The organism is Streptomyces sp. NPDC004732 (assembly GCF_040609235.1).
Lineage (GTDB): Bacteria > Actinomycetota > Actinomycetes > Streptomycetales > Streptomycetaceae > Streptomyces.
Genome location: NZ_JBEXJR010000001.1, coordinates 835,887 through 893,557, shown reverse-complemented (window position 1 = coordinate 893,557; position 57,671 = coordinate 835,887). Strand labels below are relative to the sequence as shown.

At 68.8% G+C, this 57,671-nt stretch carries 40 protein-coding genes, 2 pseudogenes and 1 riboswitch (2 of these 43 cut by a window edge); of the genes and pseudogenes, 26 read left to right on the top strand and 16 right to left on the bottom strand.

The genetic code is table 11. The annotated features are described in order from the left end of the window. From ABZV77_RS03655 to ABZV77_RS03620, 8 genes are all read left to right on the top strand, one after another. Positions 1 to 519: the end of a hypothetical protein gene (locus ABZV77_RS03655; protein WP_356249834.1), read on the top strand. Its footprint begins 2,163 nt before the window's first position; the window shows 519 of its 2,682 coding nt (coding positions 2,164–2,682); its start codon lies beyond the left edge, outside the window; it ends in the stop codon at positions 517 to 519. Continuing rightward, positions 509 to 1,462, top strand: coding sequence for an ABC transporter ATP-binding protein (locus ABZV77_RS03650; RefSeq protein WP_356249832.1), 954 nt, complete (start codon positions 509 to 511; stop codon positions 1,460 to 1,462). Before ABZV77_RS03655 ends, ABZV77_RS03650 begins: the two co-directional genes overlap by 11 nt. A gap of 105 nt (positions 1,463 to 1,567) precedes the next feature. Continuing rightward, a complete protein-coding gene (locus ABZV77_RS03645) occupies positions 1,568 to 2,788 on the top strand; it encodes an alginate lyase family protein (RefSeq protein WP_356249830.1) in 1,221 nt (406 codons plus the stop codon). Between the two features lie 124 nt (positions 2,789 to 2,912). Continuing rightward, a complete protein-coding gene (locus tag ABZV77_RS03640) occupies positions 2,913 to 3,581 on the top strand; it encodes an ABC transporter ATP-binding protein (RefSeq protein ID WP_356250182.1) in 669 nt (222 codons plus the stop codon). A 141-nt stretch (positions 3,582 to 3,722) separates the two neighbouring features. After that, on the top strand, positions 3,723 to 6,269 hold the full coding sequence (locus ABZV77_RS03635) for a sensor histidine kinase KdpD (RefSeq protein WP_356249828.1): 2,547 nt from the start codon (positions 3,723 to 3,725) through the stop codon (positions 6,267 to 6,269). A gap of 53 nt (positions 6,270 to 6,322) precedes the next feature. Next, positions 6,323 to 7,006, top strand: coding sequence for a response regulator (locus tag ABZV77_RS03630; RefSeq protein ID WP_356250180.1), 684 nt, complete (start codon positions 6,323 to 6,325; stop codon positions 7,004 to 7,006). 106 nt (positions 7,007 to 7,112) lie between these two features. Then, positions 7,113 to 7,511: an OB-fold nucleic acid binding domain-containing protein gene (locus tag ABZV77_RS03625; RefSeq protein ID WP_306335097.1), complete on the top strand. Its 399-nt coding sequence runs from the start codon at positions 7,113 to 7,115 to the stop codon at positions 7,509 to 7,511. 3 nt (positions 7,512 to 7,514) lie between these two features. Beyond that, on the top strand, positions 7,515 to 8,255 hold the full coding sequence (locus ABZV77_RS03620; protein WP_356249826.1) for a DUF3159 domain-containing protein: 741 nt from the start codon (positions 7,515 to 7,517) through the stop codon (positions 8,253 to 8,255). A gap of 145 nt (positions 8,256 to 8,400) precedes the next feature. On the opposite strand, the gene ABZV77_RS03615 is transcribed toward ABZV77_RS03620, so the two are convergent. From ABZV77_RS03615 to ABZV77_RS03600, 4 genes are all read right to left on the bottom strand, one after another. Continuing rightward, positions 8,401 to 9,078: a TrkA family potassium uptake protein gene (locus ABZV77_RS03615; RefSeq protein ID WP_356249824.1), complete on the bottom strand. Its 678-nt coding sequence runs from the start codon at positions 9,076 to 9,078 to the stop codon at positions 8,401 to 8,403. Then, a complete protein-coding gene (locus ABZV77_RS03610) occupies positions 9,078 to 9,746 on the bottom strand; it encodes a TrkA family potassium uptake protein (protein ID WP_356249822.1) in 669 nt (222 codons plus the stop codon). The genes ABZV77_RS03615 and ABZV77_RS03610 overlap by 1 nt, the downstream gene beginning before the upstream one ends. Before the next feature lie 200 nt (positions 9,747 to 9,946). Further along, positions 9,947 to 10,186, bottom strand: a complete 240-nt coding sequence (locus ABZV77_RS03605) for a hypothetical protein (RefSeq protein WP_356249820.1) — start codon at positions 10,184 to 10,186, stop codon at positions 9,947 to 9,949. Continuing rightward, positions 10,186 to 10,515, bottom strand: coding sequence for a winged helix-turn-helix domain-containing protein (locus ABZV77_RS03600; RefSeq protein ID WP_356249818.1), 330 nt, complete (start codon positions 10,513 to 10,515; stop codon positions 10,186 to 10,188). Before ABZV77_RS03600 ends, ABZV77_RS03605 begins: the two co-directional genes overlap by 1 nt. 190 nt (positions 10,516 to 10,705) lie before the next feature. Between ABZV77_RS03600 and ABZV77_RS03595 the strand changes: the two genes are divergently transcribed. The 11 genes from ABZV77_RS03595 to ABZV77_RS03545 all read left to right on the top strand — a co-directional run bounded on the left by ABZV77_RS03595 (position 10,706) and on the right by ABZV77_RS03545 (position 37,006). Continuing rightward, positions 10,706 to 13,012: an MMPL family transporter gene (locus ABZV77_RS03595; RefSeq protein WP_356249816.1), complete on the top strand. Its 2,307-nt coding sequence runs from the start codon at positions 10,706 to 10,708 to the stop codon at positions 13,010 to 13,012. A gap of 161 nt (positions 13,013 to 13,173) precedes the next feature. Next, positions 13,174 to 15,258, top strand: a complete 2,085-nt coding sequence (locus tag ABZV77_RS03590) for an APC family permease (RefSeq protein WP_356249814.1) — start codon at positions 13,174 to 13,176, stop codon at positions 15,256 to 15,258. Between the two features lie 127 nt (positions 15,259 to 15,385). Then, positions 15,386 to 16,762 carry a class I SAM-dependent RNA methyltransferase gene (locus ABZV77_RS03585; protein WP_356249812.1) on the top strand — a complete coding sequence of 459 codons (1,377 nt, stop codon included), beginning with the start codon at positions 15,386 to 15,388 and terminating at the stop codon, positions 16,760 to 16,762. Positions 16,763 to 17,449: 687 nt separating this feature from the next. Further along, positions 17,450 to 19,561 carry an AIPR family protein gene (locus tag ABZV77_RS03580; protein ID WP_356249810.1) on the top strand — a complete coding sequence of 704 codons (2,112 nt, stop codon included), beginning with the start codon at positions 17,450 to 17,452 and terminating at the stop codon, positions 19,559 to 19,561. 258 nt (positions 19,562 to 19,819) lie between these two features. After that, on the top strand, positions 19,820 to 21,976 hold the full coding sequence (locus tag ABZV77_RS03575) for an N-6 DNA methylase (RefSeq protein WP_356249808.1): 2,157 nt from the start codon (positions 19,820 to 19,822) through the stop codon (positions 21,974 to 21,976). Then, positions 21,973 to 23,397, top strand: coding sequence for a restriction endonuclease subunit S (locus ABZV77_RS03570; RefSeq protein ID WP_356249806.1), 1,425 nt, complete (start codon positions 21,973 to 21,975; stop codon positions 23,395 to 23,397). The genes ABZV77_RS03575 and ABZV77_RS03570 overlap by 4 nt, the downstream gene beginning before the upstream one ends. Next, complete coding sequence (locus ABZV77_RS03565; RefSeq protein WP_356249804.1) at positions 23,397 to 27,791, top strand: protein kinase; 4,395 nt, start codon at positions 23,397 to 23,399, stop codon at positions 27,789 to 27,791. Before ABZV77_RS03570 ends, ABZV77_RS03565 begins: the two co-directional genes overlap by 1 nt. Further along, complete coding sequence (locus ABZV77_RS03560) at positions 27,782 to 29,428, top strand: hypothetical protein (protein ID WP_356249802.1); 1,647 nt, start codon at positions 27,782 to 27,784, stop codon at positions 29,426 to 29,428. Before ABZV77_RS03565 ends, ABZV77_RS03560 begins: the two co-directional genes overlap by 10 nt. After that, positions 29,428 to 35,115: a hypothetical protein gene (locus ABZV77_RS03555; RefSeq protein ID WP_356249800.1), complete on the top strand. Its 5,688-nt coding sequence runs from the start codon at positions 29,428 to 29,430 to the stop codon at positions 35,113 to 35,115. Before ABZV77_RS03560 ends, ABZV77_RS03555 begins: the two co-directional genes overlap by 1 nt. 828 nt (positions 35,116 to 35,943) lie before the next feature. Beyond that, the gene (locus ABZV77_RS03550) at positions 35,944 to 36,561 is read left to right on the top strand and encodes a hypothetical protein (RefSeq protein ID WP_356249798.1); all 618 of its coding nucleotides are present in this window, start codon (positions 35,944 to 35,946) and stop codon (positions 36,559 to 36,561) included. Positions 36,562 to 36,799: 238 nt separating this feature from the next. Then, on the top strand, positions 36,800 to 37,006 hold the full coding sequence (locus ABZV77_RS03545; protein ID WP_356249796.1) for a helix-turn-helix domain-containing protein: 207 nt from the start codon (positions 36,800 to 36,802) through the stop codon (positions 37,004 to 37,006). Positions 37,007 to 37,339: 333 nt separating this feature from the next. Here ABZV77_RS03545 and ABZV77_RS03540 read toward each other — a convergent pair whose 3' ends face one another. Then, positions 37,340 to 38,680, bottom strand: a complete 1,341-nt coding sequence (locus ABZV77_RS03540) for a GH1 family beta-glucosidase (protein WP_356249794.1) — start codon at positions 38,678 to 38,680, stop codon at positions 37,340 to 37,342. Positions 38,681 to 38,742: 62 nt separating this feature from the next. Between ABZV77_RS03540 and ABZV77_RS03535 the strand changes: the two genes are divergently transcribed. Next, the gene (locus tag ABZV77_RS03535) at positions 38,743 to 39,366 is read left to right on the top strand and encodes a TetR/AcrR family transcriptional regulator (protein WP_356249793.1); all 624 of its coding nucleotides are present in this window, start codon (positions 38,743 to 38,745) and stop codon (positions 39,364 to 39,366) included. A 155-nt stretch (positions 39,367 to 39,521) separates the two neighbouring features. Here ABZV77_RS03535 and ABZV77_RS03530 read toward each other — a convergent pair whose 3' ends face one another. Both ABZV77_RS03530 and ABZV77_RS03525 read right to left on the bottom strand, forming a co-directional pair. Continuing rightward, positions 39,522 to 41,594 (bottom strand): discoidin domain-containing protein, encoded by a 2,073-nt coding sequence (locus ABZV77_RS03530; RefSeq protein ID WP_356249791.1) that lies wholly within the window; start codon positions 41,592 to 41,594, stop codon positions 39,522 to 39,524. Between the two features lie 147 nt (positions 41,595 to 41,741). Beyond that, positions 41,742 to 42,362 (bottom strand): response regulator transcription factor, encoded by a 621-nt coding sequence (locus ABZV77_RS03525; protein WP_356250178.1) that lies wholly within the window; start codon positions 42,360 to 42,362, stop codon positions 41,742 to 41,744. 85 nt (positions 42,363 to 42,447) lie between these two features. On the opposite strand from ABZV77_RS03525, the gene ABZV77_RS03520 reads away from it, so the two are divergent. After that, complete coding sequence (locus tag ABZV77_RS03520) at positions 42,448 to 42,738, top strand: hypothetical protein (RefSeq protein WP_356249789.1); 291 nt, start codon at positions 42,448 to 42,450, stop codon at positions 42,736 to 42,738. Positions 42,739 to 42,752: 14 nt separating this feature from the next. Here the strand turns inward: ABZV77_RS03520 and ABZV77_RS03515 are convergent, their stop codons facing one another. Continuing rightward, positions 42,753 to 43,412, bottom strand: a complete 660-nt coding sequence (locus ABZV77_RS03515; protein WP_356249787.1) for an MSMEG_1061 family FMN-dependent PPOX-type flavoprotein — start codon at positions 43,410 to 43,412, stop codon at positions 42,753 to 42,755. Between the two features lie 90 nt (positions 43,413 to 43,502). After that, positions 43,503 to 44,963 carry an FAD-dependent monooxygenase gene (locus ABZV77_RS03510; RefSeq protein WP_356249785.1) on the bottom strand — a complete coding sequence of 487 codons (1,461 nt, stop codon included), beginning with the start codon at positions 44,961 to 44,963 and terminating at the stop codon, positions 43,503 to 43,505. 59 nt (positions 44,964 to 45,022) lie between these two features. On the opposite strand from ABZV77_RS03510, the gene ABZV77_RS03505 reads away from it, so the two are divergent. From ABZV77_RS03505 to ABZV77_RS03495, 3 genes are all read left to right on the top strand, one after another. Beyond that, positions 45,023 to 45,709 carry a TetR/AcrR family transcriptional regulator gene (locus ABZV77_RS03505; protein ID WP_356249783.1) on the top strand — a complete coding sequence of 229 codons (687 nt, stop codon included), beginning with the start codon at positions 45,023 to 45,025 and terminating at the stop codon, positions 45,707 to 45,709. Positions 45,710 to 45,787: 78 nt separating this feature from the next. Continuing rightward, a complete protein-coding gene (locus ABZV77_RS03500; RefSeq protein ID WP_356249781.1) occupies positions 45,788 to 46,618 on the top strand; it encodes a tRNA-dependent cyclodipeptide synthase in 831 nt (276 codons plus the stop codon). 55 nt (positions 46,619 to 46,673) lie between these two features. Continuing rightward, a complete protein-coding gene (locus ABZV77_RS03495; protein WP_356249779.1) occupies positions 46,674 to 47,990 on the top strand; it encodes a cytochrome P450 in 1,317 nt (438 codons plus the stop codon). Between the two features lie 125 nt (positions 47,991 to 48,115). Here ABZV77_RS03495 and ABZV77_RS03490 read toward each other — a convergent pair whose 3' ends face one another. Continuing rightward, the gene (locus ABZV77_RS03490) at positions 48,116 to 48,577 is read right to left on the bottom strand and encodes a pyridoxamine 5'-phosphate oxidase family protein (RefSeq protein ID WP_356249777.1); all 462 of its coding nucleotides are present in this window, start codon (positions 48,575 to 48,577) and stop codon (positions 48,116 to 48,118) included. A gap of 134 nt (positions 48,578 to 48,711) precedes the next feature. Further along, a pseudogene (locus ABZV77_RS03485) lies at positions 48,712 to 49,417 on the bottom strand (transposase). A gap of 164 nt (positions 49,418 to 49,581) precedes the next feature. Between ABZV77_RS03485 and ABZV77_RS03480 the strand changes: the two are divergent. Next, on the top strand, positions 49,582 to 49,986 hold the full coding sequence (locus tag ABZV77_RS03480) for a type II toxin-antitoxin system PemK/MazF family toxin (protein ID WP_356249775.1): 405 nt from the start codon (positions 49,582 to 49,584) through the stop codon (positions 49,984 to 49,986). A gap of 141 nt (positions 49,987 to 50,127) precedes the next feature. Here the strand turns inward: ABZV77_RS03480 and nrdR are convergent. Together nrdR and metF are read right to left on the bottom strand one after the other, a co-directional pair. After that, positions 50,128 to 50,562 (bottom strand): annotated as a pseudogene (nrdR, locus tag ABZV77_RS03475) (transcriptional regulator NrdR); the annotation flags it as partial. Positions 50,563 to 50,668: 106 nt separating this feature from the next. Then, a complete protein-coding gene (gene metF / locus ABZV77_RS03470) occupies positions 50,669 to 51,592 on the bottom strand; it encodes a methylenetetrahydrofolate reductase [NAD(P)H] (protein ID WP_356249773.1) in 924 nt (307 codons plus the stop codon). A 115-nt stretch (positions 51,593 to 51,707) separates the two neighbouring features. Here metF and folP point away from each other — a divergent pair, with 115 nt between their 5' ends. After that, entirely contained in the window at positions 51,708 to 52,610 is a 903-nt protein-coding gene (gene folP / locus ABZV77_RS03465; protein ID WP_356249771.1) for a dihydropteroate synthase, read from the top strand. Between the two features lie 111 nt (positions 52,611 to 52,721). On the opposite strand, the gene metE is transcribed toward folP, so the two are convergent. From metE to ABZV77_RS03450, 3 genes are all read right to left on the bottom strand, one after another. Then, on the bottom strand, positions 52,722 to 55,046 hold the full coding sequence (metE, locus tag ABZV77_RS03460; protein ID WP_356249769.1) for a 5-methyltetrahydropteroyltriglutamate--homocysteine S-methyltransferase: 2,325 nt from the start codon (positions 55,044 to 55,046) through the stop codon (positions 52,722 to 52,724). A 163-nt stretch (positions 55,047 to 55,209) separates the two neighbouring features. After that, positions 55,210 to 55,434: riboswitch (cobalamin riboswitch) on the bottom strand. A 46-nt stretch (positions 55,435 to 55,480) separates the two neighbouring features. Continuing rightward, on the bottom strand, positions 55,481 to 56,554 hold the full coding sequence (locus ABZV77_RS03455) for an acyltransferase family protein (protein ID WP_356249767.1): 1,074 nt from the start codon (positions 56,552 to 56,554) through the stop codon (positions 55,481 to 55,483). Then, a protein-coding gene (locus ABZV77_RS03450) for a PIG-L family deacetylase (RefSeq protein ID WP_356249765.1) crosses the window boundary here: on the bottom strand, positions 56,554 to 57,671 show its 3' portion. The gene runs 664 nt beyond the window's last position; the window shows 1,118 of its 1,782 coding nt (coding positions 665–1,782); its start codon lies off the right edge, out of view; the stop codon is at positions 56,554 to 56,556. Before ABZV77_RS03450 ends, ABZV77_RS03455 begins: the two co-directional genes overlap by 1 nt.

The following is a 57,671-nucleotide window of genomic DNA, read 5'->3' as shown; positions in this document are numbered from 1 at the left end:
CCGCGGGCCGCTCCCGGGGCGACCGGCGGCGAGCTCCGCATCCGCGCCGAGGAACAGGCCGAGGCCGACGACGACCGGCTGATCGCCGCCGTGACCGTGGCGCACACCGCCTGCACCGCACTGGCCGTGCTGCTCGCGCTCGTAGCCCTCGTGCTCGAACTGTTCCTCTCCGCCCCCGCGCGCGGGCTCACCACCGCCTATCTGCGCACCCTCGGCCTCGGCGGGCGAGCCGCGTCCGCGCTGCACCTGCTGCAGCTCCTGCCCCTGGTGCTGGCCGCCGTCGCGGGCGGCGTCGCGCTGGGCCTTGCGCTGCCCTCGCTGCTCGGACCCGCCCTCGACCTGCGGGAGTTCACCGGCGGGCCCGTGGCGCCCGACGGACACGTGGACGCGCTGTTCACCGCTGCCCTGGGCGCGGGACTCTGTCTCCTGGTCGCCCTTGCGGTGGGCGTGGAGACCTGGCTCGGGCGGCGCCGGGGCCTCGGCGCCGTCCTGCGACTCGGGAGAGCGGATGAGCACTGAACTGGCCGAACTGGAGGCGCGGGCCCGCGCCGCGGGGCGTCCCGCGGCCGACGAGGGCCTGGTCGTCTGCGACAACCTCGTCCGCGTCTACCGCACCGAGGAGGTCGAGGTGCAGGCGCTGCAAGGCCTCGACCTGGTCGTCGCGGACGGCGAGTGCGTGGCCCTGGTCGGCGCATCGGGGTCGGGCAAGTCCACGCTCCTTTCGATCCTCTCGGGGCTCGACCTGCCCACCGCGGGGCGCGCGAAGGTCGCGGGACACGACCTGCTCGCGATGGGGCGCCGCGAACGCCTCGGCTACCGCAGAAGCACGGTGGGCTTCGTCTGGCAGCAGACCGGCCGCAATCTGCTGCCCCATCTGACCGCCCTGGAGAACGTGGCGCTGCCGATGAAGTACACGCGCGTGCCCCGCCGTTCCCGCCACGAGAGGGCCGCCGAACTGCTCGGCGTACTCGGCGTCGCGCACTGCCGCGACCGGCGGCCCGACGAGCTCTCCGGTGGCGAGCAGCAGCGCGTGGCCGTCGCGGTGGCCACCGCCAACGCCCCGCGCGTCCTGCTCGCCGACGAGCCCACGGGGGAGCTGGACACGGCGAGCGGCGAGGACGTCTTCGCGGCCCTGCGCCGCGCCAACGAGGAGCTCGGCGCGACGGTCCTGGTCGTGACGCACGACCCCCTCGTCTCGGAGCAGGTCCGGCGCACGGTGCGCATCCGCGACGGACGGACCTCCACGGAGACGCTCCGTGAGCATGGCGGCATCGGCGAGGAGTTCACGGTTCTGGACAAGGCGGGGCGGCTGCAGCTGCCGGGGGAGTACGTGGAGCGGTACGGGCTGCGGGGGCGCGTACGGCTGACGGCGGAGCCGGACCATGTGGGGGTGTGGCCCGATGCGCCTGGGCCCGTGGCCGAGACGCCCGACGCTTCGGGCGCCCCTGAGCAGGATCTCTAACTTCACGCCTTGACGGAAGGCTGGTCCGTACCTATGGTCACGGGCCAACGCGCGTGTTCAGACAGGCACTTGAAGTTCACATACGAGAACGGATGGTCCCCCCCCATGCCCAAGTCACGCCTCTCCGTAGGAGCGGCCATAGCCTCCGTGGCCGCCGCCCTTGTCGCCGGGCTCGTCTCCTGGCCCGGAACCGGCAAGGCCGAGGCCGCCCCCGTCGCTGCCCCTGCCGCCGCCCCCAGCACCTTCGCCCACCCCGGAGTCACCGTCTCCCGGGGCCAGTTGGACTTCACCCGCGAGAAGGTCACCGCGGGCGCCCAGCCCTGGAAGTCCGCCTACGACCAGATGATGGGCAGCAAGTACGCCTCCCTCTCCCGCACCCCGAAGCCCCGCGCGGTCGTGGAGTGCGGCTCCTACTCCGACCCCAACTACGGCTGCACCGACGAGCGCGAGGACGCGACGGCCGCGTACACCACCGCCCTCGCCTGGTACATCACGCGTGACGAGCGCTACGCGAAGAAGTCCATCGAGCTGATGGACGCCTGGTCGGCCACCATCAAGGACCACACCAACAGCAACGCCCCGCTGCAGACCGGCTGGGCAGGGTCCAGCTGGCCGCGCGCCGCCGAGATCATCAAGTACACGTACGACGGGGGCTGGTCGAACGCCGGCCGCTTCGCGACGATGCTGCGCAACGTCTACCTCCCCGAGGTCATCAACGGCTCCAACTCCAACGGGAACTGGGAGCTGTCGATGATGGAGGCCGCCGTCGGCATCGCCGTCTTCCTGGAGGACAAGGCGTCGTACGACAAGGCGATGGCGACCTTCCGCACGCGCACCGCCGCCTACGTCTACCTCGCGTCCGACGGGCCGCTGCCGAAGACCGCGCCGAAACAGAACCTCGACACCCGGGAGAAGATCGTCAAGTACTGGCAGGGGCAGGGCACCTTCACCACCGGCCTCACCCAGGAGACCTGCCGCGACTTCACCCACACCGGGTACGGCCTCTCCGCGATCTCCCACGTCGCCGAGACCAGCCGCATCCAGGGCCAGGACCTCTACTCGACGGACGTCGGCGAGCGGCTGCGCCAGGGGCTCGGCTTCCAGGCCAAGTACGAGCTGGGCGAGGCGCCGCCCGCCTCCCTCTGCAAGGGCACGGTCCACCGGGGCCTCGGCCCGGTCACCGAAGTCGGCTACAACGCCCTTGCGGGCCGCCTCGGCCACACCATGACCAACACTCAGAAACTCACCGAACGCAACCGCCCCGCGGGCTCCAACAACCTCTTCGTCGCCTGGGAAACCCTGACGCACGCGGGCAATCCCGGCTGAGCCGGAACTTTTCTGGCCTTGTCGGGCCGGGTGCCAGGTGGTGATACTGGCGCCCGGCCCCCGCGCACCCGGGGGCGAAACGGGGGAGTGGTCGGTGGGAGTGGGCGCGGGAAACGCCAAGAACATGGTCGTCGTAGAAGACCTCCATCGGACGTACGGCACCGGGGCGGCGGCCGTCCACGCCCTGCGCGGCGTCTCCTTCACCGTCCCGCGCGGGGAGCTCGTCGCCCTGAAGGGCCGCTCCGGATCGGGCAAGACCACCCTGCTCAACCTCGTCGGCGGGCTCGACTCCCCGGACCACGGGAAGATCGCAGTGGACGACGTGGAGCTCGCGGGGCTCGGCGAGAGCGGCCTCCTGGAGCTGCGCAGGGACCGGCTCGGCTTCATCTTCCAGTCCTTCGGACTCATCCCCATCCTCACCGCGGCAGAGAACGTCGGCGTCCCCCTGCGGCTCCGCAAGACCGATCCCCGCGCGCGTGAGGAGCGCGTCGCCCTCCTCCTTGCTCTCGTCGGCCTCGCCGACCACGCCAAGCAGCGGCCCGGCGAGCTCTCCGGAGGGCAGCAGCAGCGCGTCGCCATCGCCCGCGCCCTCGCCAACAAGCCCGCCCTGCTGATCGCCGACGAACCCACCGGCCAGCTGGACGCGGAGACCGGGCTCGCCGTGATGGAGCTGCTGCGCGCGGTGGTCCGCAGCGAGGGCGTCACCGCCCTGGTGGCCACGCACGACGCGGCCCTGCTCGACCTGGCCGACCGGGTCCTCGAACTGCGCGACGGCGAGATCATCACGCACTGACCAGCGCTCCTGGGCCCCGCGCCGTCGGCATCAGGGTTGTGTCAAGGAGAGCACTCCCGTACCCCCTCGTCCGTATTGCCGGAATTGTTGGCCGTAAGGTCGACGCTGCGTACACAGCAGTTTCGGGAAGACAATGGGGCCATGGCACGCGGCAAGCTTCGGATCTACCTCGGTGCGGCACCGGGCGTCGGCAAGACGTACGCGATGCTCTCCGAGGCCCACCGCCGCATCGAGCGCGGCACCGACTGCGTGGTCGCCTTCGTGGAGCACCACGACCGGCCGCGCACCGAGGTGATGCTGCACGGCCTGGAACAGGTGACCCGCAAGGACCTGGAGTACCGCGGCACGGCGTTCACCGAGATGGACGTCGACGCGGTCCTGGAGCGCGCCCCCGAGGTCGCCCTCGTCGACGAGCTCGCCCACACGAACGTCCCCGGCTCCCGCAACGCCAAGCGCTGGCAGGACGTCGAGGAGCTCCTCACGGCGGGCATCGACGTCGTCTCCACGGTGAACATCCAGCACCTGGAGTCGCTCGGCGACGTCGTCGAGTCGATCACCGGCGTGCGGCAGAAGGAGACGGTGCCGGACGAGGTGGTGCGCCGCGCCGACCAGATCGAGCTGGTCGACATGTCGCCACAGGCGCTGCGCCGCCGCATGGCGCACGGCAACATCTACAAGTCCGACCGCATCGACGCGTCCCTCTCCAACTACTTCCGGCCCGGCAACCTCACGGCGCTGCGCGAGCTGGCGCTGCTCTGGGTCGCCGACCGCGTCGACGAGTACCTCCAGCAGTACCGCGGCGAGCACAACATCCGCTCCACCTGGCAGGCCCGCGAGCGCATCGTCGTCGGCCTGACCGGCGGACCCGAGGGCCGCACCCTGATCAGACGCGCGTCCCGCATGGCCGCCAAGGGCTCGGGCAGCGAGATCCTCGCCGTCTACATCGCCCGCAGCGACGGCCTGACCGGCGCGTCCCCCAAGGAACTCGCCGTCCAGCGCACCCTCGTCGAAGACCTCGGCGGCACCTTCCACCACGTCATCGGCGACGACATACCGGCCGCCCTCCTCGACTTCGCACGCGGCGTCAACGCCACCCAGATCGTCCTCGGCTCCTCGCGCCGCAAGACCTGGCAGTACGTCTTCGGTCCCGGCGTCGGCGCGACCGTCGCCCGCGATTCCGGACCCGATCTGGACGTGCACATCGTCACCCACGGAGAGGTCGCCAAGGGGCGCGGCCTGCCCGTCGCCCGCGGCGCGCGCCTCGGCCGGTCCCGGGCCATCTGGGGCTGGCTGGTCGGCGTCGCGGGGCCCGCCGCCCTGACGGTGCTGCTCACCCACATCGACACCGATCTGGGCCTCGCCAACGACATGCTGCTGTTCCTGACGCTCACGGTCGCCGCCGCGCTGGTGGGCGGGCTGGTCCCGGCGCTGGCCTCCGCGGCCGTCGGTTCACTGCTCCTCAACTACTACTTCACGCCACCGCTGCACCTGTGGACGGTCTCCAACAACAAGAACATCGTGGCCATCGCGGTGTTCGTGGGCGTCGCCGTGTCGGTGGCCTCCGTCGTCGACCTCGCCGCCCGCCGCACCCACCAGGCCGCCCGGCTGCGCGCCGAGGCGGAGATACTCTCCTTCCTCGCAGGCAGCGTGCTGCGCGGCGAGACCAGCCTGGAAGCACTCCTCGAACGCGTCCGCGAAACCTTCGCCATGGAGTCCGTCGCCCTCCTGGAGCGCGCGGGCGACACCGACCCCTGGACCTGCGCGGGCAGCGCGGGCGACGGGCGGCCGCTGGAGCGCCCCGAGGACGCCGACGTCGACATGCCCGTCGGCGACCACATGGCGCTCGCCCTCTCCGGCCGGGTGCTGCCCGCCGAGGACCGCCGCGTCCTCGCCGCGTTCGCCGCGCAGGCCGCTGTCGTCCTGGACCGCCAGCGGCTGCAGTCCGAGGCCGACCGGGCCCGCACCCTCGCCGAGGGCAACCGCATCCGCACCGCCCTGCTCGCCGCCGTCAGCCACGACCTGCGCACCCCGCTCGCGGGCATCAAGGCGGCCGTGTCCTCGCTGCGCTCCGACGACGTGGAGTGGTCCGACGAGGACGAGGCGGAGCTCCTCGAAGGCATCGAGGCGGGCGCCGACCGGCTGGAACACCTGGTGGGCAACCTCCTCGACATGTCCCGGCTGCAGACCGGCACCGTCACCCCGCTGATCCGCGAGATCGACCTCGACGAGGTGGTTCCGATGGCGCTCGGCGGCGTACCCGACGGCAGCGCGGAGCTGGACATCCCCGAAACGCTGCCCATGGTCGCCGTCGACAAGGGCCTCCTGGAGCGGGCGGTCGCCAACATCGTCGAGAACGCCGTGAAGTACGCACCCGAGGGCGAGCCCGTCAAGGTCTCCGCGAGCGCGCTGGGCGAGCGCGTCGAGATCCGCGTCGTGGACCGCGGCCGCGGCGTCCCCGACAGTGCCAAGGACCGCATCTTCGCGCCCTTCCAGCGCTACGGTGACGCACCACGGGGTGCCGGTGTGGGCCTGGGCCTCGCCGTCGCCCGCGGCTTCGTCGAGGCCATGGGCGGCACCCTCGCCGCCGAGGACACCCCCGGCGGCGGCCTGACCATGGTCCTCACCCTGCGGGCGGCGGCCGGGCGCCCGCCGGTCCGTCCCGAGCTGTCGTCCCAGGTCACGTCGTGACCCGCAACGCAGAAGCCGTGCCCCAGAACCAGCAGTCCGAAAGGCAGGTACGCATGACCCGGGTGCTCGTGGTCGACGACGAGCCGCAGATCGTGCGCGCCCTCGTGATCAACCTGAAGGCGCGCAAGTACGAGGTGGACTCGGCACCCGACGGCGCCACCGCGCTGCAGGTCGCCGCGGCCCGCCACCCCGACGTGATCGTGCTCGATCTCGGTCTGCCCGACATGGACGGCGTGGAGGTCATCAGGGGCCTTCGCGGCTGGACGCGCGTCCCCATCCTGGTCCTCTCCGCCCGGCACAGCTCGGACGAGAAGGTCGAGGCGCTGGACGCGGGCGCCGACGACTACGTGACCAAGCCCTTCGGCATGGACGAGCTCCTCGCCCGGCTGCGCGCCGCCGTGCGCAGGGCGGAGCCCACCGGGACGGGCGACGACGACGTGATGGTGGACACCGGCGACTTCTCCGTGGATCTGGCCGCCAAGAAGGTCAACCGCGGCGGCCGTGACGTACGCCTCACTCCCACGGAGTGGCACCTCCTGGAGGTCCTGGTGCGCAACACCGGCCGTCTCGTCAGCCAGAAGCAGCTTCTCCAGGAGGTCTGGGGGCCCTCGTACGGGACGGAGACGAACTACCTCCGCGTCTACATGGCGCAGCTGCGCCGGAAGCTGGAGACGGACCCGGCGCACCCGCGGCACTTCATCACGGAGCCCGGAATGGGATACCGGTTCGAGAAGTGACCGGATCGGTCGCTTCAGCGGGGTCCACAGCGGGTACTGAGCGGACATAAGCACAGCTGAGCGCACCCCTTTCCCCAGTGTCCTCGCCCCCCGGTACGCTTCTTGCATGAGTGCTGTTTCTGGTTCCGACAAGCCGGTGGGCCGTTTCCGGCGCATGCTCGACCGGCTCTCCTCCTCCCAGGAGGACCTGGAGTCGGAGGAGCTGCGGGAGGACGCCGAGACAGCGGGCTGCGTCCGTATCGGCGACTGCCGCGACCGCCAGATAGTCACCGTTACTGGTACCTTGCGCACGGTCACTCTGCGGCCACGTGCCGGGGTTCCCGCCCTGGAGGCCGAGCTGTTCGACGGCTCGGCGGCGCTGGACGTCGTGTGGCTCGGCAGGCGCTCCATCGTGGGAATCGAACCGGGGCGCAGGCTGATCGCGTCCGGCCGGATCTCGGAGAGCCGGGGCCGCCGGGTGCTCTTCAACCCGAAATACGAACTCAGACCCCTCGGACGGGAGTAGCCGGTGACGTCCCTCGACAAGCCGACGGACCACGGGAGCGCGGACCAGGACGCAGATTCCAGGGCCGTGACCGAGGCAGCGCTCTTCGAAGCCTTCGGCGGTGTTCGGGGCATGGTGGAGACCGTCGTTCCCGGCCTGCTCTTCGTGACCATCTTCACGATCAACAAGGACCTGCACATGTCGGCCATCGCGGCCCTCGCGGTGTCCCTGGTGCTCGTCGTGATCCGGCTGGTCATGAAGGACACCGTCAAGCACGCCTTCAGCGGCGTCTTCGGCGTCGCCTTCGGTGTGGTCTTCGCGATGATGACCGGCAACGCCAAGGACTTCTACCTGCCGGGCATGCTGTACACCCTCGGCCTCGCCCTGGCGTACATGATCACGACCCTCGCGGGCGTGCCCCTGATCGGCCTCATCCTCGGCCCGGTCTTCAAGGAGAACCTCTCCTGGCGCACCCGCAACCCGGGCCGCAAGAAGGCGTACGCGAAGGCCAGTTGGGCCTGGGGCCTGATCCTGCTCGCCAAGTGCGCGATCCTCTTCCCGCTGTACTGGTGGGCGGACACCACGCAGTTCGGCTGGGTCCTGATCGCCCTGAAGATCCCGCCGTTCCTGCTCGCCGTCTATCTGACCTGGGTCTTCCTGGCGAAGGCCCCGCCGCCGATCGACGTCTTCGCGGAGATGGAAGCGGCGGAGAAGGCGGAGGAGGAGCGCAAGGCGGAGCGCGAGCGGGAACGCCGCGACGCGTGAAGCCGGCCCCGCAGGGGCGAGCTTCAGGGGCGCGGGGAACTGCGCGCCCAGCCACGACGGCGCCGCACTGCGAATGAGGGGGCACCCGGAACCTTCCGGGTGCCCCCTCATCGCTGTTCGCTTGTCACCGTCCGCCGGGGCGGTCTCAGCCCACCGCATCCTCGCGACGCACCGAGAGCAGGTCCTCCAGCTGCTCCTCGCGGGCCTGGGCCGCCACGAAGAGGAGCTCGTCACCCGCCTCCAGGGAGTCGTCCGCGGTCGGCGCAAGGACGCGCGTGCCGCGGATGATCGTGACCAGCGAGGTGTCCTCGGGCCACAGGACGTCGCCGACCTGCGTGCCCGCGAGGGCCGACTCGGGCGGCAGCGTCAGCTCGACGAGGTTCGCGTCGCCGTGGCTGAAGCGGAGCAGGCGCACGAGGTCGCCGACGCTCACCGCCTCCTCGACGAGCGCGGACATCAGACGCGGCGTGGAGACCGCGACGTCGACGCCCCAGGACTCGTTGAAGAGCCACTCGTTCTTCGGGTTGTTCACGCGGGCGACGACCCGCGGGACGCCGTACTCGGTCTTGGCGAGCAGCGAGACGACCAGGTTGACCTTGTCGTCGCCGGTCGCGGCGATCACCACGTTGCAGCGCTGCAGCGCGGCCTCGTCGAGAGAGGTGATCTCGCAGGCGTCGGCGAGCAGCCACTCGGCCTGCGGAACGCGCTCGACCGAGATGGCGGTCGGCGCCTTGTCGATGAGAAGGACCTCGTGGCCGTTCTCCAGGAGCTCACCGGCGATGGAACGTCCCACCGCGCCGGCTCCGGCAATGGCGACCCTCATCAGTGACCGCCCTCCTCAGGGCCTTCGGCGAACGCGGCTTCGACCTTGTCGACCTGGTCGGTGCGCATCATGACGTGCACCAGGTCGCCTTCTTGCAGGACCGTCTGGGAGGTCGGCAGGACCGCCTCGCCCAGCCGGGTGAGGAAGGCCACGCGCACGCCGGTCTCCTCCTGGAGCTGGCTGATCTTGTGTCCGATCCACGCCGCCGACGCGTGCACCTCGGCGAGCTGCACGCCGCCGGTGGGATCGCGCCACAGCGGCTCGGCGCCGGACGGCAGCAGCCGCCGCAGCATCTGGTCGGCGGTCCAGCGGACCGTGGCGACCGTCGGGATGCCCAGGCGCTGGTAGACCTCGGCTCGGCGCGGGTCGTAGATGCGGGCCGCGACGTTCTCGATGCCGAACATCTCGCGGGCCACGCGTGCGGCGATGATGTTCGAGTTGTCGCCGCTGGAGACGGCTGCGAAGGCGCCCGCCTCCTCGATACCGGCCTCGCGCAGGGTGTCCTGGTCGAAGCCGACGCCGGTGACGCGGCGGCCGCCGAACCCGGACCCGAGGCGGCGGAAGGCCGTGGGGTCCTGGTCGACGACGGCGACCGTGTGCCCCTGTTGTTCCAGGTTCTGGGCGAGAGCGGAGCCGACTCTCCCGCAGCCCATGATGACGATGTGCACCTGTCCTTTACCCCGCACTCCTGGTCATCCCGCTGACCTGCGAAAACATCGTGCTCACTCTTCTCTCTCACTCTGCCGGGCAACCACGGGGCAACAGCGTGCGGCGTTGCCAAGAGACGAGCTTAAGCCGCAATGGGCCCCTTGCACTCACCCGCGTCCTCCCTCAAGGAGACGCGAAAGGGGCCGGTGGAGGTGAGAGCTCAGTCCACGCTGCGCAGCAGGCCCTCGACGTTCTGCAGACGGTGACCGAGTTCGACGAGCTGGAGGCGGGTCGACTCCTGCTCGGACCTGGCGCGCTCGACGACCTGGCGGTACTCGTGCATGGCCTCGGCGTACTGCTTGTCGCGGTCGCGGTTGCGCTGCGTCTGGAAGTACGCGACGGCGACGACGGCGCCGGCGAGTATCAGGAAGAAGGCGACCGGAATGATCACGTCGTCCATCAAGACCCCTCAGATGATTGCTGTCCGGCCTCGTCCGACGCGTCCTCCCGGACGGCCGCGAGGATCGTGTCCACATTCAATCGCACGTCGAACGGCGCGAGTTCGAAGTACTTGAGCGCCTTGCCGTCGTCGGAGAGCTCCAGGCGGCCGACGACGAGGCCGGCCTTCTCCAGGCGTTCGAGGTGCATGTAGAGCAGGGGGCGGGAGACGCCGAGCCGCCGCGCCAGTTCGCTCACGTACAGCTGCCCCGGTGCGAGCTCGGTGATGATCCGGATCCGCTGGGCGTGGCCGACGGCGGAGAGGAAGGCGAGCAGCTCCGCGCTGTCCATGGCCCGCCTTCGCGCTGGTCCCGAAACCTGTCAGCCAAGACTTACGCATGGCGGGATCGACTGTCAATCCGGGCCGATCCGCCTCTGGCCGCCGCCTCTCACGTTGCCGAATGACAGTTGACGGCTCATTCCTTCACCTGTCAGTCTCCGCTTACACATGAAGCATTGAGTCGTAAAGGCGGGGATGGTCATGAGGAAGCGATCGGTCACGGTGCGCGTGGCCCGGTGGAGCGCACTGCACCCGTGGCGGGCGGTCATCGGCTGGCTGGTGTTCGTGGTGCTCTGCCTGGGGGGCGGGATCGCCGCGGGCATGAACAGCGCGACGTCGGAGGACTTCCGCGTCGGCGAGGCGGGCCGGGCCGAGGCCCTGGCGACCGATGGCGGCATCCCGCTGCGGTCCACGGAACACGTGCTGATCCGCGCCGCGTCGGGCTCGATGAGCAGGCCCGGCCCGCTGGACGAGGCGGCTGCCGCCACCGCGGTCAAGGACATCACCGCCCGGATGAAGGCGCTGCCCGAGGTCGCCTCGGTCAAGGCCCCGGTGCCCTCGGCCGACGGACGAGTCCTGCGGATCCCGGTGGAGCTCACCGGAACCGAGCAGGACGACCAGGAGAGGGTCCCGCCGCTCCAGGACCAGACCGCGGCGGCCGCGAAGGCCCACCCGGGCCTGGTGATCGAGGAGACCGGTGACGCCTCCGTGAGCAAGGGCGTCGACGACCAGCGCAACAAGGACCTGCAGTTCTCCGAGGCGATCACGCTGCCCATCACGCTGATCACGCTGGCCGTGGTCTTCGGCTCGGTCGTCATGGTCGGCGTACCGCTGCTGCTCGCCGTCACCTCGATCATGGCGACGATGGGCCTGGCGATGGTCGCCTCGCACCTGCTGCCCGACACCGGCGTCGGAATGAGCATGATCCTGCTGATCGGCATGGCCGTCGGCGTCGACTACACGCTCTTCTACCTCAAGCGCGAACGCGAGGAGCGGGCCCGCGCGGGCGGCCGCCTCACCTCGGAGGCGCTGGTCGAGGCCGCCGCGGCGACGGCGGGCCGCGCGATCGTGGTCTCCGGACTCGCGGTGATCGTCTCCACCACGGCGCTCTTCCTGGCCCGTGACGTCATCTTCGACTCGCTCGCCACGGGCACGATCCTGGTCGTCGCCGTGGCCGTGGTCAGCTCGGTGACGGTGCTGCCCGCGCTCCTGGTCAAGCTCGGCCGCCGGACGGAGCGGCGCACGGCGAAGCGGGTCGCACGGGGCAAGCCGGTCCGGACGTACGGCGAGAAGAAGCCCGGGCGCGCCTGGAGCCTGCTGCTCGCCCCCGCCCGCAAGCGCCCCGCGCTCACCCTCGGCCTCTCGGTCCTCGTGATGCTGGGGCTCGCGCTGCCCGCACTGGACATGAACCTCAAGAACCCGGCGCGCGACAGCTTCTCGCGTGACATTGCGGCGATGCAGGGGTACGACCGGCTGCTCGAGGCCTTCCCCGAGCAGCGGGTGCGGCACCTGGTCGTGGTGCGGGCCGAGGCCTCGCAGGCCGACGACGTACGGGCGGCGCTGGGGGAGCTGGACCGCAAGGCGTATGCGGACCCGCTCTTCATGCGCCCGGCTGACCGGGACTCCTCCGGTACTCCGCTTGTCCGCTCCTCTGAGGACCGGAGGACCACAACACTGGAACTCAACGTTCCGCACCCGACGTACTCGAAGAAGGCTGAAGACTCACTCGACCACCTCCGCCACACCTACCTGCCCGCGACCGTCGGCAAGCTGTCCGGCGTGGAGACGGCCGTCACCGGCGAGGTGCCGCGCGGCGTCGACTACGTAGGACATCAGAACGACAAACTGCCGCTCGTCCTCGGCTTCCTGCTCCTGATGACCTTCGTCATGACGGTCTTCGCGTTCCGCTCGGTCGTCCTCGGACTGCTCGGTGTCGTCCTCAACCTGCTCTCCGTCGGCTCCGCGCTCGGCGTGCTCGTCCTCGTCTTCCAGGGCGACTGGGCGGAGGAGTTGCTCTCCTTCATCTCGCTCGGCGGAATCTCCTCGCGCGTGCCGCTCTTCCTCTTCGTGATCCTCTTCGGGCTCTCGATGGACTACCAGGTCTTCGTGGTCAGCCGGATCCGCGAAGCAGCCCTGAACGGCGTGCCCACGCGCCGGGCGGTCATCGACGGCATCACGTCGTCCGCCAAGGTCGTCACCAGCGCGGCGATCGTCATGGTCACCGTCTTCGCGAGCTTCGTGATGCTGCACATCCTGGAGATGAAGCAGATGGGCCTCGTCCTCGCGGTGGCCGTCCTGCTCGACGCGTTCGTGATCCGCGTCATGATCCTGCCCGCCGCGCTGCTCCTGCTGGGCCGCGCCGCCTGGTGGCCGTCCGGCGCGATCCGGCGCGCGGAGGCGCGGGCCGCGGAGGCACGCGCCGTCCAGGACCACCCCGCCCTTCCGGAGCCGCACCCCGCCTCTCTGGAGCCGCGCCCCGCCCCTTCGCAGACGCATCCCGCCCATTAGCCGGAGGCACTCCCCGCCCTTTGGCCGAAGGCGCCCCCGTCCTCCCTCCGCAGGCGCGCCCCGCCCATTCGGCGGGGCGCAGGATCGCACAAGGCAGATAAGCGGAGCAGTTGGGGGTGGTGGGTGGGCGCGCCCCCATTCGAACGCTTACGATCCTCTCCGTGTCCAAACTGACCGACGTGCCCAAACGGATCCTCATCGGGCGCGCACTGCGCAGTGATCGGCTCGGAGAAACGCTCCTGCCGAAGCGCATCGCACTCCCCGTCTTCGCGTCCGACCCGCTCTCGTCTGTGGCGTACGCGCCGGGAGAGGTCCTTCTCGTCCTCTCCATCGCGGGTGTGTCGGCCTACCACTTCAGCCCCTGGATCGCCGTCGCGGTCGTCGTGCTGATGTTCACGGTCGTTGCGTCCTACCGGCAGAACGTGCGCGAGTACCCGAGTGGTGGTGGCGACTACGAGGTCGCCAACACCAACCTCGGCCCGAGAGCCGGCCTCACGGTCGCGAGCGCCCTGCTCGTCGACTACGTCCTGACCGTGGCCGTGTCGATCTCCTCGGGCATCGAGAACCTCGGGTCCGCGGTGCCGTTCGTGGTCGAGCACAAGGTGCTCTGCGCGGTGGCGGTGATCGTGCTCCTCACCCTGATGAACCTGAGAGGCGTGAAGGAGTCCGGGAAGCTCTTCGCCATCCCGACGTACGTCTTCGTGGCAGGCGTCTTCATCATGATCGCGTGGGGCGCCTTCCGGGGCATCGTCCTCGGCGACGACATGGCGTCGCCCACCGCCGACTACGAGATCAAGCCCGAGCACCAGGGCCTGGCGGGCTTCGCGCTGATCTTCCTGCTCCTGCGGGCCTTCTCCTCCGGCTGTGCGGCGCTCACCGGCGTCGAGGCGATCAGCAACGGCGTCCCGGCGTTCCGCAAGCCGAAGTCGAAGAACGCCGCGACGACGCTCGCGCTCATGGGCGGCCTGGCCGTCACCATGTTCTGCGGCATCATCGGCCTCGCCATGGCGACCAACGTCCACATGGCAGAGAAGCCCGCGAAGGACCTGATCCACAACGGCGTCCCCGTCGGCAGCGACTACGTCCAGAACCCGGTGATCTCCCAGGTCGCCGAGGCGGTCTTCGGACACGGCAGCTTCCTGTTCATGATCCTGGCGGCCGCCACCGCGCTGGTCCTCTTCCTCGCGGCCAACACCGCGTACAACGGCTTCCCGCTGCTCGGCTCGATCCTGGCGCAGGACCGCTACCTGCCGCGCCAGCTGCACACCCGCGGCGACCGCCTCGCGTTCTCCAACGGCATCGTGCTGCTCGCGGGCGCCGCGGCCCTGCTCGTCGTCATCTACGGCGCGGACTCGACCCGGCTGATCCAGCTCTACATCGTCGGCGTCTTCGTCTCCTTCACGCTCAGCCAGATCGGCATGGTCCGGCACTGGAACCGCCATCTGGCCAAGGAGAAGGACCAGAACAAGCGCCGCCACATGGTCCGCTCCCGCGCGATCAACACCTTCGGCGCCTTCTTCACGGGCCTCGTCCTGGTCGTCGTCCTGGTCACCAAGTTCACGCACGGCGCCTGGGTCGCGCTGCTCGGCATGTGCATCTTCTACGTGACGATGACGGCGATCCGCCGCCACTACGACCGCGTGGCCGAGGAGATCGCCGCCCCGGAGACCCCGAACGACGACAGCATGCGCCCCTCCCGGGTGCACTCGATCGTCCTGGTCTCCAAGATCCACCGCCCGACGCTGCGGGCCCTGGCCTACGCGAAGCTGATGCGCTCCAACACGCTGGAAGCCCTCAGCATCAACGTCGACCCGGCGGAGACCAAGGCCCTCAAGGAGGAGTGGGAGCGGCGCGGCATCACGGTCCCCCTGAAGGTCCTCGACTCGCCGTACCGAGAGATCACCCGCCCGATCATCGAGTACGTCAAGAACCTGCGCAGGGAGAGCCCGCGCGACATCGTCAGCGTGATCATCCCCGAGTACGTGGTGGGCCACTGGTACGAGCACCTGCTCCACAACCAGAGCGCCCTGCGCCTCAAGGGCCGCCTGCTCTTCACCCCCGGCGTGATGGTGACGTCCGTCCCCTACCAGCTCGACTCCTCCGAGGCCGCGAAGAAGCGGGCCCGCAGGCGTTCGGAGTGGAACGCGCCGGGTGCGGTGCGGCGGGGACCGGTGGAGAAGCCGAGGCGCCCCAAGGAGCAGAACAAGAAGGAACCGAGCAAGAAGGAACCGAGCAAGAAGGGCTGACCCGCCCCTGGGCCCTCGGCCTCCCGGCTCCATCTCCATGGCGAGCGGCCGGACAACACCCACGTAGACTGGTGGGCTGTAGTCCGGCCGTTCCCCTTTTACATTTACGTACTGGAGTCACCCCGCCATGCAGGCAGAACCGAAGAAAACGCAGGCGGGGAACTCGTCGGCGGACGCCTCCGAGGCGAGCGTCTCGCTGGTCGGCCAGGAGTACGAGGTCGAGATCGGCCCCGTCGCGCACGGCGGCCACTGCATCGCCCGTACGGACGAGGGCCAGGTGCTCTTCGTACGGCACGCGCTGCCCGGCGAGAAGGTCGTCGCCCGCGTGACCGAGGGCGAGGAGGGCGCACGCTTCCTCCGGGCCGACGCGGTCACGATCCTGGACCCCTCCAAGGACCGCGTCGAGGCCCCCTGCCCCTACGCGGGCCCCGGCCGCTGCGGCGGCTGCGACTGGCAGCACGCGAAGCCGGGCGCGCAGCGCCGCCTCAAGGGCGAGGTCATCGCCGAGCAGCTCCAGCGCCTGGCCGGGCTCACCCCCGAGGAGGCGGGCTGGGACGGCACGGTCATGCCCGCGGAGGGCGACAAGCTTCCGGCGGGCGAGGTCCCGGCCTGGCGCACGCGCGTCCAGTACGCGGTGGACGCCTCGACCGGCAAGGCGGGCCTGCGCCGCCACCGCTCGCACGAGGTCGAGCCGGTCGAGCACTGCATGATCGCGGCCGAGGGCGTCTCGGAGCTCGGCATCGAGCAGCGCGACTGGTCGGGCATGGCGACGGTCGAGGCGATCGCGGCATCGGGCTCCCAGGACCGCCAGGTGATCCTGTCCCCGAAGCCGGGCGCACGCCTCCCGATCGTGGAGCTGGACAAGCCGGTGTCGGTGATGCGCGTCGGCGAGAAGGACGGCGGAACGCACCGCGTCCACGGCCGCCCCTTCGTCCGCGAACGCGCCGACGGCCGCACCTACCGCGTCGGCAGCGGCGGCTTCTGGCAGGTCCACCCGAAGGCGGCGGACACCTTGATGCTCGCCGTCATGCAGGGCCTGACCCCGCGCAAGGGCGACACGGCCCTGGACCTCTACTGCGGCGTGGGCCTCTTCGCGGGCGCGCTGGCCGACCGCGTCGGCGAGAAGGGCGCGGTGCTCGGCATCGAGTCCGGCAAGCGCGCGGTGGAGGACGCCCGCCACAACCTGGCGTCCTTCGACCGCGTCCGCATCGAACAGGGCAAGGTCGACTCGGTCCTCCCGCGCACGGGCATCACCGAGGCCGACCTGATCGTCCTGGACCCGCCGCGCGCGGGCGCGGGCAAGCAGACGGTGAAGCACCTGGCGGGCCTGGGCGCGCGACGCATCGCGTACGTGGCGTGCGACCCGGCGGCGCTGGCGCGGGACATCGGGTACTTCCGTGAGGGCGGGTATCGGGTGCGGTCGCTTCGGGCGTTCGATCTGTTCCCGATGACGCATCATGTGGAGTGTGTCGCGATCCTTGAACCGGCCGCGAAGGGCTCCTGACCTGCGGTTTCGTGCGTGCGCATTATGTGCGATGTGGGCGTTACGGGCGATACCTTGACGCTGAAATGACGCTCGTGACGCCCATTTGACGCTCGTTCTGATGGGGTGTCAGGAAATCTGTCGAGCAGGTCAGGGATGTCGGGGGTTGCGTATATCGATGGGTCTGGAGAGAGTGCGACGCTGCTGAGCGTCGATCGACTGAGTCCTGCTCGCCAGATGTCTCGCGCCACTTGCGGAACCATGACTCGCTCACGCCCAGAGAGCGGTACGAGACGCTGTACGGGACGCCGTGCTCGGTCTTGTTGTCGCTGACCACCGCGGCCGGGCACGCCGCAGCTACTTCACCCACAGGGCCATGCAGCGTTGGAGGAATGGCGCTCCATCACCAGCTCCTTGTTCACCTTCCCCAACGCCGCGTTCTCCGCCGTCAGTCGGGCGATCAGCTCGTGCCTGTCCTCGGACGTATGCTTCCCGGCCCGCATCGCCCGCGAGATCCAGCTCGCCAGGGTCGTCTCGTTGACCCCAGGTCCTTCGCGACCTTGGGGACCGGCTTGCCGGACTCCGTCACTATCCGTACCGCCCCTCACGAAACTCCGCCGTGAACTTGCGACGCTTCTCTGCCATGACAACTAACATCCCCTGCCTCGATAGGGTGTTGACGATCTGAGGCATTGACAGGGGTGGATCGTGAGCAAACTGCACGTGGGGTACGTCCGCAAGGCGATCGAGGACCGATTCACCGGTCTCATCGACATGTCGGACCAGGCGCGGCTATCGGAGGCCAGCCGCCATCAGGCGTTCCTGAGCCGCGGTCTTGCCGCGCTCGCCGCGCAGATCGAGCACCCGTGCAGCGACCGGGTAGCCGCTGCGAGGGTCTTCGACGGGCAGGACGATCAGGGCCTTGACTCGATCGCGGTGGACTTCGGCGCCACACGTTCCCGGATCTGTCTGGTGCAGGCGAAGTGGAGCGATCAGAACAGGGGCGGCTTCGGCGAGGCCGAGGTGCATAAGATGTTCCACGGTCTGGAGTTGATGCTCGACCGGAACTTCGGCCGATTCAACCGCCGCTTCCAGCCGTTCGTCCCCGACATCGAACGGGCCTACGACTCCGGCACCCCGAAGATCGCTCTGGTGCTCGCCCTGATGCGCGAGGCGCCGCTCAGCGACGGCGTACGCGAGCTGATCAAGATGAAGCAGGACGAGCAGAACCAGGTCGTCCGCGACATGGTCGAAGTCAAGGTCCTCGACCTGCGCGACTTCCACCGCGCGATTCTCGGCGACTCCGCCGCACCAAAGATTGACACCAAGGTGCAACTGGAGTGCTTCGGCCAGGAGTCGACACCGTACAAGGCGATGTACGGCACTATGACCGTCCCCGCCCTCGCCGACCTCTACGAGGAGCACCGGCGCGGCCTCTTCGCCCGGAACATCCGCGACTCCCTCGACGAGAGCGACGTCAACTCCAAGATCAGGGAGACCCTGCGGGAGGAGCCCGAGCACTTCTGGTACTTCAGCAACGGCATCACCATGCTGTGCGAGGCGATCCAGCCGATCGGCCGGGCGCTGCCCGGCAAGGTGGGCAACTTCCAGCTGTCCGGCGTCAGCGTGGTCAACGGCGCGCAGACGGTGAGTGCCATCTACCGGGCCTTCACCGAGGACACAGGCGCGGCGCAGGACGGCCGGGTCCTGGTGCGCCTGATCTCCTTGGAAGACTGCCCGCCAGGCTTCGGCGACCAGGTGACCACCACAACGAACACGCAGAACCCGATCGAGGAGCGCGACTTCAAGTCGCTTGACCCCGGCCAGGTCAGACTTCGCGACGACTTCGCCATGCTCCTCAAGCGCAGTTACGTCATCAAGCGCGGCGAGACGGTCCCCGACCCAGCACACGGCTGCTCCATTACCGAGGCTGCCGAGGCGCTCGCGGCCGTCAGCCCGAACGCCCGGCTCGCAGCCGTGGCCAAGCGTGACGACAACCTCGCCGGGCTGTGGGAGGACCGCAACTACCAGGAGACCTTCGGCCCCGAACCGAACGTCTTCAAGGTCTGGCGCAGTGTCGAGCTGCTCCGTGAGGTCCGGGCGCAGCTGCAGCTCCTGCGCGAGGGGCTGGTCTGGCGCGCCGACGCGGCGGCCTTCTACGGCGACCTCCTGGTCACTCACATCGTTTACCGCCGCCTGGACACCCGGGCCATCGAGGACCCGGAGTGCGACTGGGCGACGGAGCTCGCCAAGGTGCCCGGCCTGGTCCGTGACTCCCTGTCCTGGGTGCTCGACGCAATCGACAACGAGTACGGCACGTCCAGCCACATCATCGCCGCCGTCCGGAACACGGAACGGATCGAGCGAGTGGTACGTGCGGCCCTGCGCAAGCTCGACTCCGAGGACGAGGCGCCGGCGCTCAACGAGGACTATCGGGTAGCTACGGCCGAGGCTCGGGGACGGAAGGTGAACGCAGTGACGACCTTGGTCGCCGCCGGCGAGATTGAGGAGGGCACGGTTCTGGAGTTTCGCCCGTACAGCAAGCCGGAGCGCCGCGAGATGACTGAGTGGCTGGCGGCGGATCCGCGGCGGGCCCAGGCGACGTGGAGCAACGAGGCAGGGCGTAACCCCTTGCAGTGGCACGCCGACGACGAGTGGTACTCGCCCAGTGGCCTCGCGCGGAAGATGCGCTTCGAGGCGTCCGGGGTGGACAGCTCGACGCAGGGCACGATCCGGTGGTTCGTGCCGGGTCAGGGGTCGCTGGACGAGCTGGCACTGGCGGTGCGGTTGCGGGAGGGCAACGAGCCGACGGAGAAGTGAGCGCGGCCAGAGGGGGAAGGGGCTGGGGGTGCCGCTGGCCCAGCCTCGTCATCCGCTTCCGCTCAGGCGTTGTCAGTGCTCCCTTGTAGGGTCCGGGGACACTGAACTGCGCTCCGGCCAGGCGGAACGCGCCTTGGGAGGCGGCCCTGGGGCCGTAGGATCACAGATGGCAACTGTCTGTGTTAGCGCACGCAAGGACCGCCCCGGGGCGCAGGCCCCTAGCCGCACCACCGAGCACAGGAAAGTAGCAACACGCCGATGGAGGAACTGACCTTGGACCTGGACATCCCGCAGCGGCCAAAGGAGGACGCGGAGCCTGTCGCGGAGGGCTCCGAGCCCAAGGTCACGGCCCTCAAGGAGGGCCAGGTTGTCGACTACATCTCCGGCGATGCGATCCCGGAAACGGCGAAGGAGAAGGTCCGGCAGCGGATCGCCCGAGCCCTGGTGCACGAGCACGGCATCGACCCCGGCGACATGCAGCGCGACTTCTCCGTCACGGTCAGTGAGGAGGGCGCCAAGCGGAAGCGGAGCAAGAAGGCCGACATCGCGATCTTCGAGTCCGGCGCCCCGCACACCACGGCGAACCTGCGGCGGGTCGTGATCTGCAAGCAGGAGCCCAAGCGCGGGAAGAACGTCGTCAAGCTCCGAGAGCCCGACCAGGCCCGGAAGGACCTGGAGGAGCTCCAGGAACTGATGGGCAACGAGGACCGCCCGCAGTGCGCGGACGGCATGTGGACCGACGGTGTCGACTTCTTCTTTCTCAAGAAGGTGGTTGGCGACTTCGGCGCCGACTTCGAGGACCGCAGCGACTGGGAGGTCGCCGACGGCACCCTCGGCAGCCGCACCGTCGCCTCGCACCAGCGGCTGCGCCAGGCCGACCCTGAGATGCTCAAGATTGCCTTCCGGCGCTGCCACAACTACATCCACGGCAACGAGGGCATGCCGAAGGACGCCGCTTTCTGGCAGTTCCTCTACCTGCTCTTCGCTAAGATGTACGACGAGCGGGTCAGCCACGGCTCCGTGCACGGCCGGTTCCGCACCGGTCTGAAGGAGATGTTCGACGCGAACGGCCGGGCGGCCATCAGCCAGCGCGTCAAGCTGCTCTTCGAAGACGTCAAGACCGAGTACAAGGACGTATTCAAACCCGCGGACGAGATCACTCTCTCCGACCGGGCGCTCGCCTTCATCGTCAGCGAGCTCGCCCCGTACGACCTGATCGGCACGGACGTCGACGCCAAAGGCCTCGCCTATCAGGAGCTCGTCGGCACCAACCTGCGTGGTGACCGCGGCCAGTACTTCACCCCGCGCGGCGCGGTCAACCTGATGGTCGAGATGCTCGACCCGAAGGAGGACGAGACCGTCCTCGACCCGACCTGTGGCACCGGTGGCTTCCTCCAGGCCACCCTCAAGCACCTGCACCACACCTGGAAGAAGGAGGCAGGCACGCTCGGCTTCCCGGACACGGAGGAGGAGCGGGAGCGGTACGGCGACAAGCTTAAGGAGTTCGCGGACGAGCACCTGTTCGGCTCCGACTTCGACCCGTTCCTGGTGCGTGCGACGACCATGGCGATCATGACGCTCGCGCAGACCACGGGGAACGTCTTCCACATGGACTCGCTCGCCTTCCCGCGGGGACACCTCTCGGGTGTGGAGGCGGCGAAGAAGAAGATCCCGCTCGACAAGCCCACCGTGGACGTACTCCTGACCAACCCGCCCTTCGGCGCGGACATCCCGGTCAGCGATGAGTCGGTGCTCGGCTCGTTCCGTAACGGGATCGCTCGGTCGTGGGGCCGCAACAAGGAGACCGGCGAGGTCGAAGCAAGCACGACCAGCGTGCCGTCGAGCATGGCACCGGAGCAGTTGTTCATCCAGCGAGCCATCGAGTGGGTCAAGCCGGGCGGACGGATCGGAATCGTCCTGCCGAACGGCATCCTGTCGAACCCGGGGCCGACGGACGAGGCGATCCGCCGGTACGTCCTGCGGAACTGCTGGGTTCTCGCAAGCGTCGAGCTGCCGGTGGAGACGTTCGTTGTCGACGCCAACGTCAACATCCTCACCTCGCTCCTCTTCCTGAAGCGCAAGACCCGGCAGGAGATCCAAAACCACGACCTCGGGACAGAGAAGGCGTACCCCGTCTTCATGGCCGTCGCAGAGAAGGTCGGCTTCGATCGGCGCGGCAACGACCTCTACAAGCGCGAGCCCAACGGGGAGATCGTGGTGGAGACGGAGGTTGTCATGGAGCGGCTCCGGATCCGGGGCAAGGAGGTGACCCGTCCGCTGACCCGAAGCAAGAAGGTCATCGACAACGACCTGCCGGTGATCGCGGAGGAGTACCGGGAGTTCCGGGCCAATTACCCAGTGCCGGGTGTGGACCCGCGCTCGGTGGATGCGGCAGGGACGGTGGCCGGGGCGTGAAGGTCGCAGAGCTGTCCAATCCGGTGAAGTCCGACTGGTTCGCGGACCAGGGACTTCGGCTGGATGCCTCGCCGTATGTGGCGGGGTCGATGAAGACGAAGAAGCTGCTGGAGCAGTTGCCGAGGACGCAGCCGCTAGCGAGTCTGACGGCGGGGCACAAGGGCGGAATTTTCAGCGGGCCCATGTTCCGGCGGGTCTTCCTTACCGATCCTAAGCACAGCGTGCCGTTCATCGGCACCAAGGACATGATGGCGGCCGACCTGACCGGGTTGCCCCGGCTGCGTAAGTCGGATGCGGAATCGCCAGCCCTGTCGTATCTCCAGCTCAAGCCTGGAATGACCTTGATCTCGCGCTCAGGATTTAACGCAGGAAGGCGGGCGTACGTCCGGCCCGACATGGGTGATTACTGGGCCTCGGAGGACATTGTCAAGGTCGAGCCCGATCCGGAGAAGATCAAATCCGGATATCTGTACGCTTTCCTGCTCAGCAAGTACGGCGAGTCGCTCGTGCGAGGGTCGGTGTACGGCTCGGCCGTGAAGCACGTCGAGCCGCACCACATCGCGGGGCTGCCGGTGCCGCGATTGGAAACGAAGCTCGAGGGTCAGATCCACGACCTGGTGGAAGAGTGCGCGCGGCTGCGCGCGGAGTTCCAGTCGTCCTCGGTCAGCGCGACGAAAGACCTTTTCACGAGTGTGGGGCTGCCGGAGCTGATCGATGTCGGATGGCATCAGCAGGAGCGGGACCTCGGGTTCAAGGTCGATGGGCTGAGCCCTGATTCCCTTCGGGCACTTAACTATTCTCCGCGGGCCCAAAATCTGGCACGACGGCTGAGCTCGGTGCCTGGAGAGTCGTTCGGGGAAGTGTGCACAGAATCCAGCTTGAAAATCGGGTCGCGATTCAAGAGGATCGACGTTGATTCCGCAAATGGCATTCGCCTACTCGGGCAGCGGCAAGTATTTTGGCTCCGCCCGGAAGGGCGGTGGATTAGCGCTGCTCAAGCGCCTAGTAATTCAAGCCTTCCGGATGAAACAATCCTAATTGCCGGACGTGGAACTCTTGGCGAAAGTGAGGTATACGGCCGTGCGATTTTCGTCACCGGATCTTGGTTGACGAATGCCTACAGTCAAGATTTCGTGCGGGTTTCGAGTGGGAATTCTGAAATTCCAGGAGCCTATCTTTTCGCGTTCTTCCGTTCTGCTGTGGCCTTCAGGCTGCTTCGTGCCATGAGCTATGGCGGAAAGCAACAAGGTTTCCTACCCAGTAAGCTCCAAGAGCTTCGCATCCCCCTCGCCCCCCCGGCCGACCGTGAGCGCATCGCCGCTATCGTCCGCCACGCCTATAAATGCCGCGACCAAGCCGACGTCCTAGAAGATCGGGCCCTCGCGCTGCTCACCACCGCCATCGAGGAGGCCGCCAGCTGATGAGTGCCAGGATCGTTGCTGTTGGGGAGGCCGTCAACGATGCCGAGCGGAGGGTGATCGCGCACCTGCGTGATCACGCCCCCGACGACTGGACGGTCCTGCACTCCGTCGAGATTCCGTACAACCGGAACGAACTGTTCGAGGTCGACCTCGTTGTGGTCACCGGGCACGCCGTGTACGTCATCGACGTCAAGGGCACCCGGGGCCGCATCGAGGTCGACGGCGGCCGTTGGCAGCCCTCTCACCGGGCGCCGTTCCGTTCCCCGCTGCCGAAGCTGCGCGGACACGCCAAGCAGATGAAGACGCTCCTGGAGACGGCCCACCGTCCGTTGTCCCGGCTCTACACGGACGCCCTCGTCGTCCTGCCCGCACCCGATGCCCTGCTCGTCGACCGGACACCCCACCAGCACGACGCCCGTGACACCGTCACCCTCCCGGACCTGATCGGCCGGCTCGCGGACGTGAGCCGCGTACCCACCTCGACCAACCGCTTCGACACGGACGTCTCCGCACACCACGAGCTGATCGTGCGTGCGGTGCAGGGTTCGTCCCGGCCGCCGTCGGGCCCCATGCGGTTCGGTAGCTGGGAAGTGATCGAGCGGCTGAGCGAGACGGGCCCGGAGGAGGGCGACGACGTCCACCGCGAGTACCGGGCGAAGAACGCCCTTGCGGTGCAGGGGTCGGGCACGGTCCGGCTCTCCGTCCGCAGGGCCGATCCGTACGCGCCGGAGGCCGAGCGGCTCCAGCAGCAGAAGCGGATCGGCATCGCGTACGAGGCGCTCGGCAAGTTGCCCTCGCATCCGAACATCGTCGGAGTGCGGGACTTTTTCGCCGACGAGGACAAGGACTCCTTCGTCACCGTCTACGACGACGTTCCGGGGCATGCCCTCGCCCTGCACCTGAACGGGGCCGCAGACCCGCTGACCGCCGACGCGAAGCTGCGGACGATCCGTCACATGCTGATGGGCCTGGCCCACGCGCACAGCCGCCTGATCGCGCACCGCGAGCTGAACCCATCCACCGTGCTGATTGCGCAGGACGGCCGGGCGACGCTGACCGGTTTCGAGTACGCGAAGACCGCGCAGCGCCGCGCCCACACGGTCATGCGGGAGGCGTACCAGGTCGCCGATCGCGCGTATCTGGCGCCCGAGTGCCATGCCGACCCGGCGGCGATGGGCATGAAGTCGGACATCTACGCGGTCGGTGTCATCGGGTTCCAGCTCCTCACCGGTGAGCTGCCGTTCACCTCCGCCACCGAGCAGGCCGACGCGGCAGGGCGGCTCCCTGCGCAGGTCCTCGAAGCCGCCGAGGTCCGCGTCGAGCTGGCCCACTGGTTGCAGAAGTTGTGCGCGACGGCTCCGGACGACCGGCCGACCGCCGTGGAGGCGCTGCGCCGCCTGGACCTGGTGATGGGAGCACGGAGGGCTCCGGCCCGGCGTATCGGCTCCTCGGCCGCAGTTCACCCGGCTCCTCCTCCGGCCTCCGCCGGGCAGCCCGTGCAGGACGGTCCGCGGGGCCCGGAGTTCTACCGTGACCTGCCGGCCGACCACCAGCTCGGTACGAAGTATCTGGTGCGCCACCGTCTCGGCCGTCCCGGCTCGTTCGGTGTGGCCTACCGGGTGTACGACACGATAAGGAGTGTCGACCGGGCGGTGAAACTAGTCCTGCGGGACCGGGACTCTGTCCTGGAGCGGCTGCGCCGCGAGGCGGGCGTCCTGGACCGGCTGCAGAACGCCCCGCACCCCAATGTGGTGTCGATGGTGGACGCGGACCGGCTGATGCCGCCGGACGAGTACCCATACCTGGTCTTCGAGTTCGTCGACGGCAAGGACGTCGCCGAAGTGATCCGTGGCGGCCGGATGGGCGCGGCGGACGTGCTGCGGCTCGCGATCGACACCGCGCGCGGGCTGCGTCACATCCACGAGCGCGGGGTGTGGCACTGCGACATCAAGCCGAGCAATCTGCTGTGGACCGACGACGGCGTCAAGCTGATCGACTTCGGGATCTCCAAGACCTCCGACTCCTCCGAGGGGCACAGCTACACCAGCCCCCGGTACAGCCCGCCGGACCTGGACCAGGTGCCCGCCGACGCCTCCGGCTACACCGACCGCGACCTGTTCGGCCTCGGCGTCACGCTGTACGAGGCGCTGACCGGCGGGCAGTACCCGTGGGAGGGAGTCGGGCGGCCCTCGCCCGGTGTGCCGCCGGTGGACCCGCGCACCGCGTTCAGCGGTTTCGGTGATCTGGCGCCCGGTTTCGCCGAGATCATGCTGCGCGCGATCTCCCCGTACCGGGCGGAGCGCTTCTCCACGGCCGAGGAACTGCTGCGCGCATTGGAGGCGCTGGAATCCGCGCGCGTCACCCCCGGACCGCTACCACCGGCTGTGGCCCCGTCGTCCTCGTCCGACCGGTCCGAACAGCCCCCGGCGCCATCGTCGGAACCGGGCTCCGGCCAGGAGCCGCAGGAGCCCGAGCCGAACACCAACCCGTTCGTGGTCCACCTCCAAACGCTGTACAGCCAGAGCCGCCGCAGCAACCGCGGCACCCGCGGCCTCGACCCGCACACGATGTCCGTGTACGTCGAGACGGCCCTGGACCGGGAGCTCGTGCCCGCACTGCGGGAAGGCCGGCACGCGCTGGTCGTGGTGACCGGTAACGCGGGCGACGGCAAGACGGCCTTCCTGGAGCGATTTGAACGCCAGGCGCACGAGCTTGGGGCCGAGTTCGGGCCCCGCCGGGCCAACGGCAGCGACTTCAGCCTGGAGGGGCATCGGTTCCGCACCAACCATGACGGCAGTCAAGACGAGGGTGAGATCAGCGGCGACGACGTACTGGACGAGTTCTTTGCCCCCTTCGCCGGGGCTGACGCATCGGCGTGGCAGGTCGCGGGGGAAACCCGGTTGATCGCCATTAACGAGGGGCGTCTGGTCGACTTCCTCAGCCACCACCACGACCGCTTCCCGCACCTTGCCAAGGTGGCCAACCTCGGCCTGGCGGGCCGGGACACCGGGCAGGCCGTCGCCGTTGTCAACCTCAACGCACGCGACGTCGCGGCTCGTTCCCTCGACGCCGACGGCGAACCGCAGAACGGCGAATCGCTCCTGGAGCGCATGCTCGACCGGATGACACACGACCGGTTCTGGGAGGACTGCGAGCGCTGCGACCTGGCCGCCACCTGCTACGCCCGGCACAACGCCCAGACCTTCCAGCACCCCGCCGCCGGTCCGCAGGCAGCGCGTCGTCTGCGCCGCCTTTACGAAGTGACCCAGCTGCGCGGAAGGCTCCACATCACCCTGCGCGATCTGCGCTCCGCGCTCGCCTACACCCTCACCTCGGGCCGCGACTGTGCAGAGATCCACCAGCTATACGCGGCCGGTTCCGGTCAGGAGATCCTGGACAGCTTCTACTTCTCCGCCCACCTCGGCGCCCCGGCCGCCGCCGATGGCAGTCCGCGCGAGCGGGACCGACTGCTGACCCTGCTGCGCGAGGCCGATGTGGCGGCGCTCCCGCAGCCGCAGCTCGACCGTCGTCTGGACTACGCCGGGCTCCTGGAGGACCGGGCGCTGGTCGCGGTCGACGGGCGTGGTGACCGTGATCGCGTACTGCTGCGCGGCGCGTTCGAGCAGCTCGGCCGGTCGGTCACCGAACGCGTCTCCCAGGCCGCGGCCCACCGCCACTACGTGGACGCGGCCCGCCGCCTGCTCTACTTCGAACTCCACGACGAGGATCGTGCGGAGCGGATGCTGCCGTACCCGTCGGTGCTGAACTTCATGGCGCTGTTGTCCAGCGCAACGCAGACGGGCACCAAGGATCGGGATCGGATCCTGCGGGCGCTCAACCGTGGTGAGGGACTTGTGGCACCCGAGCGGATCGGCGACGCCCTCGCGCTGAAGGTGCGCGACGTACCTGGCGGCACCATCCGTACCTTCCGCCGCTTTCCCGCAGAAGGGTTCCGGCTCGAACCAGGTAACGCGGCGGCCTCGCCGTACATCGAGTCGGGGCGCACCTCGCTGCGGCTGAGCTACCGGGATCCGGCCGGCAGCCAGGGCGGCACGGCCGAACTCGACATCCGGCTCGACCTGTTCGAGCTTCTCCAGAGGTTCGAGCGCGGCTACCGGCCGTCCGTGACCGACCTGCAAGGGCAGCAGCTCGCCCTCGCCGTGTTCAAGAACCGGCTGGCGGCCGTGCCATACCAGGAGATCCTGCTCACTACACACGGACACGACCTGCGACGGATCCACCGCACTGAGGACTCTGTCCTGCACATGGAAGAACTGACAGCACGGTCCGGCGACGACCACAGCGGGGCGGACGGCGACGGTCCGGCTGTCGTGGGCACTGCGGTCGGCATCGCACGGGACGCCGCGAGGGCGGAGGAGACGACATGGCGCTGAGCGGTTCCTTGGGGACGTTTCACCACCCCGGCATCAGCCGGCTCGACTACAAGACACTGGACATGGACCGTGTCCTGACCGGGCTGCTCGCGCGTCTGTGGCATCAGGGCATGCCCAGCAAGATCAACCGCTCCAACGAGCTCAAGGTCGACGTCTTCGTCAAGCTGTTCCTGGACCACCCGGAAGTCTTCGATGGCTTCGACCGGGAGACCACCACCCGGTGGGCCTCCACCCATCTCCTCGACATGGTCAACCGGGGCAGGGCCACCGAGGCTGTGGCTGGCCCCAGGCCGCTGCACGGTCTCACGTACCGGTTCCGCAACAAGCGCAAGTCCCGCCCGTACGGGGCCGACGAGCAGCTGTACGAGATGCTCGCCACCGACGAGGGGGTCTTGGACCAGCTCCGCGAGTTCTTCTTCTCCGACGTCGACCGCGCCACTGCGGAGATCACCCCGGGGACGGACACCGACGTGGAGACCCAGGCGCTGCTCCACCTGGTGGAACAGGCGGGTGGACAGATGCGGGACCGGGCCGACACCACCCGCCCCCGCACCCCCTACCCCGCCCTGTGCGCCGAACCGGCCCGCCAGCTGTGCCGGGACGTACTGCGGCTGCTTTACCACCAGGACCACATGCCCCGGACCGTGCTCGTGGATTACCTGAAGATCCTCTTCGCCTTTCACCTGGCCCTTTACCATCTGCGGATGATGAAGCTGCTGCCCGCCGTGATCGAGGCCGGATCGGCGCCCGCCACCTGCCGGACCGGGCATCAGGACACGCCTACGGCGGACCGCTGCCCGCACCGCGTCCGACTCTTCGTCGACGTCGAGGGTGTGCCCGGCACCCCGGCGGCCGCGCTCGCCGAGCGCAGCGCCAGCATTTGGTACGGGCGGATCACACGTTTCGTCCAGGCGACCTATCAGATCAAGAAGCTCGACGAGTTCTCCGAGGACCTCGTCAAGAGCCAGAAGCTGACCCCGCCCGTCGGCCGGAACTACTTCACCCCGGCCGAGGTCCTGCGGCGCCTCTCCACCCATCCCAAGGAACGCGAGGCGTTCTTCCTCCAGCGCGCCACCCGCGTACGGGACGAGGAGAAGGACCTTCCCTCGGAGCTGAAGCAGATCACCCAGCTCGGGCTCAACGCCTTCGACGAGTACATCGAGATGCTGATGCACTACAAGGGGAGCTACTACCGCAGCTACTTCATCGACTGCCTCGACTCGATGCTGCTCAAGCACCGGCCCGGTGCCCTGCTCGCCCAGCCTCGCGGCAGACGCGACAGCGCCGTCCGGCGATTCGTCCTGGACGCACGCCTGCTCGAAGTGCTTCTCCAGGTGTCGCTCCTGAGGGAGGGCGACGACGACACCGGCAATCTGCGCACCGCACCCATGCGTGTGGACGAGTTCCTCACTCTCCTGCGCGAACGGTACGGACTCCACATCGACCAGCTGCCGGACGGCGACGGCTTTTCCGGCGCCCACCTGGACAACCAGGCCGCACTGCGGGCCAACGCGGCGGCCTTCCTCAACCGACTGCGCGAGATCGGCTACTACCAGGACATGTCGGATGCCTATCTGACGCAGACCATCACCCCCCGGTACACCATCGGGGCTGCGACGACGGGGGCGACGGCCTGATGAGCAGCACCAGTACCGGTCTTGCGGAGCCCACCGCGAAGGACCTCCGCGAAGCCCTCGAAGGCGTCCTCGTCCCGCGCCTCGCCAAGCTGGTCGGCGAGAGGGGAGCCGGGCACTGCATGCGGGTCACCGAGGTGGAGACCGAACTCGCGGTCTCGCTGGTCCGCCGGCTTCGGGGAGCACTCGGGCCAGCCGCCACGGTCTGCGTCCTGGGCACCGCCGAAGACCTCGCTCCCGAACAGCCGCACCACGACACCGTCGTCACCAGCACCAAACTGGTCGAACTCCGCAACCGCACCGAAGGTGACGACGGGAACGGGAACAGCCTGCCCGGACCACTCCTCGTCTTCGTCCCTCCGGGCGCTCGGGTCAGCGCCGAGGACTCCTTCGGTATCGCGACCTTCGAGGAAGTACCCCTCAGCGACGCCTACGCGCAGCTGGCCGACCACCTTCTCGACCAAGTACCGGACCGGCTGCGGCCCGGCGTCGACGAGCTGCTCGCCGTACTCCGTGACCGGCCCGGACACGGGACGGGCGACCGGGCCGTCGCCCTGTACCTGCTGACGCTCCGGACCAACGACTACCGCGACCAGGTCGCGGGGGCCGCTGTCTACCATTTCGGCCTCGTACCCGACTTCGAGCTGTACGCCGACCCGTCGCTCGTCAAGGATCGGGCCGAGCGGAACCGCAAGCTGGTCGACAAACTCACCATCTCCAGCCGCTCGGAGCGCCAACGCGTCCTCGATCTGGGGCTGACCGACGCGGACTTCGCCGGCAAGCTCGCGGGATTCGCCACCCGCTGCGGCCTGGAGGACCCGGCGACATGGACCCGCCGTATCGTCGTCGACCGGGAGAACTGGACTCTCTCCTTTGGGAACTGGCGCGTCGACGAACGGCGCCGCGCCTCCGTCTCCATCGAGGTACGCGAACTCGGTCTGCCTGCCGCCGGAGACAACGCCGAGGAGCTACAGGCCCACCCGGCACTCGAAGCCATCGTGGGGCAGCCCTACCTGCTCGCCGGGGACAAGGGCGTCCGCGACCTCACACCCCGGTTCACCATCAAACCGTCCCCGCTCAAGGTGGAGGGTCTTGACCGCTTCCGCGTGGAGATCGTCTCGGAGAGCGGCGGGCCAATCGGTCGGATCGCCCACGTCACCAGGGGGACGCGGGCCAAGCCCGATTACAAGGCGCCGCTGCGCCGCCTGAACAAGATTGACTGGCAGGAAGGGTGGCACTACGTCAGAATCACCCCGCTCGACGCCTCCGGTGACGCTCTCGATATCGCCCCTGGTGCGCACGGGCTGCCCGGGGGCGAGAGCGAACGATTCTACGTCGTCCCCGAGGGAGAGGTCGAGGAGCCACCGGAGCGTAGCGCCGGGCGCTACGACGGCATCACCCAAGCGCTGCGATCACTGCAATTCGAGGCGCTGGCCGCCGGGGACGATCCGGCCCGTGTCACGCTGACGGACGTCCGTTGGAAGTCCACTTCGGCGCGCAGCCCCCTGCGCGTCCTCAACGCCCGCATCCACACGGCGGGAAGCGCAGAGATCCGGCTCTCCCCGCTGCTCGTGCAACTCCAGCAGGACCTACTCGCCCGCCCTCATGACACTTCCCTGCGCCGACTAGTACTGCGCCTCGACGGTATTAGCGAGGCCCCGGAGGGGAACGAGGAGGACCTGTCCCTCGCCCTGACCGGGCGGGCCGCCGAGGCTTACGACCGCTTTCTCGCGACGCGCCACGCCTATTTCGCCGCCCTGTGCGGCCAGGCGGGAGACCCGGCCGATACCGATCAGCTCCTGGTCAGCGAGGCTATCGACTTTGAGGTGGTCCGGGACGAACTGGTCACCTACACCGAGGCGTACGCGGAACTGGTGGAAGCCCAGTCGCTTCAGGCCGAGCGGGCCGGTGACGGCACCCGGGGCGCCGCGCTGGTGGCGCTGGCCCGCATCCAGCAGACCGACTGCGCGGCCGTCACCCTTACTGACGGTCTCGGCGGGCGCGACACCGTCCTGCTCGTCTCCCCGACGCACCCCCTCCGCGCACTCTGGCTGGCGACCTGGTCGGCCTTGGGCAGGGACTGGGCCGCGCGCCTCGCCGGCGAGGAAAAGCGACGGGTCATCGCCACCCGCGACTCCTTCCTCCAAGCCCTCTCGCCTTTGGGCTTCCCGTTCGCCGTCCCGCGCCAGGACGGCAGGCTCATGACGGCCGCTGACAACCTCACCCCGTACTGGGCTGCCTACCTGCCCAGCGAGACCGCCGATCCCCGTGGCCTGCTTGGCCGACTCACCACCGCGCTGCACCTCCCGGCCGTCGGGCCCCGCGCCGCAGGCGGATCCGGTGCGTTGTCCGGTACGGCGCTCGCCGACCGGATCGAGCGGTACGTACGTCTCCACCCGTACGTCCGCACCCTGGTCATGAACATCGTCAACGCCGGCCGGGCCGAGATCGTCACCGACGCCCTTCTTGAGCTGCAGCGCCGCACCCCCACCCGGGACCTCACCTACGACATTCGGCTGTGCGTGTCCGACCCGGAAGCCCCCGAGTCCGGTGCGGCGCTGGGTGAACTGATCAGCGCACAGAGTCAGTTCACCTCCACCGAGGCGGAGGCGTTCCTGCACGCCGCGGAAGGCACCCGGAGCGCGAAACTCGTCTACTCCGTTCGCTCGGTGGAGGAGTTCAGCGAACCCGGAGCCGAGTTCGACGCCCATCTGACCGTGCTCATCGACGCCTTTGGCGGGGAACAGCACGGTTCCGTCACACGCCACGACATAGCGCACGCCCCGGTCCACGGCCTGGTTCAGCCGACGTCCTCCACGTACGAGGACAACGAGCAGCAGATCGTGTGGCGGACTATGCCACGCCACGGCGTCGCTCTGCCCGCCGAGGACGCGGAGGACCTTGCCACTCTCCTGGGCCGGCTACCCGGACTCCTCGCCGGCGCTGCGGCCAACGTCGCCACCGCGGGACAGGCGCCGCGCCATGTGCCGTGCACCGTCCTTTCCCTGGACAACACTGACCGGGCCCTGCTCTACCAGGCCCACGAGGTCGGCGACTGGGTCGTCACCATCGACAGGACCCTCGGCCTGGAGTACTTCGACCACGCCGGACAACGTGACCGACCCGAGTACGTCATCGACTACGCGCCCTCGCTGGACAGCGGTCTCGGCCACCAGATCATGGTCAGTTCGAACTCGGTCGACGAACTGCGTGCCCTGCTCGGGCCGACTGCCCAGCAGCATGGCCTCGACGTCGAACAGCGCCACCTCAACACCTTCTTCGAGCAACTGCGCCTGCTCTCCGGCAACCTCGCCTTCAAGCTGGCCTCCACCGCCCCCACACAGCGCACCGAAGTACTCGGCCTCGCCCTGGCCCGCCTCTACCTGGACTACCAGGACGCCCTGAACAACCAGATCATCGTCCCCCTGGACGCCCACCCCGAGCTGTACGCCGAAGTCCGCCGCCAGGCCCGGGAACTGGGCGACGCCCTCACCTTCCAGCGCAGTGACCTCGCCCTGTTCCACCTAGACGCGCGGACCCGGACCATCACCTGCCGCCTCGTCGAGGTCAAGTGCTACACCGCGCTCGACGACATCGGCGCATACCAGCGCCTCAAAGCCAAGGTCACCCAGCAGCTCGGACGGAGCCAGACCGTGCTCACCGAGTCCTTCGACCCGGGCCACACCTCCCCGGACCGGGTGGACCGGCCGGTCAAGAACCTGGCACTCGGCTCCCTGCTCCGCTTCTACCTAGAGCGGGCGGCACGCCACGGGACCATGGGGCAAGCCCCCAGGAAGGCGGCCCACGCCCTGCTTGACAACCTTGATGACGGCTACGCCCTCCACTTCACCCGCAGCGGCCTGATCTTCGACCTCGCCCGCGAGGGAACCGACCGCGAACTCGACGACGAGGTGGAGTTCCACCGCATCGGTAGAGATCTGATCACCGAGCTGATCAATGCGATTCCCACTGTTCGGCCGGGTGTACCCGTGCCCACGGACCTAGCCGTTGAGGAGCAGGAGGAGGACGGAGCGGTCACCGCTCCCACCCTGGCACTGTCGCAGTTGGCTGTGCCACGGCTCTCCGATGCCGAATTCCGGGCACCTGACGTACAAGACGAGCGGGATGCCCAAGATACTCAGGAGGAAGACTGCGGGCAGGCCGGTGGAGGCAAGGCAGTGACCCTCCTCGACACGGACGAGGTCGCGAACGGCAACGAGACCACGCCACTCACCGCACCTGAGCGTGCGGGCCGTGAGACAGGTCCGGCCCAGTCCGTGGCAAATTTGACCGTGCCTGGTGCCGACGTGGAGGGGGCGGACCCGGCGTCTCCTTCTTCGGAAGGAACCTCATCGGCTGCTTCTCCTCCGGGCGGTACCGGAAATCCGCTGCGGACGGGCACCGTCGCTGAAAGTCAGGGCTTCCATGAGTCGCCGACTATCGATGCCCAGCCCACCTCTGTCACACCGGGATCGGCTTCACCAGGGGGCCTCCCCGAGATCTTCCTCGGCGTCACCCGCCCCTCCCTGCAACACGGTGTACTCGGCGAGGTAGCCGGCCGGAAAGTCGCGGTCGATCTCGACGAAACCCACACCATCAGCCTCTTTGGCGTACAAGGAGGCGGCAAGAGCTACACCCTGGGCAGCATCATCGAGATGGCTTCGCTGCCCGCCCCGCCGGTCAACGAACTTCCCCGCCCTCTCGCGACCGTGGTGTTCCACTACAGCCGCACCATGGACTACGCACCGGAGTTCACTTCCATGGCGCGCCCAAATGTTGACCAAGCGCAGCTCCAGGTCCTGAAGGAGCGCTACGGAGCCGAACCCCAAGCGCTGTCGGACGTGCTGCTGCTTGCCCCCGCCGACCAAGTCGCCGACCGGCGACGGGAATTTCCCGGTATCGACGTCCAGCCGCTCGCCTTCTCCTCCGCCGAACTCCAGGCATCCCACTGGCGCTTCCTCATGGGAGCGGTTGGTAACCAGTCAACGTACATCCGGCAGCTGACTCGCATCATGAAGTCGAACCGCAACAACCTGAATCTCGGCGTCATCCGGCAGGGCGTGGCCGATTCCGGTATGCCCGACCACGTTAAGCAACTGGCCCAGGAGCGGCTCAATCTCGCCGAGGACTACATCGACGACAATGCCCGGCTCACCAGCCTCATCCGGCCCGGCCGACTGATCATTGTTGACCTCCGCGACGAGTACATCGAGAAGGACGAAGCACTCGGTCTTTTTGTCGTCCTGATGCAGCTCTTCGCTGAGGCGCGCAGCGGGGACGAACACTTCAACAAGCTGGTCGTCTTCGACGAAGCGCACAAGTACATCGACAGCCCGGACCTGGTCGCCGGCCTAGTCGAGACCGTCCGCGAGATGCGCCACAAGGGAATGAGCATCTTGGTCGCCAGCCAGGACCCGCCCTCTGTACCGATCTCCCTAATCGAACTCTCCGACCACGTCATCCTGCACAAGTTCACCTCGCCGGCCTGGTTGAAACACCTCCAAAAGGCGAACAGCGCCTTTGCTAGTCTGCGCTCTGAGCAGATGGCGCAGCTTCAGCCCGGCGAGGCGTATGTGTGGGCGAGTAAGGCCACTGACCCGGCGTTCACTCACGGAGCCGTCCGCATGCGATGCCGTCCTCGGGTGACCCGGCATGGCGGAGGGACGAAGACGGCAACAGGCGGACAATAAGCTGTCAGCACGTTGTCCAGAATCGGATCAGCCCGGCCCGCGCGAAGAAGTCCGCCGCGGAGGCGGAGAACGAGAAGTTGCGGCATCAGGTGGAGCGGCTGGAGGGCGGCCTGCCACGGAGCAAGGCCGCCCTCCAGATGATGGCAACAGCTTCGCGCTCTTGGGAATGATCTCTGAGAGCGTGACTGAAGCCTGCTGTCGGCGCTGTCGTGGGCAGTGCGTTCACCGGCCTTGGACGCCACGTCCGCGGAGTGGTTCAACGCGTACATCGCTTACTGTAAACATGAGTATCGGCACTCGGACATCGGCTGGCACACCCTCATAGGCGCCGACCCGTGCCGACAACACTCTCCAGTGGGTCCTCTTAATGGGACATCCGCCCACCTGGCGAATCGTCAACCGAACGCTGGCCACAGCACGGCTCCCGTCGAGCATGCCGTCGCATGCCTGCAGGCAAGGCGAACTTCAGCGAGCCTCGGTGCAGCCCGAATTCAACGTACCAATCGAGCAGGCGCTTAGAAGGCACCTGCTCTGTCTTCGTACTTCCTGGCCGCCAAGGTGCAGGTATGGGTAGGTTCGCGCAGATTCGCCAACAGCAGACACATTGAGTCCCATACGGACTGGATTAACTCGGCGAAGGAAGCAAACCTAGAGCGGTCCTCGGGAAGCGGAACCTGTCCTCTGAGCAGTAACCGGGTCCGCGAGGGGTGCGTCGCGGGCGCAACATAGCCGACGATCGCCGGTTGGCCAAACCGGCGCTTCTCCAGACCATTGAATGACCAGGGGGCGCTGACGCGTCCCGATGTCTCGTGTGAGGAATCAAGTAGCTTGTCGCAGCTCGCAATAGATGAATCGTCCTTGCTCTCTGTGGACCGCGTCCGTGCCCTCCTGGAATGGGTTCGGGAGGAATCTCTGGGAGCTATTTACCCCTTCTTCGTCTCCATGGCGAGCACTGCGCTGTCGCCGGGTGAAGCTGCCTCGGTTCGGGTGCACGACGTGACGCTCCCGGACGGGGAGTTCGGGGAGGTGCTGGTCCGTTCCGGCGAGGGTCGAAGGGTCCCTCTCACGCCGGAAATCGTGGGTGTGCTGAGGCGCTGGATCGACCGCGCGGGCCTGAAGGCTGGAGATCTGCTGTTCTCCGGTGAGCAGGGCGGGCCGTTGCCGTCCTGCGAATACAGGAGGGTGTGGATGTTGGCTCGCCAGGCGGTGTTGAGTCCGGCCGAGGTCCGAGCGGGTGTGGGGGAACAGGTCTCCAGCCTGCGTGATTCCTCTCTGGACGCCTGGCTGAAGGCGGGTGTTCCTGTGTGGGGCGTTGCCGAGTGGGCTGGTGTGAGCGCGAGTTGGATCGCGCTGCGGTACCCGCATCGCTTCCGGCTGGAGGACGTCGAGGTCGACTGGGATCACTTGGAAGAGATCCTGAGCCTTCCGAACACCGCAAAGCGGTAAGTTCCGTTCATGTGCTCGGACTTACGGTCCGAGCAAGGGCCCTCCGGCCGCACAAATCCCCGAACGTCGGCGGTCCACGCCTCGCCGCGGCGGCGACCCTGTCACGTGACTCAAGCCCCTGAGCGATATGGTACCACTGCCCTGACAGGGCTGGTAGACCCTCGCCCTGGACCGCGGGCAGTCCCGCTCGACTAATTCGTCGGCTTGGTCATCCCATCCCTGTTTCCGAGGACCGCGCATGCCTGCCCGTTTGCTGTCCATCCCCGCTGTCGCCGCCGCCCTGGATGTCGACCGCCGCACCGTCTACCGCTTCATCGCCGCCGGAGATCTCTCCGTCGTCGACCTACGCACCGGGACGGAACGTTCCCGCGTTCGTGTCCCTGCTGCCGAGCTGGAGGAGTTCATCGCCAGGAGGCTGGTTGTTTCCCCGCGCCCTCGTCGCTGATCTCTCACCCCAAGTCCGGCGCTCACCGTTTCCGAACGAAGGAGTAGTACCGCGTACCTGCGCAAGTTGAAGTCCGGCAAGTGGCAGGCGACCGTTCGTAACCGGGCCGGAGACCGGTTCAGCGAGTCCTTCCCTCTCAAGGCCCAGGCGCGAGCCTGGGGCATCGAACCAATGATGCCTGATCTGCTGTTTTGCGCACAGCCGTCCAGGCCGACACTATTTCGATGACTCACCATGTGGAGTGCGTGGCGATTTTGGAGCCTGCCGCTAAGGGCGCCTGACCTGCAGGTTTGAGTATCGCCGCGCCGGGCCCGGGGGAGCTCGGCGGGCGGCTCAGCCGCGCTGGGTGCGGATGAGGTCGCGGTACCACCCGAAGGACGCCTTCGGGGTGCGGACCTGGGTGTCGTGGTCGACGTGGACGAGGCCGAAGCGCTGGTGGAAGCCCTCGGCCCATTCGAAGTTGTCGATCAGGGTCCAGGTGAAGTAGCCGCGTACGTCGACTCCTTGGGCCACGGCGGCGTCGACGGCCTGCAAGTGGGTGTTCAGGTAGTCGATGCGGTCGAGGTCGAGGACGCTGCCGTCCGCGTCGACCACGTCCTCGGACGAGCAGCCGTTCTCGGTGATGTGGATCGGCGGGAGCGCCGGGTAGCGCTCCTTGAGGCCGACGAGCAGTTCCCGTAGACCGTCGGGGACGACGGGCCAGCCGAAGGCGGTGCGGCGGTAGCCCTCCAGGGGGACATCCTCGAAGGGCAGCCCTTCGCCTTCGGATGTCGGCGCCTGTATCCGGGTCGGGTTGTAGTAGTTGATGCCGAGCGCGTCCAAGGGAGCCGAGATCAGTTCGAGGTCGCCGTCCTGGACGGAGCCGCCCAGGGTGGCGTCCGCGCCGTAGGCCGACAGGTCGGGGTAGGCGCCCGTGAGGATCGGGTCGTTGAACAGGCGGTTGTGCAGGGCGTCGTAGGCGCCCGCGGCGGCGATGTCGGCGGGTGCGTCCGAGGCGGGCCGGACCGGGGTGCAGTTGTTGGCGATCATCACCTGGAGGCCGCGCGCCCGCAGTTCTCCCAACGCGAGGCCATGACCCAGGAGTTGGTGGTGGGCCACGGGGAGGCAGTCCAGGAAGAGGGTGCGGCCCGGTGCGTGGGTGCCGAGTCCGTAGCCCCAGACCGTGTGGATGAACGGCTCGTTGAGCGTGATCCACTTCTGGACGCGGTCACCGAGCCGGTCGGCCATGAGGGCGGCGTACTCGGCGAAGCGGTACGCGGTGTCGCGGTTCAGCCAGCCGCCACCGTCCTCCAGGCCCTGTGGGAGGTCCCAGTGGTAGAGGGTCGGGACGGGCTCGATGCCGTGTGCCAGCAGGCCGTCGACCAGTCGGTCGTAGAAGTCCAGACCCTGCGGGTTGGCCTCGCCCGTGCCGGTGGGGCGGATCCGGGGCCAGGCCACGGAGAAGCGGTAGCCGGTGAGGCCCGCCTCGGCCATCAGCGCGATGTCCTCCTCGTACCGGTGGTAGTGGTCGCAGGCCACGTCACCGGTGTGCCCGTCGCGGACCGTGCCGGGGCGGGCGGTGAAGGTGTCCCATACCGAAGGGCCGCGGCCGTCCTCCTTGGTGGCGCCCTCGATCTGGTACGACGCCGTCGATGCGCCCCAGATGAAGTCCGCGGGGAGATGGTTCAGTGTCACGTCTGGCCTCCTGAAACATGAGCGTGGCTCACGTTAGCTGCTCGGAGTGGGATGATGGAAGCGTGAATCAAGACCGCAACGCAGGGGCGCTGCGCAGGATGCCGGTCCAGAAACGCAGCGCCGAACGCTTCGAACGACTCCTCGACGCCTGCGCCCAACTCCTGGACGAGATCGGCTATGCCGCGCTGACCACCAAGGAAGTGGCCCGCAGGGCCGACGTGCCCATCGGCACCCTTTACCAGTTCTTCTCCGACCGGGAGGGGCTGATCGGTGCGCTCGCCGTCCGCAACCTGGAGTCGTTCTTGGCCCGGGTCGAGGGCCGCCTCGAGCGCGAGACACCCGACGACATCCCGGGCATCGTGGACGTCACCGTCGACGAGTTCGTCGCCATGCGCCGGACGATCACCGGGTTCGGCGTGGTCGACTTCGGCGCAGTGGGACAGGACCACGTCCTCAACCCGTCCCTGGACAACAACACCGCGGTCGCCGGTCGACTGCGTTCACTGACCGCTTCCCTGACCGGAGTCCAGGACGACGCCGAGCTGGAGATCACCATCCGAGTGGCGCTGGAATGCGCGGACAGCGTGCTGCAACTGGCCTTCCGTACCGACCCGCAGGGCGACTCCCGGCTGATCGCCGAGTGCAAACACGTCCTCAACAGCTATCTGGCCGACCGGATCCGGTGACAGCCGCCGACGGGGCCAGCCTGCCTCGGGCCAGCCCGCCTCCGGCTTCTGAGCACCGCTGCCAAGCCCCTGGCGGCCGAAAACCGGCCGGGGCCGGTCGGATCAGGAGAGCTGATCCGACCGGCCCCGGCCCTGGGCGCCGCCTCATGGGCGGCTCAGTCCGCGTAGACGCCGACCTCGCGCAGTGAGAGGCCCCACTTGGTGCCGCGCTCCAGCCCCTTGACGCGTACGTAGCGCGCCTGGGTCCGGTCGAAACGTGCCGTGTCCAGGCCGCCGTCACCGGCGGTGGTGGACCAGGCCGACTGCCAGTCCGTGCCGTCCTGCGACAGCTCGACGCGGTACGACTTCGCGTACGCCGCCTCCCAGTCGACGGTGACGCGCTTGACCGGCTTCGCGGATCCGAGGTCGATCTGGAGCCACTGGTCGTCCTTCCACTCGCTGGCCCAGCGGGTGTCCTTGTCTCCGTCCACGGCCTTGCCGGGCGCGAAGCTTTCGAACGGGTTCCACCACTCCGAAGAGGATGCGGTGGCGGCCGCGCCCGAGGCCAGGTTCTTTCCGAGTTCGTGCTTCTCGGAGTTGCCCCAGGTGCTCAGGTAGGACTCGGCACCCGAGAAGAGGTCGTCCACGACCTCCTTGCCGCCGACGTTGCGGATGTCCTCGATCCAGTCCGGGACCATGCCGTAGTGCGCCGCGCCATCGGTGTTGAAGTTCCAAGTGCGCTCGCCGGTGGTCTGCTTGTCGACCACCGAGCCGCCGTCCGTGCTGCGGAAGGGGTACTTCACCGGGTTGGGTGCGTCCCCGCCCCGCGGGGCGGGCCAGCCGCCGAGACCATTCATGTCGGTGCCGTAGCCGTAGCCGACCTTGTACTTCTCCCGCAGCGCCGCCTTGCTCTTGGCCTCGTCGCTGAACGGCCCCGCGACGCTCATGTACTGGGCGGCGAACCCGCCGAGCTTGTAGAGCCGCTCGGTCCATCCCGAGTCCATCCAGCTGTGCGAGGAGATGACGCCCGGATACGCCTCGGACTCCAGGACCTCGAAGGCCTGGTCCGCGGCCTTGACGCTCATGTGGTCCAGCTCCAGCATCATGTGACGCTTCATCATGCCGCGTACCGCGTACTCGCCCAGGCCGGTGAGGCCGCGGACGTTGCACTGCGCACCCGAGGCGTACGAGGGGACGGAGACTCCCTTCGGCAGCCGCTTCTCGGCCTCCGCCGCCGTCGCGTTGCCGATGGGGTTGTCGTGTTGCGGGCCGCGGCAGGTCTCCGTCTTCCAGAAGGTGCCGGTCGACAGGAACTGGCCGACGTTGATGGCCGTGCCGAGCGTGCCGGAGTCGAAGCGCACCCCGCACAGGGCGTTGTCGAACTTGTGGCACAGGAACATGCTGCTCACACCCAGCTTCTTCAGCTCGTCCAGGCCGCGGTCGATGTCCTCCTTGCCGCACTGCGCCTTGTCCAGGATCTGCTTGCAGCCGAACGGCTCGGAGGTCTCCACCCCCAGGACGACGGCCAGCTTGCCCTGCTCGACGACCTCACGGGCCTGCGTGCTGCTGGTGACGATCCGGAACCAGCCCTTGCCCGGGCCGCCGTACATCTTGTCGACGAACGCCTGCATCTCGTACGACTTCTTCGCCTCGAGACGGATGGCGTCCATCTCGTCGCAGCCGCGGTCCTTGAAGAAGTAGATCGAGCAGATCACGCCGTTGGTCACCAGGTCGTTGACGAGCACCCGCTGACCGCCGCGCCAGGCCCGCTCGATTCCCGCGTAGTAGTTCTGCTGGTGGGTCAGCGAGTCGTGGGCGGGCCAGTCCTTGAACGTGGGCCACCCGTTGGGGTCGTGCTTGCCGTCGCCGCCCTTGGTGATCATGTCGAAGATGGCGCCCGTGCCGTCGGGGTAGTGCTCGGGGCAGTCCTTGAGCGCGTCGGCGACGCCCTGCTCCGAGAACGGCTTGCCGCAGAGCAGTCGGCCGCCGAAGCCCTCGTTGGACATGATGTGGTCGTGGGCGTCGACGAAGCCCCGCACCTTCCCCTGGGAGTCGGTGCCCTTGAAGGGCTCACCTGTGACGCCGACCTGCGCGTCGGGTGTGGGCCGCGCGGTCGGGTTCCACCAGCCGGGGTCGGGTTCCGCCGCAGAGCTCGGCATGGTGCCGAGCAGCAGGGTCATCGCGGTGAAGAGCAGGAGAGCCACCGTGAGGGATCTACGCCTTCGGCGTGGAGGGTGAGCGATGTTCATCGCCGTGATCCTTAAATGTGAGGGGTGCTCATGTTTGGCTCACACGATAGGGATACGGATCCGCAAGGCCAACCCCCTGACGGCGGCTATCGCCGGGAAAGGGGAATGGGTGCAACGGTCTTCGCTTCGACGGAGCCTGATGGTGGGTCAGCGACGGCCCGGCGGGACCAGCCCGGCCTCGTACGCGGAGATGGCCGCCTCCACCCGGTTGCGCGCGCCCAGCTTCGCGAGCACCGCGCTGACGTGCGCTTTCACCGTGCCCTCGACGAGGTGCAGCCGCCCGGCGATCTCCGCGTTGGACAGCCCCGCCCCGACTCCGGCCAGCACCTCGCGCTCACGTTCCGTGAGCCGCTCCAGTGAGCGGTGGGGGTGTGCGGCCCGGTGCGCGCGCAGCCCGGCGATGACCCGGGCGGCGACCCGCGGGGACAGATAGGCCCCGCCCGCGCCCACCGCTCGTACCCCGTTGAGGAGTTCCCTCGGGTCGTCCGCCTTCAGCAGGAAACCGTCGGCGCCCTCTTCCAGGGCGCGGGTGACGTACTCGTCCTGACCGAAGGTCGTCAGCATGATCACACCGACCGCCGCGGACTCCTTGTGGAGGCGCGCCGCCGTCGTCAGCCCGTCCAGGCCGGGCATCTGGATGTCCAGCAGGACCACGTCCGGCCGGTGCAGCCGGGTCAGCGCGATGGCCTCGTGCCCGTCACCCGCCTCGGCGACCACTTCGACGTGCGCGTCCCGGGCGAGGATGGCCCGCACCCCCGCCCGGACCATCGCCTCGTCGTCGGCCACCAGGACCCGGAGGGGCCGACTGCCCGGTGTCGTCTCTTCCACGCCGGGAGCCTACGGCCGACTCTTCGTGCCGTCCGCCTGCTACCTGGCCTGGCAACTGTCGACGAGTGTGCTGCCGCCTTCCCGGTTCGAGGAGTTGACCACCGGCCGACCGCGCGCCGAACTCGCCCCGCTGCTGCCTGCCCGCGCCTACCCCTACCCGTCCGACCAGGCCCGTTCCGCATCCCGGCCGCCCGAAGCCCGTTGCGAGTTCTATCGTTCCGGCCGCGGCCTGCTGAACGAAGTCGACCTCTACCGGCTCTGCTGGTCGGGCGACACACTCCTGACGAAGGACACCGTGCCCGCCGACCACCCCTGACCGCCGGTCGCTCGTCACTCGTACCGGTACTTCAGCGAATCCGCTTCCGCCTGCTCGATGTCGGCGATCGTCAGCTCCGGCATCCGCAGCTGGGCCAGCGTCACCTCGGCCGAGGCGGGCTGGGCGTCCGCGGGCAGCCACTGCTCCGGCTTCCACGCCCCGCTGCGCAGCAGCGACTTGGGGCAGTGCGGATAGACCTCCTCGATGCCCACCACCAGCGCACTGGCCGGGGGCTTGCCCACGGCGGTCAGCTGCGAAAGGAGGTCCGGGCGGGTGGAGACGCAGGCCCGGCCGTTCACCCTCAGCGTCGTGGTGCGCCCTGGAACGACGAACAGCAGCCCGGCCCGTCCGGTGGCGATGACGTTCTGCAGGGTGTCCAGACGCTTGTTGCCGGTCGCGTCCGGTATCGCCACCGTCCGGTCGTCCAGGACGGCGACGAACCCGGCGGGGCCGCCGCGCGGGGAGACGTCGCAGTTGCCCTCGGCGTCCGTGCTGGCGACCAGGACCAGCGACGAGCAGCCGATCAACCGCCGGGTCTGATCGGTGAGTTCGGTCATCTGCTTGCGAAAGGCCGCGTCCTTGGGGAGTTCGTAGGTCCGGCGGAGCGTCTCCTGGTCGGACACGGCGTCGAGGCGGAGCGAGTCGAAGGCGCTGCTGGCAAGGGATGTCGTCATGCCTCCGACCCTAGTGGGCCGATCTGCGACGGATCCTGGCCTGTGCGTACGAGGGCGTACAGGCCCGATGACGCGCGATGCGGGTCGTGCTCACACGGCCGTGGCTTCCGTGGCGGTCGTCGCCCAGGCCGTCAGGGCCTCGGCACGTTCGGCCCGGCGGGCGGCCGTGTCGGTGGTCTGTGTGGCCCATGCGATGTGGCCGTCGGGGCGCACCAGGACCTCCGAAACTTCGCGTAGGTCGTCGCGGTCCTCGTGCGCCGCGAGGTCGATCAGGACGAAGTGATCCGGCGCGAGGAGTTCGTACACGCGGGTCTTCGCCGAGTCCGCCGTGCTCAGTCCGATGTCCGGCATGCGTCGGCCCACCAAGGGATGGGTGTCTTCCCGCGGTGATGCGTACGCCGTGCCCAGTGCGGAGACGCGGTCGGCGAGGAGTCGGTTGACGTCCTGGATGCCGAGCAGTTCGTCGAGGAGTGTGCGCAGAGCTGTTGCGGGGGCCTCGTACTGTGGGATGAGGGGGAGTTCGGCCAGGAGGAGTTGGACGGCGGTGTTCTGGGTGACCGCCTGGCCGACCGGGCGTCGTTCGTCTTCGTAGCTGTCCAACAGGCCTGCGGGGGCCCGGCCGTTGAGCTCGGCGGCGAGTTTCCAGCCGAGGTTCATGGCGTCCTGCAGGCCCATGTTCAGTCCCTGCCCGCCTGCCGGGAAGTGGATGTGGGCGGCGTCGCCCGCCACCAGGACGCGGCCGTTGCGGTAGCGGTCGGCCAAGCGGGTCGCGTTGCCGAAGCGTGAGAGCCACCGTGGGTCGGCTATGCCGCAGTCGTCGCCGCAGATGCGTGTCAGGGAGTCTCGGAACTCTTCCAGTGTTACGGGCTCCTCGGCGGGGGCTCGCATGCGCTCGGGGTCGATGTAGACGAAGCGGGTGAGTCCCGTCTCCAGTGGCACGACCATGACGCCGTTCGCCTGTGCGGCCCCGAGCGCCTCGGGGGAGGCGTCGACCACCGCGAAGTCGCCGAGTACGCCGGTGAGCGTCTCGTCCGTGCCGGAGAAGCCGATACCGGCCGCCCGGCGCACCGCGCTGCGGCCGCCGTCGCATCCGACGACGTATCTCGCCCGGGATGTGGTGGCCCGGCCGTTGCTGTCACGGAGATCGATCGATACGCCCGCGTCGTCCTGCGTGAGCCCCAGGACCTCGTGCCCGCGGTCGATCCGTACGCCCAGTTCGAGAGCCCGCTCCTCCAGCAGGGCTTCTGTGCGCGCCTGGGCCAGGAACAGGGTGTAGCCGTGCCGGGTGTCCAGCGCGCTGAAGTCGAGCCGGGTGGGGAGGTTGGCGAAGTGCCAGCCCGGCAGGGTCTTGCCCGCTGACAGGAAGCGGGGCAGGAGGCCTCGCATGTCCATCAGTTCCACGCTGCGCGGGTGCAGCGTCAGGGCCCGGGAGTTCTGTGTGGCCTCCGCGCGGCGCTCCACGATCCGCACCTGCGTTCCGGCCAGGGCGAGTTCACACCCGAGCATGAGGCCGGTCGGCCCGGCGCCGACGACGATGACATCAGGTTCCATGACTGCTCCCTCATTAGTGAACACCGTTCACGTGAACGATGTTCACTATAGTGAGGGGCATGACCTCTCCGTCAACCCCGAGCAGGGGCCGCCCGGCGCGGCTCGACCGCGCGAAAACCGTCGGCACCGCCCTTGAGCTGCTGGACGACGTCGGCCTCGAAGCGCTCACGATGCGCAGGCTCGCCGACCGGCTGGGGGTGCAGGCCGGGGCGCTCTACCGCCACTTCACGACCAAGCAGGACCTGCTGACCGCCATGGCTGAGCGCATGCTCGGTGACATCGACGCGTCACCCGGGGCGGCCGGGGCAGCCGGGGCGGCCGACTGGGCGGGACGGCTGAGGGCGCTCGTCCGAGCGATGCGCCGGGCGCTGCTTGCCCACCGTGACGGTGCCCGGGTCTTCGGCGGCACCCACTCGGTCGGCCCGCACACGCTGGCCTTCGCCGAAGCCGCCCTCGGGGTGCTCCGCGAGGCCGGGTTCAAGGACGAGGACGCCGCCCGCGCGTTCATGGGCATGGTCAACTTCACCCTCGGTCACACGCTGGAGGAACAGGCCGCCTCGGCGCCGGACGAGGGCGGGGCGCCGGGGGACGTGGGCAGTCTGCGGGAAGCGGTACTGGCCGGGCCCTACCCGCACCTCGCTGCCACGATCACCGTGCTCACCAGCGCGGACTTCGACGCCCACTTCGAGTTCGCCCTGGACGTCCAGATCGAAGGGCTGCGGCACCTGCGATCCGGCGCCGAGTGAGCGCCCCCGCCGCGTAGGTGTGGGCGGGAGGGGAGGGAGGGAGAGAGGGGGCGGTTCCGGCGGCCTTGTGGGTGGTGCGTGCGCCGGGGAGCTCACTCTGCGTCATCACTTCCGGGAATTGACGACATCCTCGGCACTCTTCCTGGGCATACCCGAATCGCATATTCGTCATTGAGGCGACAGCGAGGAGCCGTGGTGCCCCACAGCGAACCGGCCCTGATCGAGAACGACTTGGACATCGTGCCCGTGGGCATGCGGAGCGGAGACTTACTCCGGCGTGGGGATCACGCACTGTTCGGGGTGAGCACAGGGAACAGCTACTTCACCCGGCGGTGTCTGGCCGAGGTGATGACATGGGCGGTGGACCGGTTCGCGGTCGTGGACGTCGTGCACGCCGATGTCGCCCTGGAGGAGATGTTGGAGGCCTTCGGCTACGAGCGACCGGCCGCGCACAGAAGCGTGGCCAAGCAACTGCGCGGGGTCCGGCGGCGCATCAAGGGCGCTCTGGAGGACGTCGGCCCGGACGCGGGGCGCGTACGGGTGCGGCCGCTGTCCGACTTTCTGGACCAGCCCGGATACCGGGAGGTCCGCGCGCAGGTCCGCACCGCGCTGCAGACCGACATGGAACTGCGGTCCGTCCGGGATGCCATGGCCCACCAGTTCCTCGCCAAGCGACTGGCGCCCGGCGCGCTGCCCCTGCCCGCGCAGACCGAGGCGGCGCTCGACTACGTCAACGCCGAGCTGCCGTTCTTTGTCGACACCCCGCACATCCTGGGCGTCGACTCGTCCGTCCACTGCTACCACACCGTCCTGGCACTGGGGCGCCTGCTGTTCGGCGAGCGCCCGACGGGGCTGCTGCGCCCGGCCGACACCCAGGGGTACGCCATCGTCGCGGCCTGCCTCGCCTGACCCTTCGGTTGACCCGTCCGTGAGGCCCGGGGGCCGTAGAAGAAAGCAGGTCGTCATGGATTCCAGCCCGTCCACCTCGCCCGCCCCGTCCACCTCGTCCACCTCGTCCGCGTCCGTCGCGAGCGCCGCCTCCTCCGTCACGTGCACCGCCTCCTCCGCGGCAGCAGAAACCTCCTGCCCGTACGCCCCGGTGCAGTGGCCGTTGTCCCGGCGCGGTGACGTCGTACCCGCCGAGTGCGAGGAGTTGCGCAGGGACAGTCCCATCGCCCGGATCCGGACCCTCACCGGCGACGACGCCTGGCTGGTGACCAGTTACGCGCTGGCCCGGCAGGTGCTGGAGGACGATCGCTTCAGCCTGCGCGACACCGCGGCCCCCGACGTACCGCGCCAGTACGCCCTGACGATCCCCGCCGAGGCCGTCAACACCATGGGCAACGTCAACAGCGCCGGTCTGCATCAGGAAGTACTCCGGGCGTTCGGGCCCAGGACAGGACCGGCGTCCGCGCAGTGGATGTCCCGGCGGGCGCACGACCTCGTCGACGTCATGGTCGAGGAAGGGGCCCCGCTGGACCTGCGGCAGCGGTTCGCCGAACCGTACTCCGCCGCCCTGGTCTGCCAAGTGCTCGGCCTGCCCTACAAGGACGGGCTGCGGCTCATGTCGGGGCTCGACCTCGGCTTCGTCACCAGCCCCGTCGTGTTCGACGGCTGCACCGCCAACTGGGACAAGGACTTCGCCTTCGTCCTCCGGCATGTGCGTGCCCCGCGCAACGATCAGTGCGGACTCATCCGGCGGCTGTGCGAGCTGCGGGACGATGCGCAGCGTGACGGCGGTGACCTGACCGACGAGATGATCGCCGCCACGGTCACCTCCCTGTTCGGGGCCGGTGCCATGAGTACGTACGTCTTTCTGCTGCACGCCGTGCTCACCCTGGTCCAGCACCCGGATGTGGTGGAGCGCCTGCGGAAGAACCCCCAGGCGATGCCGCGCGCGGTGGAGGAGCTGATGCGGTGCACCCTGTCGATCGGCGACGGACTGCCCCGGATCGCCCGGGCCGACGTCCAGGTCGGCGAGGTCCTGGTGCGGGCGGGGGAGCTGGTCCTGGTCTGCGTCGAGGGGGCGAACTTCGACCCTCGGCAGTTCCCGGACCCCGAGCGCTTCGACCTCGACCGCACGGGCAACAACCACCTGTCGTTCGGGGCAGGTCGCCATTTCTGCCCCGCCTCCGCGATCTCCCGCGTACACGCCGCCGAAGCCCTCACCGTCCTCGTGGAGCGCCTGCCGCGGCTGCGACTCGCCCTGCCTGCCGACCAGTTGGTGTGGCGCACGGGCAACATCAAGCGGGTTCCCGAGAGGCTTCCCGTTCTGTGGTGAGCCTTCTGCTTCGGCTGCGGGCGGCGGGCCAGGCAGCCGCTGCGCGGCCCACTCCAGGCAGGCGGATACGCCCCGCTTGCCGCGGGCTCACGGATCGAGAGAGGCGCGTCGGCGAGGAACGGCCGTTATTCCAGCCACATTCCGTCGCGCATGATGACTCTCCCGCGTAGTTCCGGCTCGCCGCGCCAAGCGCGCACAGTCCTCGGGGCCACGCGTACATAGAGAAAGGAACCCTCTTCCACGCGTGGATCCCACCCGAACTTGTCGGCGAAGGCCTCCGCTGCGTCTCCGGGCACCTCCTGGTCCGGGAAGCACTCCGCCTCCCCCTGGAGGAGCACCACGTCGAAGGTGTCCGGTAGCGCCAGGCGCACGCGCGGCTCTTTGCGGACGTTCCGCGCAGTCACGGAAGTGGCGCTGGTGCACATCCACACTGCTCGTCCATCCCACAAGAACCACAGCGGCACCTGGTGCGGCCCGTGATCAGGGTGAGCCGTCGAGACCCATACATCCCGCTCGCTAACGAGCCGCTCCAGAGCGTCGCGCATACGTTCCGCTGTCTGGCGGCGAACGATTCCCGTGGTCTCCATGCGGAGCGACCCTAGCCAGCAGGGGCGAAGCGCGCCTGAGGCGCAGGACCTACTCCCAGCGACCGATGAGCCCCTCACCTTTTGACTAGGGGCAACCAACTTCGGTGCTCAGGGTGGCCAGCTGAAGTGCTCAGTCACGCTTGTCTCCGGTAGTGGCTGGCTCGTGATCGCGCCTGGTGGCTGCGTCGCCAGCCAGCGGGCCCAGGACGCGTAGCGGCGGATCTGGTGCTCATCCAGTCCGGCCAGCCCCTTCTCACTTTGGAAGGTCTCCTCCACCCGCCATCTGGAACCTGCGACGTTGACCAGGGTGGCCAGAGATGCCGACGTGGTGGAGTGGCAGCGGTAATAGGCGAGTTCACCGGTGGTGCGGTGCCGATGCGGTGTCCAGTGTCCAGGAACCGTTCGATCATCACCCGGGCCAGTTCCGGCTTGGTCGCGAAGACGGTGTCCTCGCTGAGCCCCGCGGCCCGGCAGCGGTCCGGATCGCAGGTCCAGGAGTGCGGGATGTACAGCTCTCGGTCCACCGCCGCGTGCCCGCTGGCGCTGGACCCCGACGGTGCGTGTGCCCTTCTTCACGTCGCCGGTCTCGTCGACGACCAGCACTGCGGCCTCGTCGTGGAGGTGCTCGACGACGTATTCGCGTACGTCGTCGCGGACGGCCTCGGCATCCCAGGCGGCCCTGCACAGCAGATGCTGCATGCCGTGCGGGGTGGCCTCCCCGGCTCACTCTGCGATCGTCCAGCAGTTCTTGCGCGGCAGGTCCGACAGCAGGCCCAGCACCAAGCGCTTGGCCCGGAGGCGGGGTTCGACCCGCGCGAACCGCCCGGCTATCCGGCTCATCAGGCCGTCGAACGCCTCCTGCCAGCGGGCGGGGTCTACGCTGTGATCTGCGGCTACCGCGTGATCGTTTGTCTTCACACACCGATGATCGACGTGGCCGCACCCGTCTCCACAGCGCGTCAGGGTCGGCAGCGTCCGCATGCGGTCCTGTGTCAGGAGGACATGTGCAACGTGGCGAAGTCTGGTGGGTCGAGTTCGACGAGCGGCGGCCGGTCGTACTGCTGTCGGAAGGCGACGCGTCCGGGATCCGGGTGATGCAGGTCGTGGCTCCGGCGGGCGTCGACATCAGCGGTCTGGGCGTCGAAGTGGCAGTAGGCGCCATGGAAGGACTGCCCTTTGAAGGCGTGCTGCGGTTCGCGTTCCCGTGTCCGGGCTTTACCCCTTGCACGTGGCTGACCACCGTGTCCCGGGACGACCTGATCGAGCGGGCGGGCGCCCTGCCCTACGCGAAACTCAACGAGATTGAGGATGCCCTCCGACTCGCTGGACAGGCGAAGGAGCGGAGCCCGGCGACGACCGAGAGGCTCAGCGAATTGAGGGACGCCCTCCGTCTCGGTGGACTTGAGTAGTCGGGCAGACGGAGAAGGAACGGCCACACTCTCGGTGGCGTGGTCGATCTCGCCCAGATGATCGACACTGACCACCTGTCTCCTTGGCGCCCCTCACCATCGAGATCACGATCTACAGCTGGGGTACTAGCCGCATCGGGCGCGCAGATCGGCTATGGCATTCTCGAAGTCGGCGAGCGACTCGAAGGCGCGGTACACCGAAGCGAATCGCATGTAGGCCACCGGGTCGAGCTCGCTGAGCGGCTCCAGGACGGCCAACCCCACTTCGTGCGTGGAGAGTTGCGCGCTTCCGGTGGCCCGCACGTTCTCCTCCACCTGCTGGCCGAGCCGATCGAGCATGTCCTCGGTGATGGGGCGGCCCTGGCACGCCTTGCGGACGCTGCTGACGATCTTCGTACGGCTGAACGGCTCGGTCACGCCGCTGCGTTTGACCACCAGCAGGGAGTACGTCTCCACCGTGGTGAATCGGCGCTGGCAGTTCGGGCACTGCCTCCGGCGGCGAATGGAAGTCCCTTCATCGGTCGACCGGCTGTCGATGACGCGACTGTCGGGGAGCCTGCAGAAGGGGCAGCACACCGTTCAGGTCCTTTCCGATTCCCTCGGACGGTTGGGATGTCTTCCGGTGTCCATCCGACTGTCCACCCGACCGTGAGTCGACCTTGATCCTAACGGATCGTCAGAGTCACCCCCGAGGGCCGGGCGCAAGTCCCAGGTTCTGATAGATCTCCGTCGTCACCGTTGAGAAATTCATGGTCATGAAGTGAAGTCCCGGTGCTTCCTCCGCGATGAGCCGACGGCACATTTCGGTGGCGTGTTCAATCCCCAACGACCGCACCGAGGCAGGGTTTTCCGCCGCGACGAGCATGCGATCGGCGAGCCGCGCGGGAAATGTCGCCGTGGAGAGGTCGGGTATTCTCCGCAGGGTTCGCAGGGTGGTCACGGGCATGATCTCGGGAATGATGGGCGTGTCGCATCCGGCGTCGGCGACCAGGTCGCGAAAGCGCAGGTACTCGTCTACGTCGAAGAACATCTGCGTGATGGCGTAATCCGCGCCTGCCCGGCATTTTTCGACGAAATGCCTGATGTCGCTCGCGCGATCACCGGAACGCGGATGCATTTCCGGGAACGCGGCGACTCCGACGCAGTAGTTTCCCGATTCCTTGATGAGGGAGACCAGTTCGGCCGCGTGGTCCACCCCTTGGGGATGCCTGGACCAGGCGCCGAGCGGGTCACCCGGCGGATCGCCCCGAAGAGCGAGAATATTGCGAACTCCCTGGTCGGCGTAGTGCCCGAGGATGTTCCTCAGCTCGGCGACGCTGTGCCCGACGGCGGTGAGGTGTGCGACGGGTGTCAGTGTCGTCTCTTGCGCGATGCGCCCGGTGACATTGATGGTCCGGCCCCGCGTGGAACCGCCGGCGCCATAGGTCACCGAAACGAAAGTGGGTGACAGCGCTTCCAGTTTGCGGATGGCCTTCCAGAGTCCGGTCTCGGCCTCCGGGGTGCGCGGAGGCATGAACTCGAAGGAGTAGGAGCGGTCGCCCCGGGAAAGCAGATCGCGAATGGATTGTGCACTGTCCGGTCGTGTGCTTGGGGTACCGAGAGCCATGTGGGAAGCCTAGACGTCTTGTGAACTCCGCACGAGAGAAGTCCACTTGTCGGTACGAAGTCGAATGTGCCGTCCGCGCTGTACAGCGCGAATGGGTATCCGTCATCATTTCCTCATGAGTTCCTACACCGCTCTTCCTTCCGCAGCCCTGTCCTGGGGGCGATGCGGCGTCATGGGAATCGTCAATGTGACGCCCGACTCGTTCTCCGACGGCGGTCTGTGGCTGGACCCGGGGCGTGCCGTCGCGCACGGCCTCGAACTGATGGCCCAGGGCGCGGACTTGGTTGACGTCGGGGGTGAGTCGACGCGCCCCGGAGCGTCGCGCATCACCTGCGAGGAGGAACTGCGGCGCGTACTGCCGGTGGTGCGGGGACTGGTCGAGGGAGGGGCTCTGGTGAGTGTGGACACCATGCGGGCCCGGGTGGCGCGGGCCGCGGTGGACGTCGGGGCCTGCCTGATCAACGACGTGAGCGGCGGGCAGGCCGATCCCGACATGGCCGGAGTCGCCGCGAGGAGCGACGTCCCGTACGTGGTGATGCACTGGCGCGGGCACTCCGCGGCCATGGACGGTCTTGCCTCCTACGACGACGCGCGCATCGACGTCGTACGCGAGGTGGAACGGCAGGTCGACGCCGTGGTGTCGGCCGGTGTCGACCCCGGCCGGGTGATAGTCGATCCCGGCCTCGGATTCGCCAAGGACCGTGACGACGACTGGGAGTTGCTCGCCGGGATCGACGAGCTGACGGCTCTCGGATTCCCCGTGCTGGTGGGCGCCTCCCGCAAGCGGTTCCTGGGGACCCTGCTGGCGGACCCGGTGACGGGCACGCCCCGCCCCGCCCGTGGGCGTGACGCTGCCACCACCACCGTCTCCGGCTGGGCGGCGGCCCGGGGCGCCTGGGCCGTGCGGGTCCACGAGGTGGCGGACTCGGCCGACGCGGTGCGCGTCGGCTCGGCACTGCGCCGGGTGGAGACGCGGGACCGCCGCCGGGTACGGACAGCGGTGATGTCGAGTCACTGACATGGTCCATTCGGTCGTGTCGGCCGGCACGGCGTGCCGGTGTCGGGGCGGACACCTGAATCCCGCCCCGACACCGGCACGCATCGCGCCGTCAGGACGCGTTCAGGACGGTCAGGACGCAGCCGTCCCGATCTCCTCACGGACCGTCCTGGCCGCCGTGACCAGGTTCTCCAGGGAGGAGCGGGTCTCGGGCCAGCCGCGGGTCTTCAGGCCGCAGTCGGGGTTGACCCAGAGCCGTTCGGCGGGGATGGCGTCGAGTCCCTTGCGCAGCAGGGCGGCGGCTTCCTCGGCGCTGGGGACGCGCGGGGAGTGGATGTCGTAGACGCCGGGGCCCGCCTCGCGGGGGTAGCCGTGGGTGGCGAGTTCGCGGGCGACCTGCATGTGGGAGCGGGCCGCTTCCAGGCTGATGACGTCCGCGTCGAGGTCGTCGATGGCCTGGACGACGTCGCCGAACTCGGCGTAGCACATGTGCGTGTGGATCTGGGTGTCCGGCCGCACCCCGCTGGTGGAGACGCGGAAGGACTCGGTGGCCCAGGCCAGGTACGCGGGGTGGTCGGCGGCGCGCAGCGGCAGCGTTTCGCGCAGTGCGGGCTCGTCGACCTGGATGACCGAGGTGCCTGCCGCCTCCAGGTCATTGACCTCGTCGCGCAGGGCGAGGGCGACCTGGCGGGCGGTGTCGCCGAGCGGCTGGTCGTCGCGGACGAAGGACCAGGCGAGCATGGTGACGGGGCCGGTGAGCATGCCCTTGACCGGGCGGTCGGTGAGGGAGTTGGCGTACGTCGTCCAGCGCACCGTCATCGGCTCGGGGCGCGAGATGTCACCGGCCAGGACCGGCGGGCGGACGTAGCGCGTGCCGTACGACTGGACCCAGCCGTGCTGGGTGGCGAGGTAGCCGGTGAGCTGTTCGGCGAAGTACTGCACCATGTCGTTGCGCTCGGGCTCGCCGTGCACCAGGACGTCGATGCCGGTCTTCTCCTGGAAGGAGATCACGTCCTGGATCTCGGTCTTGATGCGGTCCTCGTAGCCCGCCGTGGTGATGCGCCCGGCCCGCAGGTCGGCGCGGGCCGTGCGCAGTTCGTTGGTCTGCGGGAACGAGCCGATGGTCGTCGTCGGCAGCAGCGGCAGGCCGAGGTGGGCGCGCTGGGCGGCGGTCCGCTCGGCGTAGGGCTGGGAGCGGCGCGCGTCGGCGTCGGTGACGGCACCGGCGCGGGCCCGGACGGCCGGGTCGTGGGTGATCGGCGATTCGGCGCGCGAGGCCAGGTCCGCCTTGTTGGCCGACAGTTCGGCCGTGATGGTGTCGGTGCCCTGGGCCAGCCCCTTGGCGAGCGTGGCCACCTCGTTCGTCTTCTGCCGGGCGAAGGCGAGCCAGCGCAGGATCTGCGGCTCGATGTCCCGTTCGAGGGCCGTGTCGATGGGGACGTGGAGGAGGGAGCAGGAGGTCGCCACGTCGACCCGCTCGGCGAGCCCGAGCAGCGTGCCGAGGGTGGTGAGGGACTTGGCCAGGTCGTTGATCCAGATGTTGCGGCCGTTGACGACACCGGCGACGAGCCGCTTGCCGGGCAGACCGCCGACCGCGGCGAGGGCGTCGAGGTTCGCGGCGGCGGCCTCGGTGAAGTCGAGGGCGAGGCCCTCGACCGGGGCCTTGGCGAGCACCGGGAGGGCGTCGCCGAGCCGGTCGAAGTACGAGGCGACGAGGAGCTTGGAGCGGTCGGTGAGGGCGCCGAGGTCGCGGTAGGCGCGCTCGGCCGCGTTCAGCTCGGCCGGGGTGCGGTCCTGGACGAGGGCCGGTTCGTCGAGCTGGACCCATTCGGCGCCCGCCGCGCGCAGGTCGGCGAGCACCTCTGCGTACACCGGAAGGAGGCGGTCGAGGAGGGTCAGCGGGTCGAAGTCGGCGGCCACCCCGGGGGCGGGCTTGGCGAGCAGGAGGTAGGTGACCGGGCCGACGAGCACGGGCCGCGCCGTCAGGCCCAGCGCCTGGGCCTCCTTGAACTCGGTGACCTGCTTGGTGGAGTCGGCGGTGAACACCGTGCCGGGACCCAGCTCGGGCACCAGGTAGTGGTAGTTGGTGTCGAACCACTTCGTCATCTCCAGCGGCGCCACGTCCTGCGTGCCGCGCGCCATGGCGAAGAACCCGTCGAGCGCGTCCGCGTCGACCGCGGCGCGGTGGCGCTCGGGGACGGCGCCGACCATGACGGTGGTGTCCAGGACGTGGTCGTAGTACGAGAAGTCGCCGGTGGGGACTTCGCCGATGCCCGCGTCGGAGAGTTCCTGCCAGTTGGCGCGGCGGAGGTCGGCGGCGGTGCTCCGGAGGGCGTCGGCGGTGACGCGGCCCTTCCAGTAGCCCTCGATGGCCTTCTTGAGCTCGCGGTTGCGGCCCTGGCGGGGGTAGCCGTACACGGTGGCCCGTGCTGCCGCGGCTGCGGTCTTGGTGGTCACGGAGATCTCCTTCGAGAGACGTATCCCGGGGATCCCGGAGACCTGCGTGGCCAAGAAGGAGTGACATACCGGCGGGTACCGTCTCGCGCGGCAAGGCGCGGTCATCCGCTCGCTATGTACGCCGACCCGCCCTCGAGGTCACCGGAATATCCGCGCACGAATGGCTCGGGCACGGACAGCGGGCAGGTCTTCGGACTCGCGGGCGCATCCTCCCGGGGGAGGACACCTACTGGCCGTCGCTTCCCAGGTCCCGTTCGTCGGGGCCCAGTGCGTGATGACGGCGGTCGTTCCCACTCACCGCTGCGGGGCAGTCCCGGATTCCCACCGGGTTCCCTCTTGCGACGCTCCCGTCTGGCGGACGGGGCGAACCAGCTGCGCCGATCACCCTACGGGGTGGCGGTGGAGCAGTGCTAGGGCCGCCGGATTCCGGAAGGTCACTTCGAACGCTCGTCCACCGGCACGGCGCCACGCGGCAGCCGGGGCTCCACCAGCGGACGGAACAGCTTCCGCACCGGCGGAGTCGACAGCAGGAACACCGTGGTGACGACGCCGAGGGTGAGGAGGACCTGGCCGACCGCGCCCAGGTCCTTCAGGACCGGATACAGGCCCGCCGCCTCGCCCGCGCGGATCAGCAGGCCGTGCAGGAGGTACGGGTACATCGTGGCGGCGCCGAGAGCGGTGAAGGGCGTGCGGCGTCGGGGCACACAGGCGAAGAACGCGGCGACCAGCACCGCGCTGAGCGCGAAGATGCCGACGCGCACGGCGAGGTACTGCGGCCAGCTGATGTCGAGCTCCGTGTAGCCGACGTCCATGGACAACCAGTGCTCGTCGGGCGCGGGCATCCACAGATACGCCGCGACCACGGCGCAGACCAGCGCCACCACGCCACAGCGGCGGGCCGCCTTCGTGCGCAGGAGGGCGAAGTGCTCCGGGCGCAGGTTCATGCCGAGGACGAACCAGGGCAGGAACATCAGCACGCGCGGCAGCGCCAGGTCGTAACCCATCGTCGTGAGACCGGCCGCGAGGGAGACCACCACGGCGATCGGCACCGGGTGGCGGACCGCCCGCCACAGGGGTGTGCTCAGCCGCCAGAGGAACAGGGCGACGAGGAACCAGCAGAGGTAGGTGGGTTCCGTGGGGGTGAAGGTGTACGGCTCGCCCCGCACCGCGCTGTACGTGGCGGAGTACGCCGCCTCGAACAGGAGGTAGGGGATCAGCACCCCTTCGATCAGTTTGCGCACCTGGTCGGGGCGGCCGGTGAAGCGCTGCGAGAAGTAGCCGCACAACAGGATGAACGCCGGCATGTGGAAGGCGTAGACCACGGTGTGGACCGCCTGCAGCGTGTGCGTGCCGGAGACGATCTGTTCCCAGGAGTGGCCGAGGGCGACCAGCACGATCAGGAGGAACTTCGCGTTGTCGAAGAACGGATCGCGCGAGTCGAGCGGCTTCCGGGTGTTCTGGGGGGTGTTCTGGTTGGTACGCAGGCGTGTGGGGGTCGGCATCCGCATCAGGCCTTCGACCTCCCTGCCGTCGGAGACTCCACCGGCTGCCAGGGAGCCAGACGACCTCCTCCACGTCTGGCATGGGTCCAGTACAGGCGGCTGTCGAGGCCGAGCATGGTGAGCACGACGCCGCCCGACGCCAGCGGAGCGCTCGACGGCGCGCCCGCCGGGAGTACCCCGGTGTGGTTCCACTGCGGCCGGTTCCTTGCGACGCCCGACGTGCCCCAGGCCGTGGCGACATCGCCCGTGGCCGTCCGGGCCGCGAGCAGGACACCGCCCCAGTCGTCCGCGGTGACGCTCACCGGGCCGTAGCCGCCCGCCCCGCCCAGATCGGTGGCGGCCACCGACGTGTGCGCGGTGGAGGACGACCGGCGCGCCCGGCCCGGCTCCGCCGTGAAGGGCGTGAGGCTGTCCGCGTGCAGGCGGGCGGAGCCCACGTCCCCGGAGGCGGGGATGCGGTAGAAGACCCGGACGCCGTCGTCGTCGGGCCGGACGGTCAACGGCAACGTGGTCGCCGGAAGGCCGGTGGCCAGCGGGCCGCGCACGTCCGCGCCCGGCTCGTCCTGGATCCAGGCCAGGACGCTGTGCGGGGTCGCGGCAAGGAAGTAGGCGCGTCCGGCGCGGTCCTTGGCGGCGACCGGATCGCTGTGCACGGCCTCACCGCCCAGGCCGCGCCAGGGAGTCCACGTGCCGTCGGACCGCTGGACGCGCGCGGTCAGCCGGCGGCTGCTGTCGCGCACGAACACGGACATCGTGCCGTCGTCGTGCGCCACGACCGCGGGCGCACTGATGTCGTTCGTACCGACCTCGCCGGACAGCTCGGGGCTGTCCAGCGACTGCCAGGGGCCGAAGGGCTTGCCCGGGGCCTGCTGGGCGATAAATCCCACTTCCTTGCGGTATGCGGCGGGCTGGTCACCGAACAGCGTACGGGTACCGAAGACGGCGATACGTCCGTCGGGCAGCGCCACCGGCCGCACGCCCGTGTCGATTCCGGTCTCCGCCCGGAACACGGGCCCCTTCCACCGGCTCGCGCTCCACCGCCCGCCCTTGCCGCCAGGCCGGTGCCAGTGCGCGATCCGGCCGTCCAGCACGGCGAAGGCCCACAGGCTGTCGTCCTTGCCCG

Excerpts from the sequence above, each read along its gene's own strand:
- ABZV77_RS03650 (WP_356249832.1), top strand. The coding sequence starts at position 509 with ATGAGCACTGAACTGGCCGAACTGGAGGCGCGGGCCCGCGCCGCGGGG.
- ABZV77_RS03645 (WP_356249830.1), top strand. The coding sequence starts at position 1,568 with ATGCCCAAGTCACGCCTCTCCGTAGGAGCGGCCATAGCCTCCGTGGCC.
- ABZV77_RS03640 (WP_356250182.1), top strand. The coding sequence starts at position 2,913 with ATGGTCGTCGTAGAAGACCTCCATCGGACGTACGGCACCGGGGCGGCG.
- ABZV77_RS03635 (WP_356249828.1), top strand. The coding sequence starts at position 3,723 with ATGGCACGCGGCAAGCTTCGGATCTACCTCGGTGCGGCACCGGGCGTC.
- ABZV77_RS03630 (WP_356250180.1), top strand. The coding sequence starts at position 6,323 with ATGACCCGGGTGCTCGTGGTCGACGACGAGCCGCAGATCGTGCGCGCC.
- ABZV77_RS03625 (WP_306335097.1), top strand. The coding sequence starts at position 7,113 with ATGAGTGCTGTTTCTGGTTCCGACAAGCCGGTGGGCCGTTTCCGGCGC.
- ABZV77_RS03615 (WP_356249824.1), bottom strand. The coding sequence starts at position 9,078 with ATGAGGGTCGCCATTGCCGGAGCCGGCGCGGTGGGACGTTCCATCGCC.
- ABZV77_RS03605 (WP_356249820.1), bottom strand. The coding sequence starts at position 10,186 with ATGGACGACGTGATCATTCCGGTCGCCTTCTTCCTGATACTCGCCGGC.
- ABZV77_RS03600 (WP_356249818.1), bottom strand. The coding sequence starts at position 10,515 with ATGGACAGCGCGGAGCTGCTCGCCTTCCTCTCCGCCGTCGGCCACGCC.
- ABZV77_RS03595 (WP_356249816.1), top strand. The coding sequence starts at position 10,706 with ATGAGGAAGCGATCGGTCACGGTGCGCGTGGCCCGGTGGAGCGCACTG.
- ABZV77_RS03585 (WP_356249812.1), top strand. The coding sequence starts at position 15,386 with ATGCAGGCAGAACCGAAGAAAACGCAGGCGGGGAACTCGTCGGCGGAC.
- ABZV77_RS03575 (WP_356249808.1), top strand. The coding sequence starts at position 19,820 with ATGGAGGAACTGACCTTGGACCTGGACATCCCGCAGCGGCCAAAGGAG.
- ABZV77_RS03565 (WP_356249804.1), top strand. The coding sequence starts at position 23,397 with ATGAGTGCCAGGATCGTTGCTGTTGGGGAGGCCGTCAACGATGCCGAG.
- ABZV77_RS03560 (WP_356249802.1), top strand. The coding sequence starts at position 27,782 with ATGGCGCTGAGCGGTTCCTTGGGGACGTTTCACCACCCCGGCATCAGC.
- ABZV77_RS03555 (WP_356249800.1), top strand. The coding sequence starts at position 29,428 with ATGAGCAGCACCAGTACCGGTCTTGCGGAGCCCACCGCGAAGGACCTC.
- ABZV77_RS03545 (WP_356249796.1), top strand. The coding sequence starts at position 36,800 with ATGCCTGCCCGTTTGCTGTCCATCCCCGCTGTCGCCGCCGCCCTGGAT.
- ABZV77_RS03530 (WP_356249791.1), bottom strand. The coding sequence starts at position 41,594 with ATGAACATCGCTCACCCTCCACGCCGAAGGCGTAGATCCCTCACGGTG.
- ABZV77_RS03525 (WP_356250178.1), bottom strand. The coding sequence starts at position 42,362 with ATGGTCCGGGCGGGGGTGCGGGCCATCCTCGCCCGGGACGCGCACGTC.
- ABZV77_RS03515 (WP_356249787.1), bottom strand. The coding sequence starts at position 43,412 with ATGACGACATCCCTTGCCAGCAGCGCCTTCGACTCGCTCCGCCTCGAC.
- ABZV77_RS03510 (WP_356249785.1), bottom strand. The coding sequence starts at position 44,963 with ATGGAACCTGATGTCATCGTCGTCGGCGCCGGGCCGACCGGCCTCATG.
- ABZV77_RS03505 (WP_356249783.1), top strand. The coding sequence starts at position 45,023 with ATGACCTCTCCGTCAACCCCGAGCAGGGGCCGCCCGGCGCGGCTCGAC.
- ABZV77_RS03495 (WP_356249779.1), top strand. The coding sequence starts at position 46,674 with ATGGATTCCAGCCCGTCCACCTCGCCCGCCCCGTCCACCTCGTCCACC.
- ABZV77_RS03490 (WP_356249777.1), bottom strand. The coding sequence starts at position 48,577 with ATGGAGACCACGGGAATCGTTCGCCGCCAGACAGCGGAACGTATGCGC.
- metF (WP_356249773.1), bottom strand. The coding sequence starts at position 51,592 with ATGGCTCTCGGTACCCCAAGCACACGACCGGACAGTGCACAATCCATT.
- folP (WP_356249771.1), top strand. The coding sequence starts at position 51,708 with ATGAGTTCCTACACCGCTCTTCCTTCCGCAGCCCTGTCCTGGGGGCGA.
- ABZV77_RS03455 (WP_356249767.1), bottom strand. The coding sequence starts at position 56,554 with ATGCGGATGCCGACCCCCACACGCCTGCGTACCAACCAGAACACCCCC.